The sequence below is a fragment of the Geomonas ferrireducens genome (assembly GCF_004917065.1).
GTDB lineage: Bacteria > Desulfobacterota > Desulfuromonadia > Geobacterales > Geobacteraceae > Geomonas > Geomonas ferrireducens.
Genome location: NZ_SSYA01000003.1, coordinates 56,419 through 114,089 on the forward strand (window position 1 = coordinate 56,419; position 57,671 = coordinate 114,089).

38 protein-coding genes (2 of these 38 only partly in view) are annotated in these 57,671 nt (G+C 56.2%); 17 read left to right on the forward strand and 21 right to left on the reverse strand.

Annotation, left to right across the window (positions count from 1 at the left end):
• From E8L22_RS16125 to E8L22_RS16145, 5 genes are all read left to right on the forward strand, one after another.
• Positions 1-808, forward strand: the end of a protein-coding gene (locus tag E8L22_RS16125) for a cytochrome c3 family protein (protein ID WP_136526175.1). The gene continues 956 nt to the left of window position 1, outside the view; the window shows 808 of its 1,764 coding nt (coding positions 957-1,764); the start codon falls outside the window, past its left edge; the stop codon is at positions 806-808.
• A 701-nt stretch (positions 809-1,509) separates the two neighbouring features.
• Positions 1,510-2,268 (forward strand): hypothetical protein, encoded by a 759-nt coding sequence (locus tag E8L22_RS16130; protein WP_136526176.1) that lies wholly within the window; start codon positions 1,510-1,512, stop codon positions 2,266-2,268.
• 116 nt (positions 2,269-2,384) lie between these two features.
• Positions 2,385-5,294: a hypothetical protein gene (locus E8L22_RS16135; protein WP_136526177.1), complete on the forward strand. Its 2,910-nt coding sequence runs from the start codon at positions 2,385-2,387 to the stop codon at positions 5,292-5,294.
• Positions 5,295-5,443: 149 nt separating this feature from the next.
• Positions 5,444-5,749, forward strand: a complete 306-nt coding sequence (locus E8L22_RS16140) for a hypothetical protein (RefSeq protein WP_136526178.1) — start codon at positions 5,444-5,446, stop codon at positions 5,747-5,749.
• A gap of 523 nt (positions 5,750-6,272) precedes the next feature.
• Complete coding sequence (locus E8L22_RS16145; protein ID WP_136526179.1) at positions 6,273-7,061, forward strand: hypothetical protein; 789 nt, start codon at positions 6,273-6,275, stop codon at positions 7,059-7,061.
• A 189-nt stretch (positions 7,062-7,250) separates the two neighbouring features.
• Here the strand turns inward: E8L22_RS16145 and E8L22_RS16150 are convergent, their stop codons facing one another.
• From E8L22_RS16150 to E8L22_RS16180, 7 genes are all read right to left on the reverse strand, one after another.
• On the reverse strand, positions 7,251-9,035 hold the full coding sequence (locus E8L22_RS16150; RefSeq protein WP_162604855.1) for a tetratricopeptide repeat protein: 1,785 nt from the start codon (positions 9,033-9,035) through the stop codon (positions 7,251-7,253).
• Positions 9,036-9,325: 290 nt separating this feature from the next.
• Positions 9,326-11,095 carry a tetratricopeptide repeat protein gene (locus E8L22_RS16155; RefSeq protein ID WP_136526181.1) on the reverse strand — a complete coding sequence of 590 codons (1,770 nt, stop codon included), beginning with the start codon at positions 11,093-11,095 and terminating at the stop codon, positions 9,326-9,328.
• Between the two features lie 135 nt (positions 11,096-11,230).
• The gene (locus E8L22_RS16160; RefSeq protein ID WP_136526182.1) at positions 11,231-13,090 is read right to left on the reverse strand and encodes a tetratricopeptide repeat protein; all 1,860 of its coding nucleotides are present in this window, start codon (positions 13,088-13,090) and stop codon (positions 11,231-11,233) included.
• 116 nt (positions 13,091-13,206) lie between these two features.
• Positions 13,207-13,470 (reverse strand): hypothetical protein, encoded by a 264-nt coding sequence (locus E8L22_RS16165; RefSeq protein ID WP_136526183.1) that lies wholly within the window; start codon positions 13,468-13,470, stop codon positions 13,207-13,209.
• A 444-nt stretch (positions 13,471-13,914) separates the two neighbouring features.
• Positions 13,915-14,562, reverse strand: coding sequence for a fibronectin type III domain-containing protein (locus tag E8L22_RS16170; protein WP_136526184.1), 648 nt, complete (start codon positions 14,560-14,562; stop codon positions 13,915-13,917).
• A gap of 203 nt (positions 14,563-14,765) precedes the next feature.
• Positions 14,766-15,098: a DUF2442 domain-containing protein gene (locus E8L22_RS16175; protein ID WP_136526185.1), complete on the reverse strand. Its 333-nt coding sequence runs from the start codon at positions 15,096-15,098 to the stop codon at positions 14,766-14,768.
• Positions 15,053-15,313 (reverse strand): DUF4160 domain-containing protein, encoded by a 261-nt coding sequence (locus E8L22_RS16180; RefSeq protein ID WP_136526186.1) that lies wholly within the window; start codon positions 15,311-15,313, stop codon positions 15,053-15,055. The genes E8L22_RS16175 and E8L22_RS16180 overlap by 46 nt, the downstream gene beginning before the upstream one ends.
• Positions 15,314-15,949: 636 nt before the next feature.
• On the opposite strand from E8L22_RS16180, the gene E8L22_RS16185 reads away from it, so the two are divergent.
• The 4 genes from E8L22_RS16185 to E8L22_RS16200 are packed head-to-tail and all read left to right on the forward strand — an operon-like array spanning position 15,950 to position 21,142.
• The gene (locus E8L22_RS16185; protein WP_136526187.1) at positions 15,950-17,050 is read left to right on the forward strand and encodes a DegT/DnrJ/EryC1/StrS family aminotransferase; all 1,101 of its coding nucleotides are present in this window, start codon (positions 15,950-15,952) and stop codon (positions 17,048-17,050) included.
• A gap of 13 nt (positions 17,051-17,063) precedes the next feature.
• Positions 17,064-18,026, forward strand: a complete 963-nt coding sequence (locus E8L22_RS16190) for a glycosyltransferase family 2 protein (protein ID WP_136526188.1) — start codon at positions 17,064-17,066, stop codon at positions 18,024-18,026.
• A gap of 3 nt (positions 18,027-18,029) precedes the next feature.
• Positions 18,030-18,989 carry a WxcM-like domain-containing protein gene (locus E8L22_RS21910; protein WP_136526189.1) on the forward strand — a complete coding sequence of 320 codons (960 nt, stop codon included), beginning with the start codon at positions 18,030-18,032 and terminating at the stop codon, positions 18,987-18,989.
• A 26-nt stretch (positions 18,990-19,015) separates the two neighbouring features.
• Positions 19,016-21,142, forward strand: a complete 2,127-nt coding sequence (locus E8L22_RS16200) for a hypothetical protein (RefSeq protein ID WP_136526190.1) — start codon at positions 19,016-19,018, stop codon at positions 21,140-21,142.
• An 85-nt stretch (positions 21,143-21,227) separates the two neighbouring features.
• On the opposite strand, the gene E8L22_RS16205 is transcribed toward E8L22_RS16200, so the two are convergent.
• The 11 genes from E8L22_RS16205 to E8L22_RS21915 all read right to left on the reverse strand — a co-directional run bounded on the left by E8L22_RS16205 (position 21,228) and on the right by E8L22_RS21915 (position 37,720).
• Positions 21,228-23,237, reverse strand: coding sequence for a glycosyltransferase (locus E8L22_RS16205; protein ID WP_162604856.1), 2,010 nt, complete (start codon positions 23,235-23,237; stop codon positions 21,228-21,230).
• Between the two features lie 197 nt (positions 23,238-23,434).
• A complete protein-coding gene (locus E8L22_RS16210; protein WP_136526192.1) occupies positions 23,435-24,046 on the reverse strand; it encodes a hypothetical protein in 612 nt (203 codons plus the stop codon).
• Positions 24,047-24,362: 316 nt separating this feature from the next.
• Positions 24,363-25,007 carry a class I SAM-dependent methyltransferase gene (locus E8L22_RS16215; RefSeq protein WP_136526193.1) on the reverse strand — a complete coding sequence of 215 codons (645 nt, stop codon included), beginning with the start codon at positions 25,005-25,007 and terminating at the stop codon, positions 24,363-24,365.
• Between the two features lie 4 nt (positions 25,008-25,011).
• Positions 25,012-25,959, reverse strand: a complete 948-nt coding sequence (locus tag E8L22_RS16220; protein WP_136526194.1) for a glycosyltransferase family 2 protein — start codon at positions 25,957-25,959, stop codon at positions 25,012-25,014.
• 26 nt (positions 25,960-25,985) lie between these two features.
• On the reverse strand, positions 25,986-27,959 hold the full coding sequence (locus E8L22_RS16225) for an ArnT family glycosyltransferase (protein ID WP_162604857.1): 1,974 nt from the start codon (positions 27,957-27,959) through the stop codon (positions 25,986-25,988).
• A 137-nt stretch (positions 27,960-28,096) separates the two neighbouring features.
• Positions 28,097-29,485: a glycoside hydrolase family 99-like domain-containing protein gene (locus tag E8L22_RS16230; RefSeq protein WP_136526196.1), complete on the reverse strand. Its 1,389-nt coding sequence runs from the start codon at positions 29,483-29,485 to the stop codon at positions 28,097-28,099.
• Positions 29,485-33,036, reverse strand: coding sequence for a glycosyltransferase (locus E8L22_RS16235; protein WP_136526197.1), 3,552 nt, complete (start codon positions 33,034-33,036; stop codon positions 29,485-29,487). Before E8L22_RS16235 ends, E8L22_RS16230 begins: the two co-directional genes overlap by 1 nt.
• Entirely contained in the window at positions 33,033-34,223 is a 1,191-nt protein-coding gene (locus tag E8L22_RS16240; protein ID WP_246044712.1) for an alpha-2,8-polysialyltransferase family protein, read from the reverse strand. The genes E8L22_RS16235 and E8L22_RS16240 overlap by 4 nt, the downstream gene beginning before the upstream one ends.
• Before the next feature lies 1 nt (position 34,224).
• Entirely contained in the window at positions 34,225-35,532 is a 1,308-nt protein-coding gene (locus E8L22_RS16245; RefSeq protein WP_136526199.1) for an ABC transporter ATP-binding protein, read from the reverse strand.
• A 35-nt stretch (positions 35,533-35,567) separates the two neighbouring features.
• On the reverse strand, positions 35,568-36,380 hold the full coding sequence (locus tag E8L22_RS16250) for an ABC transporter permease (RefSeq protein ID WP_136526200.1): 813 nt from the start codon (positions 36,378-36,380) through the stop codon (positions 35,568-35,570).
• A gap of 284 nt (positions 36,381-36,664) precedes the next feature.
• Positions 36,665-37,720, reverse strand: coding sequence for a collagen-like protein (locus tag E8L22_RS21915; RefSeq protein ID WP_198420198.1), 1,056 nt, complete (start codon positions 37,718-37,720; stop codon positions 36,665-36,667).
• Between the two features lie 30 nt (positions 37,721-37,750).
• Here E8L22_RS21915 and E8L22_RS21920 point away from each other — a divergent pair, with 30 nt between their 5' ends.
• Positions 37,751-40,630 carry a hypothetical protein gene (locus E8L22_RS21920; protein WP_216629314.1) on the forward strand — a complete coding sequence of 960 codons (2,880 nt, stop codon included), beginning with the start codon at positions 37,751-37,753 and terminating at the stop codon, positions 40,628-40,630.
• A 42-nt stretch (positions 40,631-40,672) separates the two neighbouring features.
• On the opposite strand, the gene E8L22_RS16260 is transcribed toward E8L22_RS21920, so the two are convergent.
• Positions 40,673-44,419 (reverse strand): choice-of-anchor D domain-containing protein, encoded by a 3,747-nt coding sequence (locus E8L22_RS16260; protein WP_136526202.1) that lies wholly within the window; start codon positions 44,417-44,419, stop codon positions 40,673-40,675.
• Positions 44,420-45,174: 755 nt separating this feature from the next.
• Positions 45,175-46,191 carry a glycosyltransferase family 2 protein gene (locus E8L22_RS16265; RefSeq protein ID WP_136526203.1) on the reverse strand — a complete coding sequence of 339 codons (1,017 nt, stop codon included), beginning with the start codon at positions 46,189-46,191 and terminating at the stop codon, positions 45,175-45,177.
• Between the two features lie 455 nt (positions 46,192-46,646).
• On the opposite strand from E8L22_RS16265, the gene E8L22_RS16270 reads away from it, so the two are divergent.
• Both E8L22_RS16270 and E8L22_RS16275 read left to right on the forward strand, forming a co-directional pair.
• Complete coding sequence (locus E8L22_RS16270) at positions 46,647-47,348, forward strand: glycosyltransferase family 2 protein (protein WP_136526204.1); 702 nt, start codon at positions 46,647-46,649, stop codon at positions 47,346-47,348.
• A gap of 3 nt (positions 47,349-47,351) precedes the next feature.
• On the forward strand, positions 47,352-47,729 hold the full coding sequence (locus E8L22_RS16275; RefSeq protein ID WP_136526205.1) for a DUF2304 domain-containing protein: 378 nt from the start codon (positions 47,352-47,354) through the stop codon (positions 47,727-47,729).
• Between the two features lie 252 nt (positions 47,730-47,981).
• Here the strand turns inward: E8L22_RS16275 and E8L22_RS16280 are convergent, their stop codons facing one another.
• Positions 47,982-48,680: a hypothetical protein gene (locus tag E8L22_RS16280; RefSeq protein WP_136526206.1), complete on the reverse strand. Its 699-nt coding sequence runs from the start codon at positions 48,678-48,680 to the stop codon at positions 47,982-47,984.
• Positions 48,681-49,038: 358 nt separating this feature from the next.
• Between E8L22_RS16280 and E8L22_RS16285 the strand changes: the two genes are divergently transcribed.
• The 5 genes from E8L22_RS16285 to E8L22_RS16305 all read left to right on the forward strand — a co-directional run.
• Positions 49,039-50,700, forward strand: a complete 1,662-nt coding sequence (locus E8L22_RS16285) for a fibronectin type III domain-containing protein (RefSeq protein WP_162604858.1) — start codon at positions 49,039-49,041, stop codon at positions 50,698-50,700.
• A gap of 96 nt (positions 50,701-50,796) precedes the next feature.
• Positions 50,797-51,750, forward strand: a complete 954-nt coding sequence (locus E8L22_RS16290) for a hypothetical protein (protein ID WP_136526208.1) — start codon at positions 50,797-50,799, stop codon at positions 51,748-51,750.
• 490 nt (positions 51,751-52,240) lie between these two features.
• Positions 52,241-54,868, forward strand: coding sequence for an InlB B-repeat-containing protein (locus E8L22_RS16295; protein WP_136526209.1), 2,628 nt, complete (start codon positions 52,241-52,243; stop codon positions 54,866-54,868).
• Positions 54,869-55,373: 505 nt separating this feature from the next.
• Positions 55,374-57,398, forward strand: coding sequence for a carboxypeptidase regulatory-like domain-containing protein (locus tag E8L22_RS16300; RefSeq protein ID WP_136526210.1), 2,025 nt, complete (start codon positions 55,374-55,376; stop codon positions 57,396-57,398).
• Between the two features lie 53 nt (positions 57,399-57,451).
• Positions 57,452-57,671 carry the beginning of a cohesin domain-containing protein gene (locus tag E8L22_RS16305; RefSeq protein WP_136526211.1) on the forward strand. Its footprint extends 536 nt past the window's final position, so 220 of the gene's 756 nt are visible here — the first part of the coding sequence; the start codon lies at positions 57,452-57,454; its stop codon lies off the right edge, out of view.

The following is a 57,671-nucleotide window of genomic DNA, read 5'->3' on the forward strand; positions in this document are numbered from 1 at the left end:
GCCGGTGTCGTCCGACAAAAAACACGTGCAGTGCGTCGACTGCCACAACCCGCACCGTTCAGGCTACCAGGGCTCCCCCCTGGGCGACCCGAACCCCGCGGTCACCCCCGCCTCCACCGCGCCGTACGTGAACGGCCCCCTGCGCGGGGTACGCGGCGTCGACGTGAACGGCAACGCGCTCGGTGGGGACGGTTCCGCCCGCTACGAGTACGAGGTCTGCTTCCGCTGCCACCTGGGCGCCTCCGCCTCCTCCTTCAAGACCGCGAGCCTGAGCCGTCCCGTGCGTGCCTTCTCCACCTACGACGAGGGTAAGCGCTTCGCCACGGGGAACCCGTCGTACCATCCGGTCGCCTACGACACGGTGGGTAGAACCGGCAGGAGCCTCCTTTCCTCCCTGCAGAACAGCCAGTTCAGGATCTACTGCTCCGACTGCCATGCCCCGCACGGGTCCGAAGAGCGTTACATCCTGCAGGCCCAGAACGTCGATACCTTCCCCTCGGCCGCGACGTCCTACCCGCTCTGCTTCAAGTGCCATGACCAGCTGTACCTGCTCGACCCGATGAACGTGCCGCACTCCAATTCCGCGACCATGCACCAGTCGCACGTGCGCGACCATAGCGCGCCCTGCTCGGCGTGTCACGACCCGCACGGCGTGCCGAGTTCGCTCTCGGCCAACACCACCAACGGAGCCCACCTCGTCAACTTCGACACGAGGTACACGGGAGACGCCCCGGTCTACAACGCCCCGGCCCGGAGCTGCACCCTGGCCGGCACCTGTCACGCAACCGGTGGCACCAGGACCTATTAGTAAATAGCGACCACGCATCGCGCACCACAAGCCCGCCCGGCTCCAGCCCGGCGGGCTTTTTTATTTCGGCCTATCGGCCTTCGGCCTTCGGCCTGCGCCAAGGCTACGGCCAAGGACTTGGGCCGACAGGCGGTCCCTTGCCCTGACGTCCCCCCCTTTGCGAAGGGGGGACAGGGGGGATTTGCTTTCGCCCCCCCGTAGTCACAGCTGCCCAAAAGGGGGGCCTGCCCCCGTAGTCACAGCTGCCCAAAAAGGGGGGCCTGCCCCCCGTAGCCCCAAAGGGGCGAAGGGGGGTCAGTGAAAGGGCGGCCCCCCTTCCGTGTTATCCCGTGAAAACCCCGTCCCCCCCCCGCGACAAGGCGGCGCCTACCCCCTGGAAGTGCCTTTCCCCAATCTTTTTGCTTCACTCCCAATTAAAAAAAATCATAGCAAATCAAATCCTTGCGCCTGGGCTTTTCCCCTCAGCCCAAAAATAATCGGTCCCGAAATCCACGTGGCACCGCAGTTGCAAAATAGGTAATCGTAGTGCTTTTCGTGGCCATTTTCGGGCAAATGACGGATGGCCCAGCCAGCCGACCAGGCCCAGACAAAGAAAACGAACATGAAAGGAGGAGGTGTCCAAGTTCAAAGTCCATTCAGTGTATCCGTGTAGCACCAAGCAGTAGATGGAATATCATTCAATCGAAAAAAGGAGAGTACAAATGAACAAGAAGATCGTATTATCTGCACTCGGCATCGTTGCTCTGTCCACGAGCATGGCATTCGGCCTCACGGCGCCCAAAGGTGGGGTTGTCGGCTCCATCCACGACATGAACATCTACACCGGCACCACCCCGGACAGCCAGGGCCGCGTATGTGCGTTCTGCCACACCCCGCACCACGCTGCAACCGAAGGCAACGACTACCTCCCGCTGTGGTCGCACACCCTGCCGAACACCTCCTACGTTCCTTACTACAGCGCAACCATCGACTCCACCGTCGACCCCTCCACCATGATGGAAGGCCCGAGCAAGCTCTGCATGAGCTGCCACGACGGCGCTATCGCGGTTGACACCCACTACGCAACCACCGGCACCAAGAAGCTCGACACCGACACCTTCGGCACCGCAGCTATCGCTCAGACCGCTTCGCTCTCCAACGACCACCCGATCGGGTTCGTATTCGACCAGGCTGACGGCGGCGTTGCTAACGGCCCCGTAACCGGCAACCCGGCTGACAACACCCCGAGCGCAGTAGGCAAAGACAACTGGATCCGCCAGAAAGCTGCTACCTACATCGACAACACCAGCCTGAAGATCCAGGATCGTCTCTACGCCGGCAGCCAGGGCCCGATCATGACCTGCGCTACCTGCCACGACGTTCACAACAAGAAAAACGTCGACGACCCGACCAAGACCAACTATCTGCTGCTTTCTCCGAACACCGATTCGAAACTCTGCCTGACCTGCCATATCAAGTAACTTGAAGGGTGGTCGAGGCAGACCGCAGGAAGCATTGAACCAGAAATAAGGGCCGGGCCCTGTGGCACTTCGACCCGCAGTTACTTATGAACACTAAATCGAAAAGGAGAACATATATGTTGAGAAAAGTTGGGTTAGTCTCTACCCTCCTGCTCGCTCTCCCGGCATTCGCCCACGCGTGGACCGTTACGGCGAAAATCGGCAGCGGCCAGGGGTCCGTCACTGACGGCACCAAGGTCATCTCCCTCCCGGTAGCAGCACCGGCGACCGGTTCCATCGGGTACTACAAAGCCGAGAACGTGATCGGCAACAGCCAGACCTTCACCGTCACCCCGGCAGCCGGCTACTCCGTCTCCTCCGTGATCGTGAACGGCGCACCTGTAGCCAACAGCGGCGACGGCACCTACACCATCGGTTCCGGTTCCCCGATCGACAACAGCCAGTCCCTGGTGGTCTACTTCAAGCAGAACCTGCTTACCGTAGCCGCTTCCCAGCCGGACACCACCATGGGCCGTATCGTGCTGCAGGCATGTGACAGCACCGGTAAGACCTTCGGCACCAGGAGCATGGTCAGCATCGCCGGTCTGAAAAGCACTGGCTATGTGAAGGTCACCGCTTACCCGAACGCCAACTACAAAGTTGCAACCGTCGCTGGCGTTACTGCTGCCGGCCTTCAGGGCGAAGTCGTTTCCGTAGTGGTTCCGGCCAGCTCCAACCCGTCGGTTACCGCTACCTTCGACCTGGCACCGGTTGTTAAAGCCGCTCTGTCCGTCAGCAAGAGCGTCGCTAACATGGGCGAGGCCGTCAAGCTGGACGCTGGCAAGACCGCTGCCAACGTTGCCGGCGTAACCTACGCCTTCAGCGCACTTCCGGCTACCGGCGTGGTCATCACCCCCGTTGCAGGCACCGCTACCGCGTACGCCACCTTCGCAACCGCGGGTAACTACACTGTCAAGGTTGTCGCTTCCGCTCCGGGCGCTGCCAACAACGAAGCAGTTGCCGTACTTGACATTGCAGCCACCAACTCCTGCCTCACCTGCCACAACAACAGGAACGCAGACCTCGTCGCCAGGGTTCAGGGTGGCGGCCACGCTTACGCCATCGCAAGCGGCCACGACACCAACTCCTGCCAGCGTTGCCACACCACTGAAGGTTACCAGAACTTCGCCAAGCAGAGCGGCGTTGACTTCGGCGGGTACAACCCGGTCTTCACCACCATCACTAACGTTGATGCCGCTGGTAACAAGATCCTGACCACCGTCGGCTGCTACGCTTGCCACAACAACCACGACAGCGTACTTCAGTCCACCCCGGCTTCTTGGGATCCGAAGTACTCTGCAGGTGGCGCATCCGCTTCCAACCAGTTCAAACTCTGCACCTCTTGCCACAACGTTGTTAACGCAAGCGGCACCCCGATCGCTTCCGGTTCCACCGTTAGCGGCACCGCCACCGTGCAGAAGACCCAGCACTACAAAGACTGGTACCGTAACATCGCTTCCACCCACTACGACCTTCCGACCACCGGCGTTGGCCTGACCACCACCTACGTCGAAGGTTACAACATCCGTTGGAACAAAGAGAGCGCCTGCACCGACTGCCACGGCCACGACTTCAACGTCGAGACTGGTGCTTCCCAGCTTGAGGCTCCGAGCATCCAGACCCAGTGGGCTAAATCCGGCCACGCTGGTAAGCTCCTCCAGCAGAAATGGGATGCCTTTGTTGCAAACAACGCTACCCTCAGCAGGACCCAGGCTACCGCTGCCGCCACCATGGCTGCCGGCGTAACCGGCACCACCGGCGCGGCTTGGGAACACTACAACTGGGATGACTCCACCGGCACCGCTTCCGACCGCAAAGGCTGCCAGAAGTGCCATACCTCCACCGGTTCCGCTAACTACCTTGACAACCCGGTAGCTTACAACCCGGCAAACAACGACTTCAGCCACCTCGTAGGCTGGACCAGCACCAACAAGAAGTCCAACCAGAACGAACTGCTCTACTGCTGGGGCTGCCACAAGTCCGCAGACACCGGTGAGCTCCGTAACCCGGGCGCCATCACCACCGCTGACTACAAGTTCAAAGGCGTCAACGCTTCTTACCCGGACGTCCAGGCATCCAACGTCTGCATCACCTGCCACGGCGGCCAGGCTAGCGGCGAGACCATCACCGCTCTTACCGCAGCAGGCAACACCTTCACCAACCAGAGCTTCGTGAACTCCCACTACATGGCTGCTGCCGGCCTCATGTACGTGAAGAACGGTTACACCAACTTCATCGATCCGGCTACCGTGATCGGCACCAGCACCTACGGTAAGAGCCTTACCTCCGATGCAGACGGCGGCGCCCTGACCTCCACCCACCGCAAACTGGGTACCGCAGCCATCATCGGCGACCACGGTATCACCGCTGAGATGGGCATCGCTGCAGGTGGTCCGTGCGCGACCTGCCACTATGCAAACGGCAACCACGAGCTTGAAATCGGCGCAGATGCCTTCACCAAAGTGTGCGTGAACTGCCACACCGCAGAGGGCACCACCACCCTTACCGCCGACAACTTCAAAACCGTGTTCGTAGAAGAGCAGTCCGTACCGTTCCAGGACGCTCTGTCCCTGGCACTGGCTAAACTCTCCGCCAACTACGGCATCACCTACAACCAGGCTGCTTACCCCTACTTCTACGACGCACGCAACAACAACAGCGCCGTGAAGGACTGGACCCGCGGTGGGCAGCTGACCGCAGCTCAGGCTGAGAAACTGATGGGTGCTTGCTTCAACATCAACCTGCTGAAGCGTGAGCCGGCCGCATACGTTCACGCAAGGACCTACGCACGCAGGCTGCTTTACGACACCATCGACTTCCTCGACGACACCAACATCAACATGTCGGTTGGTGCTTCCGCTGTAGCCTACGACGCAGTCAAGTACGTGAAAGACACCACTGCAGGTGGCACCACCACCGAGTCCTTCAAGTACCTCGCTGGTTACAACCGCACCTCCCTGGTCTGGAACGCTCTCGAGCGTCCGTAGTACCTCTTGAGTAAGATTTGATGAAATACCTTGCCCCGCCTCGAAAGAGGCGGGGTCTTTTTATGGGCGAAGTGCAGGAAATCTGGCTCTTCGTGGAGAAATAGGTTAAGCTTCTTACTCGTTGTTCAGCAAAAGAGGGGGGACGTGCCGTGATCAAAGTCGCAACGCTTATGGCCATGCTCGGGATAGCCTTGTCGGTACAGACAGCCAAGGCCGGGGAGGCCATCATAAGGGAAACGGAAAACGGCTTTTATGTTGAAATGACCGGCGAAAAATCCCCGGAAACAGTGCAAACGACGCAAGCGACGCCACCAGCACAAACCGTTGAAGCACGGCCGGTAGAGAGCAAACCCCAGCCCCAGACGCCCGCGGAGTTTGCCAAGGCCAAGGAAGAAGCTCGTAAGGCGCGTCTTCTGTCGAGACGCCTGAGGGCCGGCTCCGACAGCGACGACTAAAAAAAAAATTCCCCGCGATTTGGCGAGGTGCGCGGCGGCAGACATCCGCTGCGCCAAGCCGTCCCCGCGAAGTCCCCTACCACCTAAAGATCATCGATCAGCTTGATGCTGTCTCCCAGACAGCCCTTCCTTCGGATGTCTTCCCTCGCACAATCTCCTGCACGCCCAAATACGTCAAAACACCAGCTCTACTTCCTAAACATCCGTTTTTGCTGAGCTTTGTACGTAAAATCCCTAAATGTTTTCCATGAACATCCGATTAAGCTTTTGTGTGTTGCGAACAACGGCAGAGGGAATTTACGTCAGCACCGCAGGTGCAGGTCACAATTTCAACGCGCCGGAGAAAGCTCGTCTACTACCCTGCATTGCGGGGACTAAGCTAATATCGTTGAGTCACTGTCGGACGAAGGGTTGGGTGTAGATAATTAAATGAAAGGAGGGGGTAGGTCTGAACTGAAATGCAATGAAATCAGTAGCAACCGCATCATGATGTTCATCACTTCAATGAAAAAAGGAGAGAATCATGAACAAGAAGATGATGTTGTCCGTACTGGGTATCGTTGCAGTTTCCGCAAGCGCTGCTTTGGGAGGTACGACCCCCGGATCCGGGGTCGTGGGTTCCATCCACGACATGAATCAGTATACTGGTGCGACTCAGGATACCCAGGGGCGAGTCTGTGCCTTCTGTCACACGCCGCACCACGCCCTCACCGAGGGAAACGACTACCTGCCGCTCTGGTCTCACCAGCTCCCCAGTACCACCTATATTCCGTACGCATCCGCCACCATCGATGCGACCATAACGCAGGCCACCATGATGGACGGGCCGAGCAAGCTCTGCATGAGCTGCCATGATGGCGCAGTCGCTGTCGATACCCATTACGCGACCACGGCTAACAAAACGCTCACTAGCGACGCATTCGGCGCGCCGGCCGTCGGCCTGGAGGGTTCTTTGAACAACGATCACCCGATCGGCTTCGTGTTTGACCAATCCGACGGCGGTGTTGCCAACGGCCCCGTCACAGGCAATCCGCCGGTCAGCCCCTCCGATAGCACCCAGAACAACGGACCAAGTGGCGTGCACAAGGACAACTGGATACGTCAGAAAGCCGCAACCTATATCGGCAATACAACCCTGACGATCGCGGACCGGCTCTACGCGACGAGCAACGGACCCATCATGACCTGCGCCACATGCCATGACGTCCATAACAAGAAAAACGTAGACGTAGTGAGCGCCACTTCGGTCAACTATCTACTGTTATCGCCGAACGCCGGATCGCAAATCTGCCTCACCTGCCACATCAAGTAGCCGATGCATAAAGAAAGGCCCCCGTCTAGCGGCGGGGGCCTTTGTGCCTTACGTGAAAAGCCTTAAGGTTTAACCCTTCGTTTGTTGTTTTTACGTCCTTATCCCTTTAATCCCCTTCATCCCTGTTAATCGCCTCAGCTTTTGCCTTTCTTTGCGCCTTTGCGTCTTTGCGTGACAAGCTTTGGTTGGTTAGTGCCGACCAAGCGCCGCCTGTGCCCCCATGAGATCCTGCCGATACGCCGCATTCCCCGGCGCGAGACTAACGGCGCACTGATAGAAGACCGCGGCCTTCTCCATGTCCCTGTTCATAATGTGCGCCGTCCCTATTTTGTCGTAGATGTCCGCATCCGTCGGGGTAAGTTGCACCGCCTGCTGATACTGTTCCAGCGCCTGCCTGGTGAGCCCCTTCAGCCGGAAAGCGTCCCCGAGGTTCACGTGCGCGCTCGGAAGGGACTGGTCGAGCCGCAGCGCCTCGCTGAACGCCGCGATTGCCTCGTCGTACTTCCCGTGCTTTCCGAATATCGTCCCGATGAGGTCGAGCGGCTTCGGGTCGGTAGGCGCGAGGCGTGCCGCCGTGGCGGCTTCGCGCAGCGCCTCCTTGGGGAGCTCCGCATTTTCCAGGGCCATGGCGAGATTGTAGTGCGGGCGCGCCTTCCCCGGTGCTTTGGCCGCTGCATCCGACCAAAGGGAACGTGCGCTTCCCCATGCCTCGTTGCGGGCATAGGTGGCGCCGGCAAGGATCAAGGCGACGACCCCGACCACCGCCAAGGCACCACGCTCGGAGAGCCTCCGGAAAAGTAAGGACGCAAGGGCGGCAAGCGCGATGAAGATGCCGACCGACGGAAGATAGACACGGTGCTCGAAAATGACGTCGGCGATGGGGATGAAGCTGGACTCAACCGAGAGGGTGATGAAGAACCAGAGGATGCCGAAGGAAACAAGCCTCCACTCGCGCCCGGTCGAGCGCAGAAGGTAAAGGGCGACGCCTGAAAGGGCTAGCAGAAGGAGTAGCGACAGGAACACCGGCGCCTGAAATAGTGAGTGATAAACAGGAAAGTCGTAATCGAGGTTCTGATGCACCGGGAAGAACAGCAGCCGCAGGTAGGTTACCACCACGGGGAACTGGGTGAGCAGGTAGTCCAGACGCGGAATGCCGGTCTCGACACGTGTCACCGTAGTAACGTCCGAGATGAGCTGCCCGATACTCATCCTGCTCCCCAAAAGGCTCGCGGGCACCACAAGCGTGGTGAGTGCGAAGGGGGCGAGGTACATAAGCTTCTTCGCGGTGGGCAGGCCGAAGAACAGAAACTCGTAAAGCATGATGATGAAAGGAAGCGTGAAGGCGATCTCTTTCGTCTTCATGGCCGCTCCGGCCGCGGCAAGAGAGGCGAGACACCAGAGGATGACCGAACGCGTCGTTTTGCCGCCCAAGTCCAGTTCGAGGCGTGCCTTGACATAACAACAGAGCGAGACGAGGTAAAAAAGGGCACAAAGCGAGGTGAGACGTTGGATGATGTAGGTGACCGCCTGGGTCTCAACCGGGTGGGCAATAAACAAGAGGGCGGCGCAAAGAGGGATGAAGCTGGTTACCGGGCGATGTGCCTCACCGTCCGGTTCAGGCCTTCCCTCCGTGAAGAAGGGGGTGGAAAGCGTCAGCCGGGTGAGGCTGTAGACGAGCCAGGCGGAGATGGTGTGGATGGCGAAATTCACCACATGGTAGCCGACCACCTCAAGCCCGCCGAAGCGGTAGTTGAGCGCGATCGAGAGGTAGCCCAGGAAGCGGCGCGGGTTGTATGCGTAACCGCCGCCGGAGAGGAAACCGTTCAGGTCCCTGATCGCGCTGTTGTTGATGATGGAAGTCTCGTCGTCGAAGATAAAAGGAACGTGGAAGGAGTTCGAGTACGCGACAAGGCCCAGGAGCGCGATCAACAGGAGATGGAAGACCGGGTGCTTAAAGAGAGTTCTGTGTGCCATATCAGCCCTTTCACAACGATTCATTAGCGTTCCGGGGAACATGCGTGCATTCCCTCGACGCAGTAAACATGGCCGACCCTCTGCGAAGGGGGAGGACCAACCTGGAAGACGATTAACAGGGATGAAGGGGATGAAAGGGATAACGTCTTTGCGTGAGAGCCTTCAAGGTTTACCCTTTGAATCGTTTCAAGCCTTTATCCCATTCATCCCTGTTAGAGTGCTTTTCGCCTTTCTTTGCGCCCTGCGGCGGCGCGTTAAAAAAGCTACGCGCCGCGGCGGCAAAGGTCTCTTCACCTATGCAGCATCTGCTCCATCCTCTGCAACTCGGCCCGGTACAGCGGGACGGCCGGCGCCATTTGCGCAGCACTGCGCAGGAACACCACCGCTTTCTCCATATCGTTGGCGTTCGCCAGGGCGAGCCCCATCTTGTAAAAGATGCTCGCGTCGCCCGGCGTCAGCCTCAGGGCAATCTCGTATTCATCGAGCGCCTTCCGGGTAAGCCCGGTAAGCCGGTAGACGTCGCCAAGGTTCATATGGGCGCTGGCGAACCCGGGGTCGAGCCGGATCGCCTCATCGAGCGCTGCGGCCGCCTGCACGTAGTTCCTGTTTTTCCCCATGATCTGCCCGATCAGGTTGTAGGCCAGCGGGTTGGACGGCTCGTAGCGGACCGCCTGAAGGGCGTGCGCAAGTGCCTCATCGCTGCGGTTCTCCTGCGCCAGAAAACGCGCCAGGTTGTAATGCGGCCTCCCCTTTTGCGGGGACTTTTGCACCACGTCGGACCAAAGGCTGATCCCGCTTTGCCATACCTGGTTGCGCGCGAAAGTGGCGGCGGTGAGCACCACGACGACTACGCCGAGCGCGAGCGCACGCACGCGGGCCGGGTACCTCTTTAGCAGCAAGAAGGCGAAAACGGCAAGCGCCGCAAAGGCGCCGACCGAGGCGAGGTAGACCCGGTGCTCGAAGATGACGTCCGGGATGGGGATGATGCTCGACTCGACGGAAAGGGTGACGAAGAACCAGAGGATGCCGAAGGAGGCGAGCCGCAGCAGGGGCTCTCCCTGCGCGCTGCGCCGCAAGAGAAACAGGGCAAAGGCGAGGAGGGCCAGGAGCAGCGCGAGCGACAGCAGCACGGACGGGGCGGCGAGGGAGTGCTGGATCGGGAAGTCGTAATCCAGGTTCTGCCCCACGGGAAGAACGAGCAGGCGCAGGTACCTTGCTATGACGGTGAACTGGGTGAAGAGGTAATCAAGGCGTGGCAGAGCCGGGGTGACCCGGGCTGCCGCGTCGAGGTCTGAAAGAAGCTGCCCGATGGGGCGGCCCGTCCCTAAGATGCTGAGCGGGACGACCAGCGAACCGAGGACGACCGGGGCGAGCAGGATGAGCTTTTTCAGCGCGCTCATGCGGAAGAAAAGAAACTCGTAGATCAGGATGACGAAGGGGAGGGTGAAGGCCGTTTCCTTGGTTTTCATGGCGCAGCCGGCGGCAACGACGGCGCCTGCGTACAGCATGAGCGCCTTCCCGAGATTCCCCTCCCGCTGCTGGAGCACACGGGCCTTGCCGTAGCAGTAAAACGACAGGACGAAGAACAGCGTGACGAGCGAGGCGAAGCGCTGGATGATGTAGGTGACCGCCTGGGTCTGGATCGGGTGGGAGACGAAGAGGAGCGCCGCGCAGAGCGGGATGAACCGGGGGAGTTCAGGCTCGAGGGGGGCTTCCGGGTGCTCCGTGAAAAAAGGGGTCCGAAGCGTAAGCAGGACGAGCCCGTACACGAGCCACGCGGAGGCGAGGTGGACCGCCAGGTTGAAGACATGGTACCCGGTCACGTCCATCCCGCCGAAGTGGTAGTTGAGGGCGACGGTCAGGTAGCCCACGAACCTGCGCGGGTTGTAAGCGTACCCGGCCCCCGAGAGGAAGCGGTGCAGGTCCTGGATGAGGGCGTTTTCCACGATGGACCCCTGGTCGTCGAGGAAGAAGGGGACCGTGAAGGAATTCGCATAGGCCAGCAGGCCGACTATGGCGACAAGGAACAGATGAAAGGCGGGTCTCGATAACAATTTCATAGCAGGTGTTTCCTTCACGATGTTCAAGCAAGGTGCCTCGGTGTTCCAGCCACTGCAGAGAAAGCAAAGACTTAACGCAAAGACGCCAAGGCGCGGAGGCGCTAAGAAGGCTTTATGTTTTACCCAAATCTGGTCTTAGCGTCTTTGCGGCTCCGCGTCTTTGCGTTGATTTTGGGGGGGCTCCAGCTCCTGTGCCGCGCGCAGATGCGGCGCCGCAAGGTCGGGGCGCCCTGCCTTGCGGTAGAGTTCGCCCAGAGTATAGTGGGCCTTCGCGTAGGACGGGTTGAGCGCCACGGCCTGCAGGTAATGCTCCGCCGCGGCGGCAAGATCTCCGTGCGCCTCGTAAGCTGCGCCTAAGTTAAACTGTACGTTGGGGTTTGCAGGCGCGGCCTGCGCCGCCTTCTGCAGAAGGGCGAAGCCTTCTTGCGCCGCCTGGGGGCGTTGCAGGAGCAGTATGGCGAGCCTCGTGAGCGCGGTCACGTGAGCGGGATCCGAGGCGAGTGCGGCGCGGTAAAACTCTTCCGCCCTGGCTTGATCTCCCAGCGTCTCGTATTCGGCGGCGAGGTTGACGTAGGTGTCGGGCGAGGCGGTCCCCCGTCTGATGGCGACCTGATAGGCGACGATGGCCTTGCCGTGGTCACCCGCTTCGGAGAGGGCCTTCGCGTAATTGTGGTACGGCCGCCCGCTCACCGACGACTTGCTCGCCGAATCATACCAGAGGGTGAGCTCGCTCCTCCACACCTCGTTGCGCCGCCATGTGGTGATGCAGAGCAAAAGGACGATGAGCCCCCCCGCAGCTTTGAGGAGTCTCGGCCGACGCTCGAGAAGAAGGATGAGCCCGGCGGAGCACGCGAGGGCGAGGCCGATGGAGGGTAGGTAGAGGCGATGCTCGTTGATCACGTCCCGGATCGGAATCACGCTCGATTCGACAAGCAGGGCAAGGTAGAACCAGAAGATCCCGAAGCCGATCAGGCGCCGGGCCGGGTCGCCGGAGGCGCCGGACGCGGTGCGGTAGAGCCAAGCCGCCAGGGCCAACAGTGCCGCGTGCAGCAAAAAGGCAAGAAACACCAGCGGCGCGAAAAAGCCGGTGGCGAGGCGGTAGTCGTGGTCGATGTTCTGGCCGTACGGGAGGATGAGCAGGCGCAGGTAGGTGGCGACCACCTCGAACTGGGTCGTCAGATACTGGCCGCGCGGGATGAGCTCCGTCTCGCGCGTCAACCGGTCCGCCGCGGAAAGAAGCTCACCCGCAGGGCGCCCGGCCGCCATGAGCATGAGCGGGACCAGCAAGGAGAGCGCGATGAGGGGAGCCGCGAGACGCAGGCGAGTAAGCCGGGAAGCGTTGAAAAAGCTCACCTCGTAGAGCAGCACGGCGAAGGGGAGGGTGGCCGCGATTTCCTTCGAGAGCATCGCCGCCACCGCGGCGATGAGTGCGCCCGCGAAAAGAGATAGCGCCTTGCCCCTGCGCTCCTGCAGGCGGGCCATGGCGTACATGAGGACGGACAGGAGATAGAAAAATGCGGCGAGCGCCGTGGTGCGCTGGACCACGTAGGTGACCGCTTCGACCTGGACGGGGTGGCAGACGAAGAGAAGCGCCGACAGGAGTGCCACCGGCGTGCCCAACCCCGCGAGCCTGGAAGAGCGAAGGCGCGGCGTCCGCAGGGTGACCAGGGTGAAGACGTAAAGCGCCATGCCTGTTGCGATATGCAGGACGAGGTTGAAGATGTGGTAACCGGTGACGTCGAGCCCGCCCATCCCGTAGTTGAAGGCGAAGGAGAGGTAAGTCACGAAGCGGCGCGGGTTGTACTTGAGCCCCTCGCCCTGCAGAAAGGCGGGGAGATCGCGGATCACCCGGTTCTGCACGATCGAGGTAATGTCATCGTAGACGAAGGGAACGCCGAAGGAGTTGGCGTAGGCGGCCAGAGCCGCCAAAGCGATCAGCACGACCGCGAGCAGGTGCCGAGGTCGGGAGGAAAAGGCGGGAGAAAGTTGCTGCATTTGGGCCTCGTGAACAAAAGAGACTGATAACAGTAAAGACACATGACAATAAGGCGCGAGAGACCGCCGTGCCACGGCACAACTTACCACAAATGCCGGGAATACGGAACATCTTCTCACGCCAAGTCGCAAAGAATGTAACGGGGATGCTCATCCCCTTCATCCCTGTTGATCGCCTTTGACTGTGCCTTTCTTTGCGTCTTTGCGTGAGGACCGTCTTTGAGGCTTTTCCCCTTTATAGGTTTGAAGCCTTCATCCCTTTCATCCCCTTCATCCCTGTTGATCGCCTTTCGCCGCGGCTTTTTTGCTCCTTCGCGTGATGAACCCTTCAGGTCGCCTGTCGCGATTTCGCTGTCTTGGACGAAACTGTGAAATTCCACCTTCGAACCTCACTATTCATACGCTGACAGTGAGATTCCCGCCCCGAATCTCACGGTTCCCAACCCAAACAGTGAGATCTTGCCTCCGAATCTCACGTTTTCGGGATGAAACAGCGAGTTCCCATCTCCGGATTGCACTGTTTCGTCGCGAAACAGTGAGATCCCGATCGGGACTTGCACTGTTTCGCGCTAAGATCTCAGTGTTGGCCGCGAAATAACGAGATCCGGAGATTGCGCTATCGCAGCCACGGCCGAAACAGTGGAGCCCCGTGTAGGCTTCGGCAGACGTCAAAGGGGAGATTTCGCGTGGAGAAATGCGGACAAGCGAAGGGGCGGTCGTTACTGCTGATGGGTTCCCGCGATCGGCTTGTTGAAAGGAGGCTAACGAAGGGGATGGGGAACAAACGATGAAGGCGGCTGCACCTGGTGCAGCCGCCTTCGCGTTTAGAGGATGATGAGCTCGACCACGTCCGACCATGGCCCGATTCCCGCGTTGTTGATCAGCCTGGACCTGAAGAAGGCTCTGCGCGCCGCTTCCAACCCGTTATGGGTGAAATGGCAGTAGTTGGATACCATCAGGCGCTGCCATGAACTTTCCTGATCCGGGGGGCCGTAAGTGAACTGCAACTCGACGCTTGCCTTGCCTTCCCAGCTGTTGACATGGAACTTCACCGATCCGGACTCCTTGCCGTGGGTGGCTTTGAATCTGTGGAACTTCTCCGGGATCTTCAGCGCCCAATTCCGCGGAGTCTTGTGCGTTCTGTCCACCCCTATGGTGTCCAACTCCCCCGGGTCCTTGGTGTAGGTTGCATACATCACGATGCACTGGCAACAATACCTTATGGTCTGTATCAACTTCTCTCGTGCCGCCACTCTTTCGGATTCCTTGGTCGGGTCGAGCCTTGCCGCGTGCGATGCCTGCTTGACCAACTGCGCCTCCTCGCGGAGTTGGTCCCCCGTCGGAGCCCAGCGAGACCTCGGTTCCTGAAAGGCTCCGTGCCCGTCCATGATGTCGGCGATGTTTTCCGCGCGTAGCGCCAGGTCCCCGTCGCTTAGTTCCTTAAGGCTTTGGATATCGTGAGTCTCGCTCATCGTTGCCTCCCATGGTGTAGTGAGCTGCCGGAAAGAGATTATTAAATGGGTCTAAGAAATGTCAAGCGTTACGCGTAAGATTTTAGAGGCGGCGGTCAAGGGGAGAGGCGCAAACCCGAGAAGCGTTATCACGCAAAGCCGCAAAGGCGCAAAGAAGGCTGAACAACAACAGATTTCGGTTTAAACCGGAAAAGCCTTGTGTGTCAGGGACGGAACTCGCCGGTTTTGCGAATCGCTTCATACATCGCATCGGGAGCCAGGTCGAGATCTCCCGGCCAGGTCACCGCTCCCAAGTGTAGTGCTACCTGTGCGAACAACGCTTCGTCACGGAGGACTTCGAAGACGCCAGCCTCAGGAGAATTGATGAACCCGCCCATGAAGACGACACCTTCCGTTCCGTCATTGAAGCGCACCCTGAGTCTGTAACCTGGCAGGTGGGAGACGGAAGCCACCCGCCAATCCGCAGCAGGCACGACGGTCGGCACTACATCTATACCAGTGGGGAGATCTTTTCCGGCATCTGTGTTTTTTCGCATAGCTCCCAATCCTTCAGCAACTCGTCCCTATGGAGGTTTGCCCACTCCAGAACCAACCACAACGCGCGGTTCGGCAGACGTCCCCTTATCACTTCAAGTGTCTGGATGTTTATCAGTGCCTCGAATTCAGCGTAAAGAGCATGAAAGTGAGGAGGGGCGTGATCCGCCCAGAACATCTGGATGACGATTCCGTAGAACATGCTGATAGTCGGCATTTTCCCTCCGGAACGCTACTGCTCACGGTACGTGAAAACGAAAAGAGCGTCAAGTTTACCACGCGGTCCGGCACAAAGCCGCAAAGCAAATCTTACATAAAGCGCAAAGCCATTTAACAGGGATGAACGGGATGCAGGGGATACAGGCAAAGCCTGTCTCACGCAAAGCCGCAAAGACGCGAAGAAAAAACAGGAATCGTTTTAAACCCAAGATCGTTTGATCTTTGCCTTTCTTTGCGCCTTAGCGTCTTTGCGTGACAAGAATCTCAGCCGTTTAGGCAGGTTTAAGCCTTATCCCTTTAATCCCCTTCATCCCTGTTAGTCGTTTTGCCTTCTTACTGTGCTTGCATCAAAACAGTCACGTCCCCTCCATTCAACAAACAAAACAAAGCCGTCGAGGGGGGCTGTTTAGCCGGATCTGGTGATGTTTTTGTTCTCTAATTATTAACAATTATGCTATCGGTTGCTGTGCTACTTTTGAAAGACATCTTCTGATGCTTCTGAAGGAATTCATAACCGCCTGTGTCTTGTTGAAAATGTGGTCAATAGTACCCTTTTATAAATGATAATAGTGTGATAAGTGGAAAGCGTAAACTTAGTTATCGCACACAAAATATTCCTAAAACTAGGCGGGTCATGTCGGTTCCTTTACAAGCACCTCTGAGGCAATATCAGCAACTCGCGACGGAAATAGATACAGCTGTGCAGTCGGCGCTGTCTAGCGGACGGTGGCTTTTTGGCACTAGTGTGGATCAGTTTGAGAAAAGCTTTGCGGCTTACTGTTGCGTCCCGTTTGTGATTACTGTCGCAAATGGCACCGATGCTCTAGAAATATCGCTCATAGCGGCGGGTGCAAAGGAGCGCGAAGTCATCACTGTAGCCAATGCCGGTGGGTACACGACAACCGCTTGCAGAATCATCGGTGCGATCCCGGTATATGTCGATATTGATCCAGAAACTCTCCTTATGTCTCCGCAGCATGCCCTTGCTGCCGTGACAAAGGACACTGCCGCACTGGTGGTGACACACCTTTACGGTCGCATGGCAGAGGTCGGAGCTTTCCGCGCAGGTCTTGCCGCCATGGGCCGAGAGGATGTCGTCATTATCGAAGATTGCGCTCAGGCACACGGCGCTTTATTGAACGGGAAGCGTGCCGGAAGCTGCGGAGATCTCGCCACCTTCAGCTTCTATCCTACAAAAAACCTGGGGGCCATGGGAGATGGGGGGGCGATAGCGTGTCACGCCCCTGATATCGCGGCCAAGATCAGGGCGCTCAGTCAGTACGGCTGGTCCCAGCGCTACTGCAGCACTGTTCCTCATGGCAGAAACAGCCGTATGGACGAAATACAAGCTGCGATCCTTCTGTCCAAGCTCCCCCACCTGGATAACTGGAACGAGAGGCGCCGCCGAATCGTTCACCGATACCGAGCTGCCGCTTCAGCGGCATTCAATTCCTGGTACACCGATTCCCCTGCCTTCGTAGCCCATCTCGCCGTCTGTCGCCATCGGCAGAGAGACCATGTCCGGGCTCTTTTTTCCGAGGCCGGCGTTGCGACGGATGTTCACTACCCGACCCTCGATTGTGACCAGCCCAGCCAGCAAGGCTTGCCGATGGTAGTTCACGACCTGCACGAAAGTCGCGCGGCATCCCGCGAGATTTTCACCTTGCCCTGTTTTCCCGAGATGACTGAAGACGAAATATCCCTTGTGGTCAGCGCATTGCAAGCCCACCGGTAATCGAGGAAACTGCATGAGCCAAGAAAGCGCTTCCACTCCTGACTACTCCCTCATCATCCCGGTCTATAAAAATGAAGAAAACATCGATGACCTGTTGGTCGCTCTCACGCGCTTGCACGATGCGGTCGGCCGGGAGATGGAAGTAGTCTTTGTCGTGGATGGCTCGCCGGATCACTCCTATTCCCTGCTTTACAAGGCTCTTCCGCAGGCCGGTTTCCCCTCACAACTGGTCGCCCTCTCTCGAAACTACGGTTCGTTTGCCGCCATCCGGATAGGCCTTGAACGCGCATGCGGCAAATACTGCGCGGTAATGGCCGCCGATCTCCAAGAGCCACCAGAATTGATCACGTCCTTTTTTGCGGTGTTGGACGAAGACGAGGCCGATGTGGTCTTCGGGATGCGCACGGGGAGGGATGATGGCTTTATCTCCGGCCTATGTTCGGCGGCCTTCTGGGCTCTTTATCGAAAGCTGGTTTCTCCTGATATGCCTAAGGGGGGCGTCGACCTTTTCGGCTGCAACCAATTGGTAAGGAAAGCGATTTTGTCGATTTCCGAGCCGAACTCCTCGCTTGTCGCGCAGTTGTTCTGGGTGGGGTTCAGACGAAAGTTCATTCCTTATCGGCGGCTGCCTCGCGAAAAGGGTCAAAGCGCGTGGAAGTTTCGCTCCCGGTTCAAGTACATGCTTGATAGCATTTTTTCCTACTCGGAGCTTCCGGTTATCATCCTTTTGTGGACCGGTGGAATAGGACTTGCCGTCTCCTTCTTCTTCGGGATCACGACATTGCTGGCGCATCTTCTCGGTTACATCGAAGTTCCGGGTTACACGACCCTTATTTTGCTGCAGGTCTTTTTTGCCTCCTCTCTTTTGTTTACCCAAGGGATCATAGCCTCTTATCTGTGGCGGGCCTTCGAAAATACGAAAAAGCGACCGCTGGCATTAGTCCAGAACCACACTGAATTTAACAGGAAGGATTGATACATGGATGACGTCTTCGTGCATGCTCACGGCATCTGCGAAAGCAGGCAGATCGGCAGTGGAACGCGGATCTGGGCTTTTGCACATGTGCTCCCGGGAGCGAAAATCGGCAAGAACTGCAACATCTGCGACAACGTTTTCATTGAAAACGACGTCGTCATTGGCGACGACGTGACCATCAAATGTGGCGTGCAAATCTGGGACGGCCTGCGCATAGGCGACAAAGTTTTCATCGGCCCAAACGCCACCTTCACTAACGATATCTTCCCGCGATCGAAAGAATACCCCGAGGCCTTTGCTCAAACGTGCATTGGCGATGGTGCGTCGATAGGTGCCAATGCGACAATCCTTCCGGGACTGAAGATAGGTGCCAAGGCGATGATCGGTGCGGGGGCCGTGGTGACGAAGAACGTGCCGCCCAATGCCATTGTCACCGGAAACCCCGCAACGATAAGCGGCTACGTCAACATAAGCAGGGAGAAGGTCAGAAGTTTCACCGCTGGTGCACCTGACTTGCAGTCTGTGACGGAACCCGTGAGTCTGCAGGTCGGCGGGGCTGTGCTCTACCCGCTGCCACGCTTCTCAGACATGAGAGGGGAACTCTCCCCGATCGATTTCGGAAAAGACCTCCCCTTTAACCCAACGCGGCACTTTCTGGTTTTCAATGTTCCGGGAGGAAAGGTGCGCGGCGAACATGCCCACAAGGTCTGCGCCCAGTTTTTGATGGTGATCAGGGGCAAGGTCAGCATAGTCCTCGACGACGGTAATGATACCTGCGAAGTCTCACTTGATAGCCCGTCCGCCGGAGTGTATCTGCCGCCGAATGTCTGGGGCATCCAGTACAAATTCACCCACGATGCGATTTTGTCGGTGTACGCATCTCACCCCTATGATCCTGAGGACTATATCCGTTCTTACGAGGAATATCTTTCTTACATTCCGAATAAGGACATGCAGGGATAAGATCCGGGCGTTAAAGGTACCTTGAAATGAAATTGCGTAAGGAAGCTGTTGCGGATGTTGCCTTTCCGTTGCTGATACTCACCATCCAGAACCTGTTGGTCTTTAGCGGACATTACTTCAACCACTATCTCTTCCCCTGGGATTTCGCCCAGGCATACTACGGGTTCACGGCATTCTGGACCTCTGCCGTGGATCAGGGGCTTTTCCCGCAATGGGTGCCGTTTCAAGCCATGGGGTACCCTCTGGCTTTGAACCTTCAATCGGGGCTTTACTATCCCCCGCTCTGGATTTTTCCCGCACTTGGCCTGCCATATACTCTCACAGCCGCCGTCATACTGCAGTGCTTACATGTTCTTTTCGGGGGCTTCGGGATGTTCTTCCTTCTCCGGCTGAAATTGGGGGGGCGCATGATACCGCTGATCGGTGCCCTTATGTTCCAGTTCTTCGGAGGTTTCTATTCCAATGCCGAACATGTCGACATCATCAGAGCCTTTGCCTTCATGCCTTGGCTTTTGTTCGTCTTTTCCTTCGAACCTGAGGGCGGGGAGGGAAACTTCAGGCCAATCTGGCAGCAATACCTTTTCGGGAATAAGCCGAGGAACCTGTTCATTCCGCTTTTTATCTATCTGATGGCGACCGGAGGATACCCTGGAAATTTCATCTCCGGGCTGTTCATGCTTGCGATCTATGTCGTGCTGCAAACGTGTCGAAGCTACATTGCTTCGAGGTCCCTCGTCGGATCGGGCTCTATAGCCCTTCCTGCATTGCTGCTTACCATTGTGGGGCTTGCCATGTCCATCGTCCACCTCGGACCGACATGGGTGGAGAAGGCAAGTCTCACCCGAGAGCAGACGTCGGCCACCATCCAGAAAATGGGATTGTGGCTGACAGAGATCCCAACGCTTTACCTCTCGAATGCGTCGCTGCCGAGCGAAATTTCGATGACTTCCTGCTACGTCACTTTGCCCGCTGTGATCCTATGTTTCTTCCTGCCCTTCCAGAAGTTAAAGGAATACTGGATCGAAGTCGTACTGTTAGTTCTTGCGCTGTTGATGGTGCCAGGCCCACGTAGCCCGTTCTTCACCCTCATCACAAAAGTTCTCCCGCCACTGAACTATTCCAGGTTCCCGACGAGCGACTACCGTATCTTCATTGGGGTGATTCTTATCCTTTTGGCTGCCGTAGCTTTGAAATCGTTGTCTCATGCGCCTCAAGGGTTAGCTGCGCTGCTGACCAGAGCGTCGGCTTCAATTGTCTTCATCGGTTCCGGGTACTTTTACTTTCAGAGCATCGATCCTTTGCTTTCGGTTTCATCGCTTCAATTTGCAGCCTTTCTGGCTGTTTCCGTACTGACCCTCGCGGTGCTTCTTAGTGTCGCCATGAAGCGGTGGATCCCCATTGACGCAGCGTTGGTACTCCTTGCCCTGCTTGTTTTGGGAGACGGCTTCCGGGTCCTTCCAAAGATAGAGTTGCACAGGCCTGGAGTTACCATAAGTGCCTGGCGTGATGGAGACTCTTATTCGGGCTACAAGGCTTACGGGTACCCCCTTGGTGCCGGTAGAAAACTCGCCATATACGAAGCGCTTAAGAACTCTCCGCCTTCACGTCCGCGGCGTATTGACGCAAAGGACAACTTGCTTTTCCCTTGGGCCGGGTATCTGACGGCAAACTATATGACTTCCGACCTTGGCGGAACCAAGATGACGGCACGGGAGGAGATTGAAAGACATCCTCTTACGAAAGAGATCATGATAAGCCCGTGGAGTATACTGTTGCTGCGGCACGGCCAACCTGCCCCTTTGGCACCGAATGAGAGCGTTGATCAGAAAGCCTACGGTATCAATGAAATCGCTTACGAGATATCACTGGAGAGCCCACGGTTGATGGTGGAGAATGAGATCTATTTTAAAGGATGGGTGGCTGATTTGAGAGCAGCTAACTCGGAACTCAAAATAGCTGCAACGAGTATAGGGGAAGGGCTAAGAGCGTGGGATCTGCCTTCAGGAAAATACCGTATGGTTGCCCACTTTGAGTTTCCCAATCTCAACGTGTATCGAGCTGTGAGCATTTCCGCATTTTTGCTGTGGCTGGTGATTTGCGGCCTTAGAATAGTTGAACCTGCCCCACGCGGGGCAGGTTCAACTTGTTGTTAAATATTCTCACTTCATCCGGATCTTGATTTAAAGTAAAGCCTCGCTTGGCTACTTTGTCCCGTTTTGCTTGAGATGAGGCCAAGGTTTAGGCTTGGGCTCCTTCCCCTGTGTCGTCGCAAAGCTCAGACATGATCTTTCCGACCTTTCCCTGAAAGGCTGATTGCGAGAAGTTGCAAGTAACGAATTCCCTTGCCTTGTCCCGGATACTCTCCCACAGTTGCTGGTTGCGGTGCAACTCCGAGACGGCGTGTGCAAAGTCAGTGTGGTTATCCGCTATCATGATGCTTTCCCTGTCAACCAGGCCGATCCCCTCCGCGCCAACTGAGGTAGTCACAACAGGAATGCCGTAATTGGCAGCTTCGATGATTTTGCCCTTGATCCCTGCACCGAAACGAAGTGGAGCGACATAGACTAGGGCTTTCTCGAAGAGCGGTCGAAGATCGCTGACATAGCCCGTGAAATCTACGAGACTGAGATCGAGTCCCTTAAGCTCGTGGTGTGACACTTCTCCCGCAACCGTCAGTCTTATTCCGGGGACTTCCATGCTAAGTGGTGGAAGGATCTGTTGTATGAAGTAGCGCAGAGCATCTACGTTCGGCGGGTGCGTCCCACCGACGAAAAGGAGCCCGGTTCTTTTCTCGTAAGGAGCCTGAGATGCTTCGACGTCGTTTACCGGTAGGGGGATGACTTCTACGTGGGACCCCGGCAGTTCCTTCAAGATGATGTCGCGCTCGACGGGACTGTGGATGCCGATGATGTCGCAGCTTCGGAAGAGGTAGAGTTCGCGCTCCTTTATCTTTGCCAGTTCCTTTAAACTCCCTCCGTCTTTCTCGAGGCGGCGCCCTTCACGAACGAATTCCAGGTCCGGATCGTGATAAATAACCTTCGGGATATGACGACGCACTGTGTCGATATACTTGATCCCTATGTGGTTTCTGGTAAGGATGGCAGCGTGGAAAAAACTGCCGAATTGCTTCAGGTAATCGTTCAGATTGTTCGAGCCGAAAATGACTTCTACGCCCATCTGCTGGAGGACGGCAGTGTAGGGCTGATGCGCAAACAGGTTGTCGGGCCAGAAAACGACCTTATAGTCCAGGGCTACCAGTGCTTTGAGCAAGCTGTACATGAAGAAGGAGCCTGCGTCCCTGTCGTACGTCGGGACGTAATGGTCTATAACGAGGACGGTTTTGCGGTACCTGCTACGGTCTCGCGCCTGAAATACTTCCTGCCCGTTGGGAAAATGGTCACGCCCTAAAACTTCTCGCCAGCGTTCGAGAAACTTCTTCTTGTTCACTTCCTGATAGGCTTTGACACCCGTTGCCATGTCCTTGCCGTGAGACACCCCTTCAAAGTGCACGACTACGGATTTGGGCTGATACACGACGCGATAGCCAAGATTGCGTGCCTGAAATGCGAGGTCTGTGTCCTCAAAATAAGCCGGGGCGTACCTTTCGTCGAAGCCGCCCACTTTCTCCCATAGATCGCGCCGCACCATGATGCTGGCCCCTGATATATAGTCAGCATCCTTCACATAATTGTATTCAGGTTTTTCCGGGTTGTCCCTCCAGCCAAAGTTCCAGCCGGATGCATCGTTCCATATGATACCGCCGGCCTCTTGTAGCATCCCGTCGGGATATACAAGTTTCGAACCGGTTATGCCGATGCTTTGGTCGGTCTCCATCAGCGTAACAAGTGGAAGGAGCCAGTCTGGTTGTACGTTGATGTCGTTATTAAGGAACAGAAGGTATTTCCCCCGGGCCGCCATTGCCGCGTTGTTGCAGTTGCGCAGAAAACCTAGGTTTGTAGTGTTCCGTACCACGGTGATGCCGGTAACCAGTTGATCGATGTCGACTGTTCTGTCGGTGGAAACGTCGTCTGCGATGATGATCTCATATTCAACGTCACCGCTATGCTGGATGATTGAGGCGAGGCATGAGTGGGTGAAATCCCACTGATTGTGCACGGGTATGACAATAGAGACGGTCGGGGACTCACTGGACGGAACAGATAGGAGGGCATCTGGTGATATTACACCATGCAAAAGAAGCGGTTTGAAAGGTGTGGTGGCCGAGACCCTTCCGATGAAATAGTCCAAGCCGGAAAATAACCCCTTTAAATCCCCTCTTTTGATGTACGTGAAGGCAAGGCGGACGGTGTTGCGATCGACCGAGCGTACGAATCGCAGAGGGTGTAGGGTGATGTTGAGCAAAGGCTGTAATTTGGACATTTATACCTTAACGTGAGCGGTTTCAGCCGCCTGCCATTTTGTGGCGCGGGCCGAGAACATAATTGTTATTCGCCCGATGTGAAGTTCGTGGCCGTGGTTCTAAAAGACGATAAGAAGAATAAAACATCTCCTGTAACCGTTATAAAACGAAAGATAAGTGCGACAGCCAGGCTTTGCGGTTCTCCTATTAAACTTGTCAGTGACAGTACCAGGATCGATTCGCGTATGCCGACTCCCGCCGGTGCACCGGGGATGATGTATCCTGCAACCCATGAAGCCGCATAGGTGCATATTGTAATGCCTGCCACTTCGAGCCCTTTCCAACCTGAAAGACATGTGAGGGGCATGAGAAGGACTACACCTGACATGAAGAAAAAGAGCATGTATCGCAGAAATGAAGGGGCCATAGCCCTCAGAAGGTCAATTGAAGACCCAGCAGGTAGCTGAAGGCTGTGTCGGAGGCTGCTTCTTCTCAACATCCAGTTCATGGTAAATGGGAGTGTTAGAGCCCCCGCGAGAATTAAAAAATATCCGGCACGAAAAGCGCTTGATGCTCCGCCCCCACCAACAAGCCCGCCTATAATGGACACGGTGCAGGCTCCCCCGATAAGGCCTGCTGCCTCAAAAACTGTAGCACCTGCTAAGGTGCTGTGACTGACACCCAGCTCTCTTCCCATAAGATGTCTGCCGGCGAAGTGAAACACGTTCCCCGGGAGATATTTGCCGATCTGCGACCGTGCGTATATTGAATACCAAGCGGAAGAGGAATTCTCTGCGCCAAGGTTCCGAATGAGAATGATCCAGGCGGAGGGGAGCAGGAAAGATACGATGCAATATGCAACGGCCCCAAAAGCAACTAATAATGCTATGGGAACGCAAGATTCAAGGGACGAGATCTTGCTCCAGTTCGCATATAGCTTACTTGCTACGACCCACCCAGAAAGAAGGACTAGGAGCGATCCCAGCACCCTGGTTGTGTGTTTGAATAAGGCTTTAGTCCGATTGCTTTGCACGGCACAGCACCACAATCCATGGGGTGGGGGTTTCTACGCGGACGATGTCAAAGGTACTGGAAAGAAAGCTAAGGAAGCTTTTCCGGGACCAATGCTGTATGTGCCCTGGGGTGTTACCCAGCTGCGCGACGTACTTGAACCTGGCAATGTTCATGATGCGCCACAAAGGCTCACGTGGGACGCTGACCAGTAGATATGGAGTGGCAAGCTCAGCCAGGATTTCGAGCGCCTTTTGAGGGGACTCCAGATGTTCCAATACCTCACAGCAGACGACTAGTTCGGCAGCATCGTGTTCAGGCCGCATGTCGTAGATGGAGCATGCTTTGAATGCCGTATCTACTCCATCTCTCTGGGCCAAAGCTTCAGCTTTTGCTATTACTGCCTGTGAGAAGTCCGATCCTCTAACGGCGTATCCCGCGTTGGCTAATCGTCTTGAGAGGTGTCCCTCGCCGCAACCTACTTCATGGATGTCATGAGCTCGGGTTATGGCGACAAGCCTTTCAACGCTTGCGAAAAAACGTTGCATTAAAAAACGGGCAATTGGATTCGAGGAGCCGTATTTGTCATAAAAATTACCGGCTATGATTCCATCTTCTGTTATCACCAGGCCTTTTGACGGCAGCATCCAATTACTCCGGTTTGGAAAGCTCAATTTTTTTAAGTCGGTAATCGATGTCTTCCAGCAGCTTTCTGTTCACAGAAATAAGGTCAGCCAGCAAACCAGTTATTCCCAGGAAGAAACCGGAGCCCAGCAAAAGAGCTCCAAGGATCAAGGATTGTATGTGCCCACTACCGTCTCCAGAGATGTAGAAATACATGAAGCGGAGTCCGATAGCAAGACCAAGGGAAAAACAGAGCGCTCCTGGTATGGCAAAGCAGCGTAAAGGCTTATAGGTCATGAAAATTCGCAATATGGTGAAGACAGAGCGTCTTACATAGCTATATATGCTTTTCACTAAGCGTGAAGGGCGCAAGTCCGCGTTGGTGCGAATCGGAACTGACGTGGTGACCATCCCTTTGAGGCCTGCCTGGATGATTGTTTCCAGCGTATAGGTATATTGGTTGAAAACATGTAACTGCATTGCTGCGTTTCTGCTTATAGCCCTGAAACCGCTAGGTGCATCGGGTATGTTTGTGTTGCTTGTTATCCTAACAATCCAACTCCCGAATTTTTGCAGCACCTTTTTAATCGGGGAGAAGTGCTCGATTTCACTGATAGGCCGAGCGCCGATTACAATTTCTGCTTTTCCTGCGAGGATAGGATCAACGAGTTTTTGGATGTCAGCGGCGCAATACTGGTTATCTGCATCGGTGTTAACGATAACATCTGCGCCGAGTTTCAATGACGCATCAATCCCGGCTAGAAAGGCCTTCGCCAAACCACGATTCCTAGGGAAACTAACGACGTGGTCCACGCCGTTGGCAATGGCCACCTCAACGGTATTGTCAGTGCAACCGTCATTTATAATAAGCCACTCAACCTTCTCTACCCCTGCGATCTCCCGCGGAAGGTCTGCCAGTGTGATCGCGAGGGTTGAGGCCTCATTGTAACAGGGGATCTGTATTAGCAATTTCATTTAAATTCCCTAGGCTATGAGATGTATCAACTAGTAAAACCAACGCTTTTCAAAATGAAAGACAGCTGTCTTGTGTCCGAAGCTGAATGGGGATCCCATTTTTTGTCTAAAGCCAGATATACAATTGTGGGGCCTGTAGCCCTTATACCGTGGTCAAGGGGAAAGCTGGCGGTGAACTCACCCGATCTGTCGATTTTTATGTCTCTATATCGGATTCCGTCGACAGCCACCTGTAGATGAACAACATTCGTGTGGTACCCTGTCATGTCTGGAATTTGAATGCGCAAAACAAGATTTTTTTGACCGCTCTTTTGCAGCAAAACTGCCGATTTTTGCCGCGACCACCTTAAGCCTTCTTCGTGTTCATAGAGGCCTCTCACATATTGGTAATCGCTCTTTGTGAAGTCCGCAATTTGGAGCAAATGAGCATGTTTCTCTTCTTCTGTGAATGGGGCAAAAGGATACAAACGTTTGATTTTATATAATGCATAGCCGTTTTTGCTAATAACGACCTCGTTGCCAGTTTTATCAAGAACTTCGTGGAGCTCTTCTTTTGCGGCAAGCCAAGCTTCTGGATCTGTTGCAAAATATAGGTTGTCTATTTTGTTACTGGGGGGAATCTCACTGATGTCATAGAACATCCTATTCGATAAAAATGACAGAACGGATGCTTGCCACCATCCAGTGCCACAAACCCGTGCGGAAGCGGGCAGAGACTTGATCTTCGCTGCAACAGCGTCCGCGTCTGCTTTCTTTTCTTCTATTGAATTGGCCATTTTGAAGTTGCTGAGGTTGTTGGAGGCTACTAAGGCGAATACTATGGCAAGTGTGTAGGCGAGGAATGAGGTGAAAATAGTGAGGGTGCGGTTCGTTTTTTCGCTGAGAGCCGCTTTGATAATTTTCGCGAAAATGTAAAGTGTGATGATGGTAAGGATCTCATGGATAATGTATCCGTTTATGATGCGTCTACCCCAAGCTTTGCTGGTCGGGGTGATGCATAGCCACCATACGAAGTAAGTGGCACTAGTAAAGTAGATAACGGGTATCGTGAAGGAGGCGGATAAATATTTTTTTAAACGGTATAGTGGCATTAGGTAGGGAAGGAGAAGGAAAATTCCTAAAACACACAGGTTTGTGGTGAATTGATCACCAAGTATCTCAAAGTGCTTAATCGTCTTGGCACTAAGTGAATTGGTGTCGCTGAACCTATGCGTGATGCCGGCTTGTGCCGTGATGTTGCTGAATTCATGACTCCACCATAGCCTATAATCGGTGGATCCCATTGCGCCCAGTTTGTACAATTCAAAAGACAGTAGAGGAAGAGTGGCCGCAAGTAACACTATTAGATGATATTTCGGGCGTATTCGTTTGAAGCACAGAAGATCTAAAAAGGTGGCCACTGTCAAGGCTGGGGCTATAATCAGGGCCACGGTTTTAGTTAAAAAGCCGAGTCCCAGCATGAGTCCGATGCCTAACGACAACAATATTGGACGGACGGAGTTTTTTTCAAGCTGAGTGTATAAAACCAGTGCGGCAAGCATGAAAAATAGCGCTACGATTTCACCATAGCCTTTTAGGCCGAATTTAAAAACATTAGGCGTGGTAGCAAAAGCAACAACTCCAAGCAGTCCTAACCATCTATTCGTCAACTTTACCAATAAAAAATATATCAAGCAGGCGCAACCCAAAAAATAAAATACATTGGGAAGCTGAGCCGTGAAGCTGGAGATGCCAAAAGCCTTAAATATGAGACTGTTCAGTAAAAGTAACGGCGCACCGGTCTGTACTTTGTGGTCGAAGTAGATGATGTGGTTGTATGTGGTTGCGAATCCCACTGAATCGAGGATATTATGGGCTACTTGCATGTTCATAGCGCCATCAAATGACAAGAACGAGTAGTAAGCCTGTGCAAATGCTGTGTATATTAGCGCTGGCACGATGATAGAGACTATCAAGCCGAAGCTGTAATCGTAAAAGGACACATGAGGTTCTTTATTCATGCAATGACCTGTCGGCGTCATGTAACGTTCGAATGACGCAAGTTTACTTGCTACTGCTTACATCGTCTCCGCGTAGCGGGACAGTAGCCATCTTACAACTCTGTTGAGAGCATGCTGACGACCACACAGTGTTGCTTTCACTTGAATAGGAGGTCGAACATCTTTCTTAATGGCGCAGTAAGTCGCCAGCTAGCGGAATTATGCAGAGCGAGAATTTCCTTTTCTTGCTCTGCAACCAGGTTTTGCAACTGCATAGTCCGCTGCTGGGGCTCAAGCGTCGGCGAGGGAATAAACGTGTCCAATTGCTTTAATTCTTGGGGGCCAAGTCCTTGTGTATCTTTATACAAGGTGCTTAACAGTTGAAACCAATTCTCTACCGAGGACGGAAAAGGCGCAGGATTTAGCCTGTTTTGCAAAGACACCTCGTAAGCGTCCTTTGCTAGTTTCAAGCCGAGTCGGTGTGCTTCCAAGTATTTCTGGCCGTATTTTTCATCCGGCTCAAGATGACATCCTTCGCCCCATTCATTCCAGGCATTTATGAAGATCAACCTTTCATCTCCGCAGTATCTCTCTAGCGTGTATCGGGCAATCTGAGATACCCAATAAGCATACGATTCAGGAGATGAATTTACGAAAAGAAGGGGACTTGTTTTCCTTCTTGCGGAGTTATCCCAAGATGGAAAGGCACCTCGGAACAGTTTGTACGACGGGTTGGGCTTGCTAAGCATGTTGAGCATGCACTGGGTGTAATCGTATACCCTTAAATCATCTTCCAGCTGCTGGGGGGGCAGCCCGCAGTCACTGAGATTTGTTATCTGCTTTCCGATACTTCCCCAGTATGGCGCAAATTCCATCGCTGCATCGAAGCCAATGTCGGATGGGGCAATCTCGGCTTCGTCCAGGTTATCCATTCGGTTCTCAACCCTTACCAAATAGATCTCACCGATCCCTGCTTTTATCATTGCCTCACGCCATATTTCCGCCGTTCGCTTGGCGTCTGGTAGCAACGCTGTGCGATATAGAAGAAGTAGCGGCTTTTGGTTTACTCTTATGTAGCGTTTGTCTCGAAAGGCTGGAATCAGGCTGTTTATGAAATCGAGGCTGTCCTGGTCGCTATATTTTTGCTCCATAAGCAATTGCTGTTCGGAGCCGTCCCAGCGCCTGGACCAGTTCTCATTGGCCCAGCAGAGACAGAACGGAAAATCAGGTTCACCATTGGCAAGCACCTCGTTGAATGGGTGTTCGAGCAACCTTTTTCCGTTGAACCAGTAGTGGTAATAACAAAAGCCACTGATGCCATAAGCCTTCGCTAGCTCAGCTTGTTTCGACCTCGCATACGGGTCACGAAGGTCATAATATCCAAGATCCGAAGGGACGTGGGGTTGGTAGTGACCTTCAAAGCGGGGCTTTGATTTTTTTACGTTCGTCCATTCTGTGAAGCCCTCACCCCACCACTGATCATTTTCAGGGATTTGGTGAAATTGAGGGAGATACATTGCAATAGTTCTGAGATCTAAAGTATCCATTATTGATTCATTCCTAATTCAGTAAAAATTCCCTCTATGCATTTTTGGGCCGACATGAAGTTGTAGCGACTACGAATAAAGTCCCTGTTGTTACGGCTGGCATCTTCAAGGATTTTGGGGAACTGGTACAAATCAATAATCCGCTTTGCGAAAGCCTCTGCATCGTCGGTAGGGGAAATGACGTTGCTTATGTCTGGGATCCCTTCGATCCCGATACTGGTGGAGACGATGGGCAATCCGTAATACATCGCTTCTAGAGTCTTGCCTTTTACACCGGCACCGAAGCGAAGAGGGATCACCACGAGTCTGCTGGCTTGATAATGCTGCTTTAACTGTTCATCTGTGACAAAACCTAGTATCTGGATGCGGTTGGATGCTAGACAACGGATTTCCGGAGGAGGATTGGAGCCGATGACCTTAAAGGTAAGGTTGGGAACAGCCGGATGCACAAGCGGCAGGATCTCCTTGCAGAACCAAGATACCGCATCGATATTGGGAGTGTGCGCAAAACCGCCTACGAACAAAACAGAGCTTCTGTTCTCGAATTCATAAGAAACAGGCGGGAAGTCTTCGTAAAAATACAGGGGCACTGTCTTGACATTTACCTCTGGGAAGGATTTGCTGATTATTGAATTTTCTTCGGTACTAAAGGTGAAGACCATATCGGCTTTTGAAAAGATGTCGGATTCGATGTCTTTGTATTTCTTGGCCTCGGAGAGGACCTTTTTATCCCCTTCAACCTCATACTTTCGCTCTAAACGCAGGTAGTGTAAATCGTGAACCTGATAAATAATTTTAGCATCTGTATTTTCCTTGATGAAATCTAAAAACATGTTGGCTGGATCAGGCTTGTTTAATAGCACGTAGTCAAGATATTGAGCATTTTGCAATATCCACTGTTTCCAATTCTCTCTGTACCAGTCACCATCTAGAGTCTCAATGCCAAGGTCATTAAGGGCTGTTGAATATGGCTCAATATGGTAGAAATCGGCGCCGATGAACTTCACGTTGAATCCCATATGCAAGAGCATGCGAAGGTACATGTAATTTGTACGGGAACCGGCAAATTGGTCGAAAAGCGGGACTTGGTAGTCGATGAAGAGGATAGTTTTCTTGTTCCTACTTCTATCGCGAGCAAGAAAGAGATCAGTGTCCATGGGGAAGTGCTTGGATTCAAGGACCTCACGCCATTTTTCTAAAAAGAAATTCTTGTTGCGCACCTGGTAGCTTTTGATTCCGCTGCCCAAGTCGGTGCCGTGTGAAATTCCCTCGAAGTGCACAACGACGGATTTAGGTTGATAAACAACCTTATAGCCGAGTTTTCTGATTGAAAAGGCGAGGTCGGTGTCCTCGTAGTATGCTGGAGCAAAACGCTCGTCAAAACCATGAAGACGATCCCACAATTCCTTCCTTACCATGATGCTGGCGCCGGAGATGTAATCTACCTCTTTTAGGTAGTTATACTCGGGCTTTGTACGGTCATCGAGCCTGCCATAATTCTGCCCGTTGGCATCGTTCCATATGATGCCACCTGCTTCTTGTAACCGGCCATCTGGATAAACGAGCTTTGAGCCCGTCATGCCAATGCCAGGATTCTTGTCGAGAATTTCTGTAAGGGCTATCAACCAATCCTTTTGGACATTTGTATCATTGTTTAGGAAAAGGATATACTTGCCCCTTGCTTTTACGGCCGCATTATTACAGTTAAGCAAAAAACCAAGGTTCGTATTATTTCTGATGTGCGTTATATTGCAAACATAATTAAGGATATCTTTTGTTTCATCGTTGGAACAGTCATCAGCAATGATTATCTCATATTCTGATTCTGATGTATTTTTTAAAATAGAAGTTAAACAGGAAAAAGTGTATTCAAATTGATCGTATACTGGGATAATGATGCTGACTGTAGGGCTAACGCTGATTGGAAACTCAAGAATTTCTTTTGGGGGAATAGTCGTAGGATACGTCTCGAGCCCATTGAGAACGGGTCCTAAAGGTTGGGTGTCGGTTGAGTATTTAGAACAGGTGCTAGTACCATTTAACGTGGGGCCAATATTCAAGAAATCGTAAATCTTTCTGAGGGGAGCAGTGATTTTCCAACTTGCTGAATTGTGCAAGTTTGTTATTGCTAGGCTTTGATTGACTATTGTATTTTCTTTTTCTTGCAATTTCTTTTGTAAAAAGGCCACTTCATGTGTTTTTTGCGTAATGGTGGCTTTCATCGCATTTATTTGATTCGATAGCTGCACCGTAATGTTTGAATGATGCGCTACTTCAACCTGAAGTCGTTCAATTCGTTCAAAAGATTCTTTGAGTTGCATTAAATTGTTCGAGTGCGATTGGTGCATAACTACAAGCTGGCTGATTAGGTGGTGGAAAGTCGTATTTTTTCTTGCGCTGTGGTCGGCAGCTAATACTTCTTTATACAGTTTGCAAAACTTTTGAGCGTAGATCTCAGCCGTAAAGTTGTTCAAGAAATGATCAGCAGCAGCTTCTCCTAACTTGGTGAGCATGTCCTTATCGCTGGCCAGTCTAAGAATAGCTTCAGAAAGGTTTTCAACATCGTTGACATCAGCTATAAAACCGGTAACTCCATCTATGATTCCTTCCTTTGAACCTCCACAATCAGTTGATATTACAGCTTTCCCAGCTGCCATCGCCTCAAGGATAACCATCGGGAAAGCTTCGTTGATAGAGGTGGAAAGGTAAATGTCAGCAGATTTAATAAGATCTTGCGCATCACGCCGGAAACCAAGATGCTTGACTGTGTTCTCAAGATGCAGTTCGGTTACTATTCGGTTAAAATCAGAGATAGAAGATTCAGACGCATGGCCGACCCACAAGAACTGCACATTTTGATTCTTCCTCGTAACTGCTGAGGCAACTTGTAGCCAGGCTGGATACCCTTTTCGTTCTGTAAGTTCCCCAACTGTAATAATAATTAAGTTTTCTGAAAGATGGAGATCTTTGCGCTTATCTACCTCTAAATCTTTAGGGAATATGCGCGGAGATATTCCATTATGGATTGTGATAAGTTTATCGCTGCTGATGATTCCTTCAAATTGTCTTTGAGCCGATGCAGCAACTGAAACAATGTAGTCTGAAAGAAATGACATTGCATTGAAAATTAAGGGTAACGGGTACATTGGGATCAGCTCTGGGTGCCCAACCAGCGTTTCGTGCACATGCCAGATATGCGGGACCCCGACTAAGCTTGCAGCAATCGCCCCTTCTATAACAACTGAGGTGTTTGTGTGGACTAGCTGTATATTTTCACTTCGTATGATACTTGCTATCGCTTCGACTCGGTCATTCAAACAAGACTCTTTCAAGGTATTGTCAAACGAATACCTGATCCACCGTTCTAGTGGCACAATAAAGGTCTTGATCTGCAGGTCCTTGATTTCATTAACTAGGGGGCCATCACTAGGGAAAACCACTACAGGATCGAAGGCTGTCCTGTCGAGGTGTTTCAAAAGTGTAAGGAGGCACATTTCAGCCCCGTTTATAAATGGGGAGTGAGAAACGTATAGTATTTTAACTTTGTTCATCTTTGATTTTCCATTAACGATGAGGTAAGTGTACTGAATACATCACTTAAGTCGGTTTCGTGTTTTATTCTGTCCTCGGCGCTGTGTGCGAAAAAAAACTCAGACACTAATGTAGAGCCAAAACCTATTTTAGTTTCAACGTTGAAAAGTAATTTTAAGGAAATGAATGAGGTGCTGAAAGTGCATACACAAATATTTTGTGGTGGTGGCGAAGTCGCTTGAAGCTTTTGAAGAAAAAGTTCGAATGGTATGTATGGTAAGATATCGTCTTTCATACACAGGACATAATCAAAAAGGTCATCAAGTGCTTCTATTAATTTGTTGATTTTTGATAGATCATCTCGTGGATGTGGTTTGATTATCAAGACATTGTCTGAACTATTTTGCTGGTCAGAAATAAATCTTTTGTAAGCTTCAATTTCACTATCCAAGGACATTCTTTGCGCTTCAGAGAAGTTGGATGTCATTAATACTGTGACGTTTTTGCCTCTGAGCTTATCTAGAAGGATATCGACTTCGTTTCTATCAAGTATAGGCTCCATTTTAGAGAAAATGTCTCTCACGAGTTCTTTGGGAACTAACTTGAATGGGAATGGAGGCCTTTTTTTATAGATGTCTGGAAAAACAAAATATCCTTCATCGAAGGTCTTACACGCTCGCGAGTACTTCTTGCTAAATTTACGCTTGAGCCAATTCCAAAACGATTTTTGCTGTGCTGAAGCTAAACTGGGTTCGTTTCTCGTAAGATAGGAGTAGTTCGAAGGGATATAAATGCCAAGGCCATCCCCAAAACAAACTCTATACGCTTCGGGAAAAGCTTTAATCATCGCTAGATTGGATGGATGAACATCAGTACCCAGGTATATTTCGTCTACTGATGGGGCTGTAATCTTGCTAAGGATGTAACTTTTCAAACTCTTTTCGTCATCTTGAAATTGCAATGCTACATTTAGATCTTCAGGCGCGAAATAAATTACCCGTTCCCAATCCATGATGGTTTGCGCCATTTCAACGATTGTCTTAAAGAAAAATTCTATCTGGCACTGTGGACAATAGAGGTCATAAACGACCAGAATGTTCTTGAAGTTAGTCGTGCGGCGCTTATCGCGCAGGAGCACTGCACAAATTGCTGAGACCAGTTGTATTGTGCCCTGGCAGGTTATGACTCTGTATTTTGTTTTGCCCATATTAAAATAAAGCTTTCATTTTAAGATCGCTTACACCGCCAAATTGATAGTCACGTGTGATGGCTACGCGGAAGAAAGCGGCTTCATCTTGCCAATGAAGCATTCTTTGAGCTCCATAATATTTGTCAGTCTCTTCCGAGATGTGAGCCTGTACTTCGTACAGATTTTGGCCGAGCAAGCAACTACATTCCATTGTCACAGTTACAACTTCGCCTGCTTCAAATTGTTTTTCCCAAAAGACATCACCATCAGTAATTCCTGCCCATATTGCCTGATCTTGGTTTAGTGTGCCCCACGAATATAGCTTTATACCTTCTTTGTTGCGTATCCTAATGCCTACGTTTAGCCCACTCATACTTTTATTGATTCGGGAGGTAAGTCGAATCCGTATCAGATCACCAGGATAAAATACCGTATCTTCCTGGTCGTGTATGTTAAGAACTTTCACTTCCAAGACTTCTGCATCACCATCACCAAAAGACAAAAGGTCCGAGCGTCTAGCGTGCGATTGTGGTGATTCCTTCGCAGGTGATTGCTTAACCTCAGCGGTTTTCGCCCGCAAGTACCCTGATTCGTATTTATGCAAGAGTCGTCTGTACTCGAGCATTACTTCTGATGAAGTACCAGTCATATGTTGTTTGCCATTATTTAACAATATTGCACGAGACGTCAAAGTTCTAATGCTTTCTTGATCGTGTGACACGAATAAAAGGGTAGTGCCATTAGATATTAGTTCTTCCATCTTCTGGTAACAACGTTTTTGAAATAGAGAATCACCCACGGCAAGTGCTTCATCTACAATCAATATTTCAGGATTTACGAGAGCTTGGACAGCGAATGCAAGTCTTACAAACATTCCGCTCGAATAAGTTTTAACCGGCTGATGTATGAAATCCCCGATGTCAGCAAAAGACAAAATGCTGTCAAGCCGTGAATTCATCTCCTCTTTTGAGAACCCCATCAACATGCCGTTAAAGTAAACATTATCTATGCCCGTGAGTTCTGGATTAAATCCTGTACCTAACTCTAAAAGGGCAGATATCCGGCCGTTCACATAGGCTGATCCAGTTGTTGGGGTAAGAACTCCGGTGATTATTTTGAGAAGGGTTGATTTGCCGGATCCGTTTCTGCCTATGATGCCAACAGTTTCACCTTTCAAGATCTCAAAGTTTATATCTTGTAATGCGTAAAAATCGTTATGATATTTTTTTCGGATAGGACTTATTGCTTCTTTTAACCTGTCTTGGGGAGTGTCGTAGAGCTTGTAAACTTTCGATAAATTTTCGACTTTTATTGAAATCTCTGACATATTGCTGCCTACCTATTAGGTTTGGGTAAGGGGTTCTATAAGACGTCCGCAAAGTGGGGGCGGAGGCGTCTGAAGATAACCCCTCCAGCAAAAAAGAAAAAGAGAGTGAAACACCAGAAGTAGATTGTATAGGGAAGATCAGTTTCCCAAAAAAATGTTTTGTATATAAAACTTTGGCGGTAGCCTTCTATTATGTAATACATAGGATTTAATTTGATTATGGATAAATATTTCTGAGGCAGGTTTTTCGCAGACCAAAATATCGGAGTCATCCAAAAGCCAAACTGAAGCAACATCATTATAAGTTGCCCAACATCCTTTAAAAAAAGTATCAGTGAGGACGTTAGCCATGACAGGCCTAGGATTAGCACAACCGTGGCAAAAATATAATATATGACCTGCAGGTTATAGAGTGAAGGGGTGTAGCCGTATATTAAAAAAATGACAAATATTGCAAGCACAAAGAAAATATGAATTATTAACGCACTGAGAATTTTTATTATTGGTAAAACCCCTATGCTAAAGGCCATCTTTTTGACTAAAAAAGAGTTTTCAATTATGCAGTTGGTAGTATTCTGCAGGCACTCACTGAAAAACAACCAAGGTGTGATAGCTGTTAACATCCAGAGGATAAATGGGAAATCTTCAATAGGTTTTGATTTAAAACCAACTTGAAATACGAACCACAAGATCAGAATATATATGGTGGGATGAACAAATGCCCAAAATATGCCCAAATAAGAGCCGAGGTATTTTTGCCTGAAGTCTGCTTTTGTTAACTCTGCTATCAAATGGCGATTTCTAAACAGTTCTTTAATGAAAATTAAAAATTGCCTGAGGTGTTGCATTGGGGTTCCTTTTGTTATTGCAGTATTTCAGGCGCTACCATACATCATTTTTCTAACCATTTCTATAGGGAACCGTTGGCTCTTTGGCTGTTTGCCATTCACGCGTTCTCAACGCACTCTGCGTTTGCTTTCCCATTGCCTCAAATCAGCTTAGTTGGCTTCCGTATTCGTCCTACCTGAAGACGTTTGCGGTGCAAACAGTTCTTTTCTTTAGCGAAAGGGGGGCACCTCTGTGCAGGTGCCCCCCCCTTTTTCAAAATTGCCTGTGTATTAAGACCTTTTTGTTAATAGAGTGGTCTCCAATCGTATTGGTTCGCCGCATCCTTTGCACAAACTTCCACCTGGTCTTTTGCTCCGACCGTACCTTGGGTGAACCAGAACGTCCCACGGCTAGTAGAGTCACAGGTAGGTTTAGTTGTCGCGGGGTTAATTCTTACGCCACCGCTAACTTCAAGCCGTTGTGTAGGGGCGCTTGTTCCTAAGCCAATATTGCCAGACGAATTTATTACCAACCGCTCAACGCGCGGGTTTCCTGTTTCGAATGCTATTTTCGCGGGGACAACACCCGCAGAGACTGGCCCATCTACTTTGCTGCTTACCCCCGTGGAATTCACAAAGCTTGAACCGTCATAGCCGCTGAAAAGGAAGTAACCGAGCCTATCTCCGTTTTGGACTGGCGCTTTTACTGCGTGGGACCCTCTTGAAAACCGGAACAGCCCCCCCCCACCAAAACTATAGTAGTTTGCATATGAATCAAAAGCGAAAGTGCTGTTGTTGTTTTCGTTGACAACATTAAGTTTAGAGCCACTTGAGTCTAACGTTGACGTGTTTATCAGTAGTGTCCCGTCTGCACTTATCCCAAACTTAGGCAGACCTGTTGAACTTGTAACCGCCAGTTTGAACGCTGACGCAGATTCTGTTTCGGCCTGTTTCATTGTTAGAACAGCCCCTGTTGTTGCTGTTGCTATTTTTTCTATTATTTGTGCTTGTGTGTCAGGTGAGCCGGCGGGGCCTTGGGGGCCTTGCGGACCTGTAGCGCCTGTTGCACCGGTGTCGCCTTTCAAGCCTTGCGGCCCTTGAGGACCGGTGGCGCCGGTGTCCCCTTTGGGGCCTTGCGGACCTGCCGGACCTGCCGGGCCTGCGGGACCGGTCGCACCGTCTGCGCCGGGAAGACCTTGCGCACCTGCATTTCCTTTTGCAGCCACCAGCTGCCAAGCCGGGCTGGTACCGGGGACGTCGTTTACAGTCGCTGCTGCTGCGGCGATGTAGCTGCTGCCTTCGTACTGGACGCTATCGTCGGCCTTGTAGTCTCCGGCGACCCACTCTCCTTTCCAGCTCATGCCTTTTTGCCCTTGCGGACCGGCTTCACCTTGAAGGCCCTGGATCCCTTGCGGACCCTGCGGACCGGTCGGACCTACGGGGCCTGCTACGCCTTGGATACCCTGCTCGCCCTGCGGACCTGCGGGGCCGGTAAGACCGGTGTCACCTTTGGGACCCTGCGGACCGGTCGAACCTGCAGGACCTGCTACGCCTTGAATACCTTGCTCGCCTTGCGGACCCGCGGGGCCGGTAAGGCCGGTGTCGCCCTTGGGACCTTGCGGGCCTGTCGGACCTGCTACACCCTGGATACCTTGCGGGCCTTCCGGACCGGTCAAGCCCGTGTCGCCTTTCGGGCCTTGGAGACCCTGGTCGCCCTTGAGACCCTGCGGGCCGATCTCGCCCTGGGGACCCTGGATACCCTGCGGACCTTGGGCACCGGTGTCGCCTTTCGGCCCCTGCGGACCGGTGGCGCCTGCTGCACCGTCTGCACCTGCCGGACCTTGCGGGCCGGTCGCGCCGTCGAGGCCTTTTGCCGCTACGACTTGCCATACCGTGCTTACCGGGCCGGGGACGTCGTTAACGGTTGCCGCCGCCACGGCGAGGTAGGTGCTTCCCTGGTACTGCACGGCGTCCGTCTTGACATAGTCTCCGGCTACCCACTCGCCTTTCCAGGTCATCCCCTGTCCTGCAGGACCCTGCGGACCTTGCTCGCCCTGCGGACCTGCCGGGCCCATCGAGCCCGCCACACCCTGAGGACCTTGCGGACCTTCGGGGCCTGCCGGGCCGGTGAGGCCGGTGTCGCCCTTCGGTCCTTGCGGACCGGTCGGACCAGCGGGGCCTGCTACGCCTTGGATACCTTGCTCACCTTGCGGACCAGTAGCACCGGTAAGGCCGGTGTCGCCTTTGGGGCCTTGCGGGCCGATCGGACCGGTCTGGCCTGCGGGGCCTGCCACACCTTGAATGCCCTGCTCGCCTTGCGGACCTGCCGGGCCGGTAAGACCGGTGTCGCCTTTGGGGCCTTGCGGGCCGATTGGGCCGGTCTGGCCTGCGGGACCTGCTACACCCTGGATACCCTGCTCACCTTGCGGACCAGCAGGACCAGTGGCGCCGGTGTCACCTTTGGGACCCTGCGGGCCTGCCGGACCGGTAAGACCGATGGGGCCGGTCTGGCCGGGCTCGCCTTGCGCGCCGGTCGCTCCTGCTGCACCGTCGAGGCCTTTCGACGCTACGAGCTGCCACACGGCGCTTTGCGGACCGGGGACGTCGTTGACGGTTGCGGTTACTACGGCGATGTAGGTGCTGCCGTTGTACTGTACTGCGTCTGTCTTGACATAGTCGCCGGCAATCCACTCGCCTTTCCAGGTCATCCCCTGTCCCGCGGGACCCTGCGGGCCTTGCTCGCCCTGCGGACCTACGGGACCCATCGAGCCTGCCACACCCTGGGGACCCTGCGGACCCTGCGGACCTTCAGGACCTGCCGGACCGGTAAGGCCGGTGTCGCCTTTAGGACCCTGCGGACCGGTGGGGCCGACGGGACCGGCAACACCCTGGATACCCTGCTGACCTTCAGGACCGGTCGCGCCGGTGTCGCCTTTCGGCCCTTGCGGACCGGTGGGACCCGCGGGGCCCGCTACGCCTTGGATACCCTGCTGACCTTCAGGGCCGATCGGGCCGATGTCTCCCTTCGGTCCCTGGATACCCTGTACGCCTTGGTCACCCTTGTCACCTTTGAGACCTTGCGGCCCTTGGATGCCCTGGTCGCCTTTGTCGCCCTGCGGACCCTGGATACCTTGGATGCCCTGATCCCCTTTGTCGCCTTTGAGGCCCTGAGGACCTTGGATGCCCTGGATACCCTGGATGCCCTGGTCCCCTTTGTCGCCTTGAAGACCCTGGATACCCTGCGGACCCTGTGCGCCGGTGTCACCTTTGGGACCCTGCGGACCGGTGGCCCCTGCCGCACCGTCCGCACCTGCGGGACCGGTTGCGCCTGCAGCGCCGTCGAGGCCCTTAGCTGCCACGAGCAGCCAGGTGGTGGTGCTGGTTCCGGGGACATCGTTTGCTGTTGCCGCACTGGCGGCTACATAGGTGCTGCCCTGGTATTGCACCGCCTCGGTCGCGTTGTAATCGCGCGCGGTCCACTCGCCCTGCCAGATCATCCCTCTGGGACCGGGGGCGCCTTCCGCCCCTTGCGGACCCTGCGGGCCTGTCGCGCCCATGGGACCAACGGGGCCTACCGGACCGATGGGGCCCTGGATCCCCTGCTCGCCTTGCGGACCGGTTGCACCGGTGTCCCCCTTGATGCCCTGGATGCCCTGGTCCCCTTTGGGACCCTGCGGTCCTGTCAGGCCGATCGGACCCTGGATGCCTTGGTCACCCTTCGGCCCCTGCGGACCGATCTCGCCTTGAATACCCTGGATACCCTGGGCACCGGTGTCCCCCTTGAGACCCTGGATGCCCTGGTCGCCTTTGGGACCCTGCGGACCTACCTCGCCCTGGATGCCCTGGATCCCTTGAATGCCTTGCGGTCCCTGGGGACCGGTGGCGCCGGTTTCACCCTTGGCGGCCACGAGTTTCCAGTCGAGCGGCGACTGGTCGGGGATCGCGTTGATGTTGGCGCGAAGTGCCACGTAGGAACTGCCGTTGTATTGCACCACGGAGTCCTTCGCGTAGCCCGGCGTCGCGCTCCAGTCACCCTGCTGGTGCAGCGTGTTGGTGAGGTTGGAACCGTCGCCCGCATAGGAGGTGGCGCTTACGTTGCCGTCTGCGGTCACGTTGAAGGTGGTGTTGCCGGAACTGTCCTTGACGGTGAGTCGGTTCACCTCGGCGTTTGCTGCGCCGGAAACCAGTCCCACGAGCAGCGTGGCCATGCCAAGGCTCCTGTAGTACTGCCTTCTCTTGAACTTCTTTCCCATTGGATCTGCCTCCTTTAAAAATTGAGCATCGAAAAATTTCAATAAGTAAGTTTCACAGGACTATTGCAGTACCAGCCCCTCCAGGACGGCTTCGCCGCTGTTTATCGTCAGCGAGTGGAGCTGCGTCGAACCGGTCTGGTTCTGGAATTGGCTGTCGTAGCCGCCTCTTACCGTGACGGAGCGGTCCGCATCGAGCAGCAGGTCCTCGAGGGTGCTCACCGCGAGGCTCTGGATCACGCTTCCGGAGAAAGAGGCCTGGTAGGCCGCCTGCAGCGAGCCGTAGTATTCCTGGGTCCCCATGATGCGGAAGGGGGACTTGAAGAAGGCGTAGATGGTGTGGTCGCCGTTTGCCGGGCAGAGGGTGAAGGTGGAGGATGCGTTGTTCTGCCAGGCTCCGTCGACCTGGAAGTCGCCGAAGGTGAAGCCGTTATCCGGCGTGGTGGTGAAGTTCTGGCACGCCCCCGCCGCAACGTTCACGTCGCCGGAAGGGGTGATGCTCCCCCCTGCGCTCGCGCTCGCGTGGATCACGTAGCTGCTCACGCCGCTGCCGGAGAGGGATACCTGCTTGTCGGCGGCGTACGGGTCGTTGGACGGGATGTGCAGGAGTGCGCTCTTCGCCCCTGCGCTTTCCGCGGTGAAATTCATGGTGATGCTGCAGCTTGCCGCCGGTGCGAGGGAGACCCCGGCACAGCCGTTGGCGGTGATGCTGAACTGCGCCGCGTCGGTTCCGGTTATGGTCGCGCTCCCAACACTCAGGTTGTATTGCCCGGCGTTGGTGACCGTGACCGTCTTCGTGGTGCTCGCGTTGATGGCGACGGAGCCGAAGGCCGCCGGGTTGGGGGTGGCGGAGATGACGGGGAGGAGCTTCGTCGCGACCTTCAGGGCCGTGTTGGTGACGTCGTAGAAGGCGATGTTCACGTTGTGGTTCGCGTCGACGACGAGTGCCGAGTACTGGCCGTAGTTGGTGCTGCCGCTGTCGGGGACCGCGGCCGGGGTGGTCCAGACGCCGTTGGGCGAGCGTTGCGCGTACATGAGCTGCCCGGTGCCGCCACCGTTGTTGCTGTAGAAAGCAACGTGGACGATGTCGAGCCCGTTTGCCTTGATCGAGGTGAAGGCCCCGGCGCTGCCAACGGGACCGAGGTCGTAGGGGGCGCTCCATGTGCCGCCGGTGGCCGCCTGCTTGTTGATGTACTGCAGGCGCTTGTTCGCGTCGACGTAGACCACGTGCAACAGGTCGTTGTTGTCGACGGTGATGGCCGGCGAGGAGACCGTGGTGTCGGTGAGCGTCGAGGTGACGAAGCCGCTTTCCTGCGCGGTCGGGTTCTCGGCGTACATCAGGCGGCCGTGGCTGCCGTTGGTCGGGTTGTAGTAGACGATGTGGATGTTGCCCAGCGAGTCAAGGGCGAGGTCGCTCTGTTTGCCCGCGCCCGCCTGCGGCGCCGTCGGCTCGAACTCGTGGTAGTACATGTCGCGCTCGTTCGCGTACCAGAGGTTGTAGCCGTCGGTGTAGCTGATGAAGGTGTTGCTGTTGGTCATGCTGCAGGGAGAGCCCTGGCAGAACTGCACGGCGCCGGTGAAGGTGTCGGTGGTCGTGTTGGAGATGGCCGGCTGCGGGTTCCCCATGGGGTCGACGCCGCCCGCTATGTCCTGCAGCTGCCAGTTGTTGGCATCCACCGAGACGTAGAAGGGGGCGCCCGCGTAGTTGAGCGGATTAAGGTCGCTCCACTTGCGCGCCGAGACGTACTTGCGCTTGAGCGCCACCGGATCGTAGGTGTAGGCCATGACCCTGGGACCGGCCGGGGTGTAGACCGTTGCGGTACCCGCGTTGGTGACGTTGGGGATCGGCACGGTCTGTGACGCGCTCCAGGAGCCCGAGGCGTTGGTGGCGAGTTTCAAGACCGGTGTCGCCGCGGAGTTGTCCAGGTAGCCGATGGCAAGCTTGCCGTTGGCGGGGTTCGTCGCCATGGAGCAATACTTGCCGGTGTCGCTCCCCGTGTTGTCGACCGTGGTGACGCCCCAGGAGGTGACCGGGACCACCGGGTAGAAGACGGCGGTGATGCTGTGGTTCGCACTCACCTCGGGGAAGGTGTAGGAGGTGACCGCGCCGAGCGGGGTCCCCATGTTGTCCGGCCCGGTGCCGTCTAAGTAGACGCCGGCGATGAGGTAGCCCGGGTTAGGCGTGATGGTGAAGGTCTTGTTGAGTCCGCCCGCAGCGCTCACCGCGCCGGAGGGGGAGATGGTGCCGCCGATGTCGGGGACCATGGAGCTGTTGTAGACCGCGGTGTAGATGGTGTAGTTCGCGCTCTGCGTGGTGGTACCTTTCAACGCCACCTGCTTGACCGGGAAGTTCGGGTCGTTGGAGGCGACGTTGAAGAGGGCGCTCTTGTCACCGGCGGAGAGCGGCGAGAAGCGGACCTCGGTGCTGCAGCTTGCCCCGGGGGCGAGTGAGAGCCCGGCGGTGCAGCCGTTGTTGCTCGTCACCAGGAACTCCGAGGCGTTGGTCCCGGAGATGGTCGGGGCGCCGGAGAGGGTGAGGTTCGTGGTGCCGCGGTTGGTGACGGTGACGCTTTTCACCGCCGCGGAGCCCTGGGCCGTATAACCGAAGAGAAGCGGCGCAGGGGCGGCGTCGATGGCCGGGGCCGGTTTGGTCGCCACCACGAGGGCCGTGTTCGCCACATCATAGAAGGCGATGTTCACCCGGTTGTACTGATCGATGGCGAGGGCGGCGTACTGCCCGTAGTCGCGGCTCGCACCGGTGTAGGTGATGGTGTCGGCTGCGCCGAAGGAGGAGCTTGCGCCCCCCTTCATGGCGTAGGTGAGGGCACTCGTGCCGCTGTTGTACCAGGCGGCGTGCACGTTGTTGGCGCCGTCGACCTTGAGGGTCAGGGAGCCGCCGGTCCTGCCGCAGGCGCCGATGTTGACCGGGGTACTCCAGGCGCCTCCGTCGGCGGCTGGCTTGCTCGTGTACCAGACGTTGTAGTTGGAGCCGCTGCCGTAGCTGTAGATGACGTGGATGACGTTGTTGCCGTCGATGGCGATGGCGGGGTTGACGAGGGCGCTCCCGGCAAGGGTCTGCAGTGTCGTTGCCAGCCCTGCAGCGGTCGGGTTCTTCGCGTACATGAGCTTGCCGGTCGGGTCGGCGTAGACCACGTGCACGTTGCCGTTGCCGTCGATGGCGAGGTCGCTTTGGCTCCCCGCCGGGGCGAAGGGGTACCACCGCATGTCCCGCTCGTTGGCGTACCAGAGTCCGCGCTCGGCGGGCAGGGCGTTGTCACTGCCGTTGTTGTAGGTGATGAAGGTGAAGCCCATGTACTGGACGGCGCCGGTCTGGGTGCCGGAGGCGATGGTTCCCATCACGGGCTCGGCAGCGCCGGTCATGGGGTTGATCCCCCCGGCGATGTCCTGGAGCTGCCAGCCGTCGCCGTTGATCTTCCTGGCCGCCTGGTACATGGTCCGTCCCGTGGCCGCGTTGTACGAGTAGGCCATGATGCGCGGCCCGCCGGGCGTATAGACGGTCGCCGTGGAGGCGTCGCTGGCGTTCGGGAGGATGTTCTTCAGGCTCTCCGTGTACCAGCTCCCCGACACGTTGTTGGCGTATTTAAGATACGGGGCTCCCGAGGTCGAGGTGTCCAGGTAGCCCAGGTAGAGCTTGCCGGCCGGGTCGACCGCAACGGAGAGGTTCTTTCCGGTCGCGCTCGCCGTGTTGTCGACCACGGACGCCGTCCAGGTGGAGGCGCGGGCCGGTTGCAGCGACAGCAGTAATAGAATAACGGCTGCTGCGAGGTGATAGGCGCTTCTAAGTGTCACGGTACCCTCCTTTAGATTAAAATCTGCCGGCAGGTGGACGGCAGCGCTGAAATGAGAGCCGGGCGGGCAGTGCCGCGGGTCTCGCAATGCATTTTGTTTTTGATTCCTGGGCCTTAAACTCCCCCTTCGCAAAGGGGGGAGTTTAAGGCCGCCTTCGGGAAGTGGTAGCTTGAAGGCTGCCTTCGCAAGTGTGCTGCGCTTCGGTCCGTGCGGAGCTTCGTGGACGGCGAGTTGTGAACCGATTTTTGCGGCGCTTGCCGTTACGCGGTCGGTGGTTGGCGGCGGGGACTGGGGAAAATCGCTTGGTAACGGTTAATTGGACGGGGGCAACGTTAGCAACATTGGTACCAAAATATGAAGCGTTTATAAGTATTCGATATTCGGGATTTTCATATGTTGAGGTGAGGGGAGGGGGTAGGAGGTTGTAGGTGTTATACCCACATATGGGTGAGACAGGGGTGAATTTGCCCCATAACTAAAGATATAGGCCCCCCTTCGCATAAAGCTACGGGGGGCAGGCTTCCCCTTCGCATAAAGCTAGGGGGGCAGGCTCCCCCCTTCGCATAAAGCTTCGGGGGGCAGGCTCCTCCTTCGCAAAGGGGGGGACGCTGGGGCGCGTGCGGTGCTTTGTGGATGCTGTTACTGTTGGTTCCCCTGTGTTCTAGGAAGAAACTTCTCAAAATGGTGGGCGTAAGACGACAAAAGGGGACTGGCTCCTTCGGTGCCAGTCCCCTTGTCTACAGTCCCCTTATCTATTATTCCCCGGCGTCGAGGAGTTCGTGGAAGGTGAGCCGGTAACGCCGCAATAAGCGCAGCATCTCCATCGTCCCAATCTTCCGGTGCCGCATCACTTGGGCCCGCTTCGCGAACAGCTTCGGAAGGGCGGCCAGCGCATCGCGCGCCCCCCTCGCTACGGCGAGGACGCACTCCTTCTTGCTCCCGCTGGTCAGAAACTCTCCGCCTGTTCCTTTTGCCCCAACGACGACCCGTGCCTGCGTGAAATAACGCATCAGGGTGGTCACCGGGAGGAGCAAAAGGAGCGGGAAAGGAAGATTTTTTAACGCTGCGTAAAAATGATTGCGCTCGACCAGGTAGAGCTTGAAAGGGGAGAGCGCACCGCCTGTCATGGAATATTTGTGGTAGACGACGGCATCCCGTGCCAGCACGGCGCGCCAACCGGCAACTCTTCCCCTAAGCCCCAGGTCGGTGTCCTCGCAGTAGGCAAAGAAGTCACCGTCGAAAAAGCCTATTTCATCAATCATGGCGCGGCGGTAGAGCGCCACGCAGGCGGAGGGGAAAAGGATCTCCGGGGCCGCAGCAGGAGCGACTTCGGCGTAGCGCCTCCCCCTGCTGTTGCCGCGCGACATGCCGTCCAGGCAGACCGCCATTCCCAGGCTATCGACCCGTTCCGGTTCCTGGTAACTCAGGATCCGGCAGCCGACCATGCCGGCGTCAGGATGCGCTTCGGCTACCGACACCAGCTTTTCGAGCCAGTCCGGCTCGGCCTTCGTGTCGTTGTTCAGGGTGACGAGGTACGTGCCGCGTGCATAGGGGAGGGCGGCGTTGTTGCCGTCGGCGAAGCCCCTGTTTTCCTTGAGCGCAACCAGGCGCACCTCGGGGCGCCCCTCCAGGTAGGCAACCGAGCCGTCGCTCGAGCCGTTGTCCACCACGATCACCTCGAAATCCTTGAAGCTTTGGGCTGCCAGGCTGTCAAGGCACTCCGGTAGATGGACCAGGCCGTTCCAGTTCACGATGATGATCGATACGCGCACTTATACCTCTGTCTAAAATCCCACATAAAGCGTTCTTAGCGACAAAACATAAGCAAACAGGGATGAATGGGATAAAGGGGATAACAACAAAGGCAATAGACTTTAGGTTTTGAAACCCTTAAATGTTTGAAGGTTTAAGCCTTTATCCCTTTCATCCCCTTCATCCCTGTTAAATTGGTTGTTGAGCAGTCCCTCAACCTCCAGGCAAATCCCCCCTGTCCCCCCTTCGCAAAGGGGGGGATGTGACGCCCAGTGCCGTACTGTGACATTTACTGTCCGGCTGAAACTTCTGTAGGTGTTTGTCTGTGTTTTTTTTAATTGCTTGCGGGGTGTTATTTATATTAAGATCGGGCGCCTTTGCAAGGGGAAAATTGGTCCGAATTTTGTATTCACTACCAGTCAACATGTTTTGCGGCTATTCGCTACGTCATATGACGTGGCCTCTGTGAGGGAACATGAAGATTCTGGCTATAATTCCAGCGTACAACGAGGCCGGCAACATTCAGGCCGTGATCGAAGACCTCAAGTCATTTGGCGGAGATATCCTCGTCGTCAACGACGGGTCGACCGACGCCACCGCCGCCATCGCCAAAAGCATGGGGGCACTGGTGGTTTCGCACCCCTTTAACTTGGGGATCGGCGGCACGGTGCAGACCGGCATAAAGTACGCCTTCCAAAACGGCTACGACGCGGCGATCCAGTTCGACGGCGACGGGCAGCACCGCGGCGACCAGATCTGGAAGATCGTGGAGCCGGTGCAAAGGGGGGAGGCGGACCTGGTCATCGGCTCGCGCACCCTGCCCGGCGGCTACAAGATGGGAATCACCCGCTTCATAGGCTCACGCATCTTCCACTGTCTCATCCGCTTTCTCGCCGGCAAGGCGATCGAGGACCCGACCTCGGGCTTTCGCTGCTACGGCAGGAGAACCCTCGCCCTTTTTTCCCGCTTCTATACCGACGACTACCCTGAGGTCGAGTGCATCATCACCGCAGCCAGAAACGGCCTCAAGGTGATGGAGGTCCCCGTGCTGATGCGCGGGCGGCTTTCGGGACACTCCTCGATCACCAGGTTGAAGTCGGCCTATTACATGATCAAGGTGAGTCTCGCCATGGTGATTGACGCCATGCGCGGCAAGGAACTGATCGAGGAACCTTAATACGTGGACCTGACGAAACTCGCTTCACTTTCCATCAGCATCGGCATCTTCTTCTTCGTCCTGTGGCTGGTGCGTCAGCGCCGCCTGCGGGAAAAATACGCCATCCTCTGGCTTTGCACCTCGGTCTTCGTGGTGCTTTTGACCGCGTCCAGGCGGGTGCTCGAGGTCGCGGCACTCTCGGTCGGGATCTACTATCCCCCCTCGCTTTTGTTCCTTGTCGGCGTCTTGTTTCTGCTTATGGTGGTGATCGGGCAGTCGGTGACCCTCTCCAGGCTCTCGGAGAGTAACCACAACCTCGCCCAGGAGATGGCGCTTCTGAAAAAGAGGATCGAGGATCTTAGCGGGGAGCAAAAGGAAAAGAAAAAGGCGGAGAAGGGGTGAGCTCCTCTCCCCCCTTTGCGAAGGGGGGCGGGGGGGGATTGCTTTTTGTCGACGTGTCCTGCAGTTGGTCAGCATCTGCCGTCTGTCTGCGCAGTTTTTGCTGTATTGGCCTTGGTTGCATCCCTATGAAGGCAAATCCCCCCTGTCCCCCCTTCGCAAAGGGGGGGACAGGGTTCCCAGGCTTGGTATTTCCGGGGACACACGCATGGTTCCTCGGCGTTGCGGGAGGAGGAACAGGGGGGGGTGAGACAGCTACTTCGGGTGACCCGGGGGAAGGGTGCTTTCCGCGGGTGCGGACGCGGCTCCGTTACCGGCGACGCCTGAGGAGAAGTAGATCACGTCGAAGGTGCGGTTGAGGCTCTTGCTGGTGAATTTGTCCATCCGCATCCCCGGCAGGGCGGCGAGTTCGTCGCCTACCTTCACCTTGGTCACCGGCAGGGCGACCCAGACGTTTTTGCCGTCGCGCTCCAGGTTGACGTAGGTGTAGCCGCCGGCGTCCATGGTTTCCACCACCTTGCCGGAGAGGTCGCTGGACAGGGGTTCCGCCGTCATCTTCCCTTTCTTCTCCTTTTTCACGGCAGGGGCATCGGCACGCCCGTCGGAGAAGATGATCCGGTCAAAGGTCCGGTTGAGCGCGGCGCTCTTGAAGTTGGTCATCACCATGCCCGGCTTGAGGGTGACCTCCTCGCCGACCTTGGCCTCGTATTCACCGCTGATCGCGGCCCAGGTGCTGACCCCGTCCTTCTCGAGCCGCAGGTAAAGGTACCCGGAACCCTTGGTCGCCTCGACGACCTTACCGGAAAGGGCCTCCACGACCTGAAGGGGAGGCGCCGCGGGGGGCGTGGCGACGGGCGTTTCCGCGACTTTCGCGGTCCCGGCGCAACCGGACTGCAGGGCGAGGGCAAAGCCCAGGGTCATTGCGGTGGCGAAGATGCTGCGTGTTCTTTTCATACAACCAGCTCCTTTGCAATTACAGTGAAGTTGAGGCAGCGAGCTGCCCACGATGCGGCAGATTCTACTACAGTTTCGCTCATCAATAAAAGGCAAATTCTGTAGCGGTTCGGTTTACATCTGAACGCCCCCCACGGGGCGCAGAGGAGGCCGGCGCCCCTCATAATCGCGCATCTTTCGAGCAGCACGCGAAGATGCCGGTTTTAAAAGGTTGTATTTACAGGAAATATTTAGTATATGAATGCTTTGCCTTGGCCGGTGGACGCTTCTTCGGAGCGTGAACCGGGGCCGGGGCGGTTGCTATGTTTTTACTCCGCCTGCTCGTTGGAGCGGGATGTCGGAGATGGAGGGCCCTGTTTTGGTCAAGTTCGTTCTTTCGTTGTTGTTGATGTCTTTTCTCGTCTCTTGCGGGTCCATCTCGGCTCCTTCGGTCACCGGCAACGAGGCTGCGACCCCGCCGACCGAGCTCGCGGTGGCGAAGACGACCTCCACCTCGGTCGTCCTCACCTGGAGCCCTGCTGCAGGCGACGTCTACGCCTACAAGATCTACCGCGACGGCACCGAGGTCGGCACGACCATCAAGGCCGGCCCGGCAAGTGCCGCACCCACCGTCTACAGCGACAACAACCTGAACCCCTCCACCACCTACGTCTACTCGGTGGCCGCCTCCTCCACCTTCGGCAAAGAGACCGCCTCTCCGGACACGGTCATCGCCACGACCCTCCCCGCGGGGCCGCTCGACCCGCCGACCAGGGTGACGGTAACCCAGACCACCGTCGATTCGGTCTCCCTCACCTGGGAGGCCTCCAACTACACCGTTCCCGGCGCCGTACTCACATACTCCATCTACCGAAACGGCACCCTGATCGGGACCACCACGGCAGCGGCGGGGCAGGGGGGGACCTTCACCGACACGAAGCTCTCGCCGGCGACCACCTATTATTACAGCGTCTCGGTTTCCACGGAGTCCGCGCTTTCGCCTCCGGTCCAGGCGACCACCGCAAGCACCAGCATCTCGCTTTCGAGTACCGTGATCACCTTCGCGGGTAGTCCCTCGCGGCAGGGTTCCGCCGACGGGCTCGGCGGGTGGGCGACCTTCTACCAGCCCTACGGCATGGTGCGCATGGGAGGCTACCTCTACCTGGCCGACAGCGGCAACCACACCATCCGCCGCATCGACATCGCCACGAGCGAGGTGAGCACCGTGGCCGGCACCGCTGGGAGTATCGGCGCCGAGGACGGCATCGGCACCGCCGCCCGGTTCAACACCCCGCGCGGCGTCGCCACCGACGGCATCTACCTCTACATAACGGACAGCGGCAACAACGCGATCCGCAGGTTCGACCCGGTCTCCGGATCGGTCGTCACCTTCGCGGGCACTATGGGGGGGAGGGGCTTCCTCGACGGCACCGGCGCCGATGCGCGCTTCTACGCCCCGCGCGGCATCACCTCGGACGGGACGTACCTCTACGTGGCGGACACCTACAACAACGTCATCAGGAAGATCCGCATCGCCGACGCCGCCGTCACCACCTTGGCCGGCACGAAGGCCAAGGGGACCAACGACGGCATCGGGCCGGGGGCGGCCTTCTTCTACCCCTACGGCATCACCTGCGACGGTCCGAACCTCTACGTCACCGACACCTGCAACCACACGATCAGAAAGGTCGTCATCGCCACCATGCAGGTGACCACCTTGGCGGGGAGGGCGGGGTACTCCGGGAGCGGGGACGGTATCGGGAGCGACGCCGGGTTCTACTATCCGGACGGGATCCTGAGCGACGGCACCAATATCTACATCTGCGACACGAGCAACAGCACCATCCGGCAGGTGAAGATCGCCACCGGCATGGTCGCGACCCTTGCCGGGAAGGCGGGTGCGGCCGGCACCACGGACGGCTCCGGCACCGTGCCCCGTTTCCGCACCCCGCGCGGCGTGGCCATCTCCGGCAGCCAGCTCTTCGTCACCGATTTCGCAAGCCACACGGTGCGCCGGATCACATTGCAGCCGGCAAACTGACGCCAGATTCAGCCTATCGTTTGACATGGGAGGGGGGCCGTGGCTATAATGGCCCCCTTTTCTATCACCACACACCTTTGGAAAGGCGGTAGCATAATGCGCGCATTTTATCTCTTGGCGGTACTCTTTGGGCTCGTTCTCGGCGGCTGCGGCGTCGAGTGGTTGCCGCCTCCGCCCCAGGTGGAGCAATTCTCCTTCACTCCGAGCTCCGTGGACGGGGTTGCCACCGGCTCGACCCAGACCTCCAACGCGGTGACGCTTACCATGGACACCTCGAACGCCAACATCAGCGTGAGCGGCGGGGAATACTCGGTGAACGGGGGGGCCTTCACCTCGACCGCCGGGACCGTGGTGAACGGCGACACGGTACAGGTGCGGCAAACCGCGGCTAGCACGGCGGGTACCACGGTGACCACCACGCTCACCGTCGGCGACAAGCGCGCCACCTTCTCGAGCACAACGGCGGGGGGCGCCGACGCCTTCTCATTCTCGCCGACCGCGGTGTTCAACGTGACCCCTGGCTCGACCCAGACTTCGAACGCCGCGACGGTCAAGGTGAGCGGCACGGCGCCGATCAGCGTGACCGGTGGGGAATACTCGGTAGACGGCAGCGCCTTTACGAGTTCGTCCGGCAGCATCGGCGCGGGAACCCACACGGTGCAGGTGCAGCAGACCGCCGCCAGCGGGGCCACCACCACGGCGACCACCACGGTCACCATCGGCGGGACCAGCGCGAGCTTCATCAGCTCCACCACCAATGTGGCGGACCAGACCGTGAATGCGACCGGGGCGGCCGATACCACGGTTACCACGCCGGTCACCCTGCATCTGGTTAGCGGCACACACTCCATCCAGGTCGTCGAGGGGGCCGGGGCCTACTCGCTGAACGGGGCTGAGGGGGACTTCTCGGTCGATGAACAGACCGTGACGCTCACCGACGGGCAGGTCATCTATGTGCAGGATTTCGCCCTTCCCGGCACCGGCAGCGTGGCTACCACCCTCGTCGCCATCGACGGCGGCATCATCACGTACGAGGTCACGACGCAGTAGCGGCGTCGCGTCGAAAGAAACACCCAAGGAAGCCGGTGCGAGCCGGCTTCCTTTTTTTTTGCGCTTTCGTGTGGGGCAGGGGATTTGCCATTGTCGGACCACCCATCCAAGAGTAAAGCAAGACCTGGAATCCCGTTCCTGACAAAATCAAATCCCCCCTTGCCCCCCTTCGCAAAGGGGGGGGGCGTGATGCCATACTCACCGCTTCGAAACTAAGCACACATGGTTCCCCGGAATTCTCTGAAGGACCTTCGCAGGGGAGGGCGAGGCACCGGTCCCATCCTTCATCAGCGTCCCGTTGTCATTTCTGAACTGCATTTCATGTCTAATGCTCCATTTTTTCTTATCTTCCTACGAAAAATTCTTTACAACGCTTGCATTTTTTCTTACAAACACTAAAGTCTCATGAGCCCACGGCGCCTTCTCGCCTAATTAACGCACCACAACCTTTCCTTTTTTAATGTAATCGTTGTCGTTCAAGGAGGTTCGCATGATCAAGAAGGCGCTGCTGTTGTTGCTCATCCTCACCTGTCTCCCTTCGCTAGCCCTGGGGTGGACCCTGACTGCGAGGATCGGAAGTCCATCCGGGAGCATCGCCGGTGGTTCCCCCTACAAGGTTGTCACCACCGGGACAGGCTATCTCACCATTCCGGCCGGCGACACCACGGTCGCCGTGACTCCGGCCGACGGCTACACCGTCTCCATGGTCACCCTTGACGGCGTCGTCCTCTCCGTTCCCTCCGCGGGGGGTAATGTCGCGGTGCCGCAGGAGGGGAAGACCTCGCGCACCCTGGTTGCCTACTTCACCTCGGCCACCTACTCGATGACGGCGAACCAGTCCTCCGGCGGCGTGCTGTCGCTGCAGCGGATCTCCCCCACCATCGGCACCATCACCACCACGACGCTCACCGGGCTGCGTACCGGCAACGTGGTGCGCGTCACCGCGACGCCAGACTCGGGGAGCAGCGCCACATCCCTTACCGTGGCGGGGAGCCAGGTCTGGAGCGGAAGCTCACCCTCGGCGGTCACCTACGATTACACGGTGGGCACGAGCAACGTGAGTGCCCAGGCAAGCTTCGTGAGCATCCCGGTTGTTACGGCGCGCCTGTCGACGGCAACGACCAGTACCGCGGTCGGCACCCCGGTCACCCTCGATGCTTCGGGCACGACGAGCAACGATCCGCCCCTTTCCTACCGCTTCGAAGTGGTGACGGGTGATCCGGCCGCGGTGACGCTAAGCCCCGCGGGGCCTGGCCCCACCGCCGTCACGAGCTTTACCGCCACGCTTCCCGGAAACTACGCGGTGCGGGTGACGGTCACCACGACACGCGGCGCGACCTCGACGGCGATCTCGCCCGTCATCACCGTGCTCACCAAGGCGGGGTATGACTCTGGCGAATGTCTCTCCTGTCACGCCAATCGGGATCCGGCCATCGCCGCGGCTTACCAGCAATCCACCCACTATCTGACCGCCGCGGTAAGCTGCTCTAAGTGCCACAACCCGGACGGAAGCCTCGGGCACCCCTATCTCCCCGAGCCGGGCAGCTCCTGCCTGCCGTGCCATAGCACGGTGACGCCGCAGATCGCGACGGATTTCTCGGCCTCTCCGCACCTGAACACCGGCTGCATCGGCTGTCATTACGACCATACGGCGACCTCGACCTTCAACCGCTGCAGCGTCTGCCACGGACAGCCGCATCCCTGGGAGAGCCTGGGGATCTGCGGCCGCTGTCACCTGACCCACAACCCGTACACGATCACGGCGCCGCCGCCGCACTTCAACTCCTTCACCACGGCGCGCTACGTAACCCCGCGCATCAGCTGCGACAACTGTCACAGGACCATCGACGAGGCAGGGGTGAGCACCTTCAACATCTACAGCGCGAACCGGCAGTGGGGACGCTCGGGCAAGGGGAACAGCACCTCGCCCTCCTATGTCTCCTACGACTTCAAGACGCTCGGCACCGCGCTCCCCGCCACACTGGCCACCTCCGTCGGGCCGGACTGCGTCCGGTGCCACACGACGACCGGATACGTGAAATACGTGGAATCGGGCTTCAAGGACATCGCGCCGTTCGAGGACCCGAGCGGGCAGCGCTCCCGCGAGATGATCGTCTGCTCGGCCTGCCACACCCCGACCCCCTTCCTTTCCTACGACGTCGTGGACTGGGACACCTACACCTATGTGCCGGCGTTCAGCAGGCGGGACGTGCCGCAGGTGATCGCCTACTACAACTACAGCACGAGCGGGACGAAGGTGCTGAACCCGATGGTGATGCCTTACGACGCCGGGGAGTCGAACAACTGCATCGTCTGTCACGCCGGACGGACGGGGGGGAGCACGCTGAGGCTACTGGCGCAGCTCTACGGCAGCTCGGGCACCTTCTGGGGGAGCGTTTCCTTCATCGACCCGCACGGCATGGCGGCGGCCGGGGTTTTGTACGGCAAGAACGGGTACGAATTCTTCAGCAAGAGCTACAGCGGCACTTTCGCGGTCCATGGGGCTTTGGGGGGCGACGACCCTGGGGCATGCATCTTCTGCCACATGTCCGCCGACCAGAAGCACACCTTCTCGCCGGTGGAGAAGGACTCCTCCGGGGCCATCACGCAGATCACCGCCTTCGCCCCGACCTGCAGCGGCTGTCACGACCAGACGTCGAAGCCGATCCCGCTGAACGACCCGGCGCAGCTTGAAGCGAAGCGACTGGAATACGCCTCGGCGCTTAAGGCGCTCGCCGCGGTCCTTGCGCGCAAGGGGATCAACTACAACGGCGCGCTCTCGCCGTACTTCTTCACCACGGCGGATAAGGCCGCACAGGGTGACGCGACGGCCTTCCGCAACTGGCGCGCCTTCTACGTGGCGGGGAGCCCGCCGCTCTACAGCGGCAGCGACCTCATGGGGGCCGCCTTCAACCTGAGGCTTTTGGACGGGGAGAAGGGTGGGTACGCGCACAACAGCTACTACGCGAAAAGGCTTACCTACGATTCGATCGACCTCGCCGACGACGGAAAGCTGAACGCGACGGTCGCGATGACGCTGCAGAACCTCCCGGCGACGGAGAAGTTCACCGAAGAGGACCGGTCGCGTGCCGTTTCCTGGGTCGGGGTGAGACCGTAGGCGATGGACGATTGACAATGGATAGTTGACTAATAACGGCTAGTTATCACAGCCCTCCCCCTGAACCCCGGGGGAGGGCTTTTTTGTGTTTTTAATATTTTTTCATCTAGACAAAGGGTCTTGAGCTGGCGTATTATAGGGCGCCGTTTTAGCCCGTTTGAGGCCGTCCCTCGCCGCAGCAGGCGCGCTGCGATGGACAGGCTCCGTTGCAAGCTACGCGGTTGCGGAGGCGGGCAAAAGGCGTTGCCGTTCCGCCAATTGACGGAATGGCGTGGGAACGCACCCCAATGATAACCGGCACATCGAGCCAACTTGGCGTTTTATCTGGCTAAAGTCTCGTCCTTTCGATATTTTTTCTGCCGCTCCTCTTTGGGAGCACTTATTGCTACAGCATCTGTTGTCCCGGCAGGGCCGGGTCGAGAGCCGCACCAGACGCGGCTCTCTGGGAGACAGGCCGAACCGCCCCTGGCTGAAGCGCCCGGGTGGTGAACAAAGAGGAGGCAGGATGCTGTTCAACATTTTTAAGCGATTTAACGTAGTATCCGCCGCAGGGACGGCACTCGCCGGCGCGCTAGTCGCGCTCGTGCTCCTTTTAGCGCCGCAGGCGGCGCTCGCGACGGTGGCAACTGGTACGCTGACCACGAGCCACTGGAAGCAGGGGACCTCCGAGGGGTACTCCATCACCGCGACGGTCACGGTGCCGCTAGCGCAGAAGGGGAGCGCGCAGATGTACATCTCCGGCGCGCAGGTTTCCTCGACCGCGCTCGTTGAGGACACCGCCGGGACCACCTACAGCTTGACCTTCCCGGTCGCGTCGCGTCCCGCGCTCAACGAGGCCTACACGGTCGACATCACCTACTTCGACAACCCCGACACCCCGACACCGCCCGAGACCCTGAACCTCACGGTCGGCACGGTGCTCGACTCTTTCGCCACCATCACCTCCCCGGATTGGGGTGTCGCGGGCTCCACGGCTCCCACCTTCACCTGGCAGGCCCCTGCTTCTCTCCCCGTTGGCGGCGTGGCGGGGTACCAGGTTGCCTTGAGCGGTGTGACTGACACTCCGTGGGTTTCCGCCAACCTTCCTGCCACGACGTTTACCGTCGCCTACACCGGGAGCACCGCGCTCACCCGCGGGTTCACCTACCCCTGGTCCGTGACAACCTTCGACGCGGCCGGCAACAGCGCGGAGAACCGTGACGGTCTCGTCATGATCGACGCCAACATCTCCGGTAAGGTGACCGACTTCTCCGGCAACCCGATCGAAGGGGCTACGGTGACCGTTTACCTCACCACCGGTTCGGTCTACACCAATATCCCCTCCTCCGTCACCAGGGCGGATGGCAGCTACTACATCGGCGGGTTGAACACCGCGAGCTACAGGATCCGGTACTCCAAGGACGGGAGGGTGGTCTGGTACAGCAACCGCCTCGACGCCTCCAGTGTCTACGACAGCTACGGAAACACCTACGGTTCGTTGAAAACCGGTGTGAACGCCGTACTTACCGGGTGGGGCGCCATCGAAGGCAAGGTGGTGAACAGCTCCAATTCCGGAATTACCGGTGTGACCGTTCAGCTTCTGGACGCAAGCGGCCAGGCAACCTCCTACCCCTCGGTTACCACGACCGCCGGCGGGGCTTTCACCTTCACGCTCATCGCCCCGGGGATCTACAAGATGCGGGTGATCGGTACCGGCGGGTACGCCACCCTGGATTACCCTTACTCCGTTGCCGTGACCGACGGCTACATCTCAGCTACGAGCGATGCCGTGCTCCAGAAAATCAACGTAACCGGCACAGTCACCAACTCTCTAGGCGCACCGGTTCCCGGTGTCTGGGTCTACCTTTACACCTCAGCCGGGCTGCTGGTCGACACCTTCCCCGGCGCCAAGACCGCAGCGGACGGGACTTACGTCGTTGCCGGGGTAGGCACAGGAAACTACAAGGTCCTCTTCGACGCGGGCTCCAGCTACGCGAAGCAGTACTACAACCACAAGGCGACGCTGGATGCCGCCGATATCATCACCGTCGGCACCACGGCGCTCTCCGGCATCAATGCCGTGCTCGGTTCGGGCAAGCCGACCGTCACCACCTTCACCGTCCCCGCGACCTCGTCGTCTCTTACCGTGAGCGGGATCACTTTCACCGCAAGCGAGCCGACCTACGGCGTCGCAGGCTACATGATCACCGAGAGCGCGTCCGCCCCCTCCGCTTCGGACTCCGGCTGGAAGAGCACGGCTCCCACGAGCTACACCTTCACCGGGGTGGGTGAAAAGACCCTATATGCGTGGGCCAAAGGGGCAACCGGCCTCATCTCCGATTCCGTGGCGCGCAGCGTTACCGTCGACGCCTCTGCCGTAACCCCCGGAGACAGCGATGGGAACGGGGTGATCACCATCTCGGAAGTGAAATTGGCCCTCGATATGTATCTCGGGGTGCAACCCTCGGCATACTTTGTGGATACGGACAAGAACGGTTCGGTCAGCCTTCAGGAGGTCCAGAAGGTGATCAACAGCTTCCTCGCGCAGTAGCGCCGGGGGATGGATTCTCGTCCGGTAACTTAGTAACCAACAAGGAGAGGAGTATGAAGCTTAAAGGTCTGTTGATAGCCGTCTTGCTGCTGGTCGGTGCGACCTCGGCATTCGCGGTGGATGCGACGCTTAACGTCGGGGATGGGTTTTACACCGCCGGCGGAACGGTCACGGTGCCGATAGTGCTGAAGACCAACGGGAACAACGTTTCGGCCGTCGCACTGGACGTGAAGTACAACACGACGCTCCTCTCGGCGCCGGTCGGCACTCTCG

What these genes read in the sequence shown, in the direction of transcription:
- E8L22_RS16130 (WP_136526176.1), top strand. Translation starts at nt 1,510, where the DNA reads ATGAACAAGAAGATCGTATTATCTGCACTCGGCATCGTTGCTCTGTCC.
- E8L22_RS16135 (WP_136526177.1), top strand. Translation starts at nt 2,385, where the DNA reads ATGTTGAGAAAAGTTGGGTTAGTCTCTACCCTCCTGCTCGCTCTCCCG.
- E8L22_RS16145 (WP_136526179.1), top strand. Translation starts at nt 6,273, where the DNA reads ATGAACAAGAAGATGATGTTGTCCGTACTGGGTATCGTTGCAGTTTCC.
- E8L22_RS16150 (WP_162604855.1), bottom strand. Translation starts at nt 9,035, where the DNA reads ATGGCACACAGAACTCTCTTTAAGCACCCGGTCTTCCATCTCCTGTTG.
- E8L22_RS16155 (WP_136526181.1), bottom strand. Translation starts at nt 11,095, where the DNA reads ATGAAATTGTTATCGAGACCCGCCTTTCATCTGTTCCTTGTCGCCATA.
- E8L22_RS16160 (WP_136526182.1), bottom strand. Translation starts at nt 13,090, where the DNA reads ATGCAGCAACTTTCTCCCGCCTTTTCCTCCCGACCTCGGCACCTGCTC.
- E8L22_RS16170 (WP_136526184.1), bottom strand. Translation starts at nt 14,562, where the DNA reads ATGAGCGAGACTCACGATATCCAAAGCCTTAAGGAACTAAGCGACGGG.
- E8L22_RS16175 (WP_136526185.1), bottom strand. Translation starts at nt 15,098, where the DNA reads ATGCGAAAAAACACAGATGCCGGAAAAGATCTCCCCACTGGTATAGAT.
- E8L22_RS16180 (WP_136526186.1), bottom strand. Translation starts at nt 15,313, where the DNA reads ATGCCGACTATCAGCATGTTCTACGGAATCGTCATCCAGATGTTCTGG.
- E8L22_RS16185 (WP_136526187.1), top strand. Translation starts at nt 15,950, where the DNA reads ATGTCGGTTCCTTTACAAGCACCTCTGAGGCAATATCAGCAACTCGCG.
- E8L22_RS16190 (WP_136526188.1), top strand. Translation starts at nt 17,064, where the DNA reads ATGAGCCAAGAAAGCGCTTCCACTCCTGACTACTCCCTCATCATCCCG.
- E8L22_RS21910 (WP_136526189.1), top strand. Translation starts at nt 18,030, where the DNA reads ATGGATGACGTCTTCGTGCATGCTCACGGCATCTGCGAAAGCAGGCAG.
- E8L22_RS16200 (WP_136526190.1), top strand. Translation starts at nt 19,016, where the DNA reads ATGAAATTGCGTAAGGAAGCTGTTGCGGATGTTGCCTTTCCGTTGCTG.
- E8L22_RS16210 (WP_136526192.1), bottom strand. Translation starts at nt 24,046, where the DNA reads ATGGGAAGAGAGCTGGGTGTCAGTCACAGCACCTTAGCAGGTGCTACA.
- E8L22_RS16215 (WP_136526193.1), bottom strand. Translation starts at nt 25,007, where the DNA reads ATGCTGCCGTCAAAAGGCCTGGTGATAACAGAAGATGGAATCATAGCC.
- E8L22_RS16220 (WP_136526194.1), bottom strand. Translation starts at nt 25,959, where the DNA reads ATGAAATTGCTAATACAGATCCCCTGTTACAATGAGGCCTCAACCCTC.
- E8L22_RS16225 (WP_162604857.1), bottom strand. Translation starts at nt 27,959, where the DNA reads ATGAATAAAGAACCTCATGTGTCCTTTTACGATTACAGCTTCGGCTTG.
- E8L22_RS16230 (WP_136526196.1), bottom strand. Translation starts at nt 29,485, where the DNA reads ATGGATACTTTAGATCTCAGAACTATTGCAATGTATCTCCCTCAATTT.
- E8L22_RS16235 (WP_136526197.1), bottom strand. Translation starts at nt 33,036, where the DNA reads ATGAACAAAGTTAAAATACTATACGTTTCTCACTCCCCATTTATAAAC.
- E8L22_RS16240 (WP_246044712.1), bottom strand. Translation starts at nt 34,223, where the DNA reads ATGGGCAAAACAAAATACAGAGTCATAACCTGCCAGGGCACAATACAA.
- E8L22_RS16245 (WP_136526199.1), bottom strand. Translation starts at nt 35,532, where the DNA reads ATGTCAGAGATTTCAATAAAAGTCGAAAATTTATCGAAAGTTTACAAG.
- E8L22_RS16250 (WP_136526200.1), bottom strand. Translation starts at nt 36,380, where the DNA reads ATGCAACACCTCAGGCAATTTTTAATTTTCATTAAAGAACTGTTTAGA.
- E8L22_RS21915 (WP_198420198.1), bottom strand. Translation starts at nt 37,720, where the DNA reads ATGAGCTGGAAAGGAGAGTGGGTCGCCGGAGACTACAAGGCCGACGAT.
- E8L22_RS16270 (WP_136526204.1), top strand. Translation starts at nt 46,647, where the DNA reads ATGAAGATTCTGGCTATAATTCCAGCGTACAACGAGGCCGGCAACATT.
- E8L22_RS16280 (WP_136526206.1), bottom strand. Translation starts at nt 48,680, where the DNA reads ATGAAAAGAACACGCAGCATCTTCGCCACCGCAATGACCCTGGGCTTT.
- E8L22_RS16290 (WP_136526208.1), top strand. Translation starts at nt 50,797, where the DNA reads ATGCGCGCATTTTATCTCTTGGCGGTACTCTTTGGGCTCGTTCTCGGC.
- E8L22_RS16295 (WP_136526209.1), top strand. Translation starts at nt 52,241, where the DNA reads ATGATCAAGAAGGCGCTGCTGTTGTTGCTCATCCTCACCTGTCTCCCT.
- E8L22_RS16300 (WP_136526210.1), top strand. Translation starts at nt 55,374, where the DNA reads ATGCTGTTCAACATTTTTAAGCGATTTAACGTAGTATCCGCCGCAGGG.